The organism is Nocardioides sp. NPDC127514, assembly GCF_040302125.1.
Lineage (GTDB): Bacteria > Actinomycetota > Actinomycetes > Propionibacteriales > Nocardioidaceae > Nocardioides.
In genome coordinates, this window is record NZ_JBEORF010000033.1 from 1 (window position 1) to 57,188 (window position 57,188).

At 66.5% G+C, this 57,188-nt stretch carries 53 protein-coding genes (1 of these 53 running past the window's edge); 20 read left to right on the top strand and 33 right to left on the bottom strand.

Features of this window, described 5'->3' with window-relative positions:
* The 3 genes from ABTX24_RS23655 to ABTX24_RS23665 all read right to left on the bottom strand — a co-directional run.
* Positions 1–791: molybdopterin-dependent oxidoreductase (locus ABTX24_RS23655; protein WP_350843074.1), on the bottom strand; the 791-nt coding region annotated here is incomplete at its 3' end.
* A gap of 27 nt (positions 792–818) precedes the next feature.
* On the bottom strand, positions 819–1,688 hold the full coding sequence (folP, locus tag ABTX24_RS23660) for a dihydropteroate synthase (protein WP_502891108.1): 870 nt from the start codon (positions 1,686–1,688) through the stop codon (positions 819–821).
* A 40-nt stretch (positions 1,689–1,728) separates the two neighbouring features.
* A complete protein-coding gene (locus ABTX24_RS23665; protein ID WP_350843078.1) occupies positions 1,729–2,910 on the bottom strand; it encodes a thiolase family protein in 1,182 nt (393 codons plus the stop codon).
* 375 nt (positions 2,911–3,285) lie between these two features.
* Here ABTX24_RS23665 and ABTX24_RS23670 point away from each other — a divergent pair, with 375 nt between their 5' ends.
* From ABTX24_RS23670 to ABTX24_RS23705, 8 genes are all read left to right on the top strand, one after another.
* Complete coding sequence (locus ABTX24_RS23670) at positions 3,286–6,183, top strand: helix-turn-helix transcriptional regulator (protein ID WP_350843080.1); 2,898 nt, start codon at positions 3,286–3,288, stop codon at positions 6,181–6,183.
* A gap of 125 nt (positions 6,184–6,308) precedes the next feature.
* A complete protein-coding gene (locus tag ABTX24_RS23675; protein ID WP_350843082.1) occupies positions 6,309–7,163 on the top strand; it encodes a 3-hydroxybutyryl-CoA dehydrogenase in 855 nt (284 codons plus the stop codon).
* 42 nt (positions 7,164–7,205) lie between these two features.
* Positions 7,206–8,138, top strand: coding sequence for an NAD(P)-dependent oxidoreductase (locus ABTX24_RS23680; RefSeq protein WP_350843084.1), 933 nt, complete (start codon positions 7,206–7,208; stop codon positions 8,136–8,138).
* 181 nt (positions 8,139–8,319) lie between these two features.
* Positions 8,320–10,323, top strand: coding sequence for an acetoacetate--CoA ligase (locus ABTX24_RS23685; protein WP_350843086.1), 2,004 nt, complete (start codon positions 8,320–8,322; stop codon positions 10,321–10,323).
* A complete protein-coding gene (locus ABTX24_RS23690) occupies positions 10,320–11,114 on the top strand; it encodes an enoyl-CoA hydratase/isomerase family protein (RefSeq protein WP_350843088.1) in 795 nt (264 codons plus the stop codon). Before ABTX24_RS23685 ends, ABTX24_RS23690 begins: the two co-directional genes overlap by 4 nt.
* 26 nt (positions 11,115–11,140) lie before the next feature.
* Positions 11,141–12,079, top strand: a complete 939-nt coding sequence (locus ABTX24_RS23695) for a metal ABC transporter substrate-binding protein (protein WP_350843090.1) — start codon at positions 11,141–11,143, stop codon at positions 12,077–12,079.
* On the top strand, positions 12,079–12,834 hold the full coding sequence (locus ABTX24_RS23700) for a metal ABC transporter ATP-binding protein (RefSeq protein WP_350843092.1): 756 nt from the start codon (positions 12,079–12,081) through the stop codon (positions 12,832–12,834). The genes ABTX24_RS23695 and ABTX24_RS23700 overlap by 1 nt, the downstream gene beginning before the upstream one ends.
* A complete protein-coding gene (locus tag ABTX24_RS23705; RefSeq protein WP_350843094.1) occupies positions 12,831–13,736 on the top strand; it encodes a metal ABC transporter permease in 906 nt (301 codons plus the stop codon). The genes ABTX24_RS23700 and ABTX24_RS23705 overlap by 4 nt, the downstream gene beginning before the upstream one ends.
* 1 nt (position 13,737) lies before the next feature.
* On the opposite strand, the gene folP (ABTX24_RS23710) is transcribed toward ABTX24_RS23705, so the two are convergent.
* The 8 genes from folP (ABTX24_RS23710) to ABTX24_RS23745 form a co-directional block, all read right to left on the bottom strand.
* The gene (gene folP, locus ABTX24_RS23710) at positions 13,738–14,580 is read right to left on the bottom strand and encodes a dihydropteroate synthase (protein WP_350843097.1); all 843 of its coding nucleotides are present in this window, start codon (positions 14,578–14,580) and stop codon (positions 13,738–13,740) included.
* Complete coding sequence (locus ABTX24_RS23715; protein ID WP_350843099.1) at positions 14,577–16,466, bottom strand: chorismate-binding protein; 1,890 nt, start codon at positions 16,464–16,466, stop codon at positions 14,577–14,579. The genes folP (ABTX24_RS23710) and ABTX24_RS23715 overlap by 4 nt, the downstream gene beginning before the upstream one ends.
* A gap of 186 nt (positions 16,467–16,652) precedes the next feature.
* On the bottom strand, positions 16,653–17,495 hold the full coding sequence (folD, locus tag ABTX24_RS23720) for a bifunctional methylenetetrahydrofolate dehydrogenase/methenyltetrahydrofolate cyclohydrolase FolD (RefSeq protein ID WP_350843101.1): 843 nt from the start codon (positions 17,493–17,495) through the stop codon (positions 16,653–16,655).
* The gene (gene purU / locus ABTX24_RS23725; RefSeq protein ID WP_350843103.1) at positions 17,492–18,406 is read right to left on the bottom strand and encodes a formyltetrahydrofolate deformylase; all 915 of its coding nucleotides are present in this window, start codon (positions 18,404–18,406) and stop codon (positions 17,492–17,494) included. The genes folD (ABTX24_RS23720) and purU (ABTX24_RS23725) overlap by 4 nt, the downstream gene beginning before the upstream one ends.
* Positions 18,403–19,152, bottom strand: coding sequence for an alpha/beta fold hydrolase (locus tag ABTX24_RS23730; protein WP_350843105.1), 750 nt, complete (start codon positions 19,150–19,152; stop codon positions 18,403–18,405). The genes purU (ABTX24_RS23725) and ABTX24_RS23730 overlap by 4 nt, the downstream gene beginning before the upstream one ends.
* A 90-nt stretch (positions 19,153–19,242) precedes the next feature.
* On the bottom strand, positions 19,243–20,271 hold the full coding sequence (locus ABTX24_RS23735) for a VOC family protein (RefSeq protein ID WP_350843107.1): 1,029 nt from the start codon (positions 20,269–20,271) through the stop codon (positions 19,243–19,245).
* Between the two features lie 46 nt (positions 20,272–20,317).
* Positions 20,318–21,394, bottom strand: a complete 1,077-nt coding sequence (locus ABTX24_RS23740; RefSeq protein WP_350843109.1) for a fumarylacetoacetate hydrolase family protein — start codon at positions 21,392–21,394, stop codon at positions 20,318–20,320.
* 43 nt (positions 21,395–21,437) lie between these two features.
* Positions 21,438–22,766 (bottom strand): glycine cleavage T C-terminal barrel domain-containing protein, encoded by a 1,329-nt coding sequence (locus ABTX24_RS23745; RefSeq protein WP_350843111.1) that lies wholly within the window; start codon positions 22,764–22,766, stop codon positions 21,438–21,440.
* Positions 22,767–22,984: 218 nt separating this feature from the next.
* Between ABTX24_RS23745 and ABTX24_RS23750 the strand changes: the two genes are divergently transcribed.
* The 6 genes from ABTX24_RS23750 to ABTX24_RS23775 all read left to right on the top strand — a co-directional run bounded on the left by ABTX24_RS23750 (position 22,985) and on the right by ABTX24_RS23775 (position 28,859).
* Complete coding sequence (locus tag ABTX24_RS23750) at positions 22,985–23,842, top strand: fumarylacetoacetate hydrolase family protein (RefSeq protein WP_350843113.1); 858 nt, start codon at positions 22,985–22,987, stop codon at positions 23,840–23,842.
* Positions 23,839–24,843 carry a C-terminal binding protein gene (locus tag ABTX24_RS23755; protein WP_350843115.1) on the top strand — a complete coding sequence of 335 codons (1,005 nt, stop codon included), beginning with the start codon at positions 23,839–23,841 and terminating at the stop codon, positions 24,841–24,843. The genes ABTX24_RS23750 and ABTX24_RS23755 overlap by 4 nt, the downstream gene beginning before the upstream one ends.
* On the top strand, positions 24,840–25,862 hold the full coding sequence (locus ABTX24_RS23760) for a phosphotransferase family protein (RefSeq protein ID WP_350843117.1): 1,023 nt from the start codon (positions 24,840–24,842) through the stop codon (positions 25,860–25,862). The genes ABTX24_RS23755 and ABTX24_RS23760 overlap by 4 nt, the downstream gene beginning before the upstream one ends.
* Positions 25,859–27,151 carry a phosphopyruvate hydratase gene (gene eno / locus ABTX24_RS23765; RefSeq protein WP_350843119.1) on the top strand — a complete coding sequence of 431 codons (1,293 nt, stop codon included), beginning with the start codon at positions 25,859–25,861 and terminating at the stop codon, positions 27,149–27,151. The genes ABTX24_RS23760 and eno overlap by 4 nt, the downstream gene beginning before the upstream one ends.
* Positions 27,152–27,242: 91 nt before the next feature.
* Positions 27,243–28,550 carry an MFS transporter gene (locus tag ABTX24_RS23770; RefSeq protein WP_502890780.1) on the top strand — a complete coding sequence of 436 codons (1,308 nt, stop codon included), beginning with the start codon at positions 27,243–27,245 and terminating at the stop codon, positions 28,548–28,550.
* A gap of 105 nt (positions 28,551–28,655) precedes the next feature.
* The gene (locus ABTX24_RS23775; protein ID WP_350843122.1) at positions 28,656–28,859 is read left to right on the top strand and encodes a hypothetical protein; all 204 of its coding nucleotides are present in this window, start codon (positions 28,656–28,658) and stop codon (positions 28,857–28,859) included.
* 341 nt (positions 28,860–29,200) lie between these two features.
* On the opposite strand, the gene ABTX24_RS23780 is transcribed toward ABTX24_RS23775, so the two are convergent.
* The 9 genes from ABTX24_RS23780 to ABTX24_RS23820 form a co-directional block, all read right to left on the bottom strand.
* Positions 29,201–29,566: a hypothetical protein gene (locus ABTX24_RS23780; protein WP_350843124.1), complete on the bottom strand. Its 366-nt coding sequence runs from the start codon at positions 29,564–29,566 to the stop codon at positions 29,201–29,203.
* Positions 29,567–29,785: 219 nt separating this feature from the next.
* A complete protein-coding gene (locus ABTX24_RS23785) occupies positions 29,786–30,496 on the bottom strand; it encodes an alpha/beta fold hydrolase (RefSeq protein WP_350843126.1) in 711 nt (236 codons plus the stop codon).
* A complete protein-coding gene (locus tag ABTX24_RS23790; RefSeq protein WP_350843128.1) occupies positions 30,486–30,959 on the bottom strand; it encodes a nuclear transport factor 2 family protein in 474 nt (157 codons plus the stop codon). Before ABTX24_RS23790 ends, ABTX24_RS23785 begins: the two co-directional genes overlap by 11 nt.
* Positions 30,960–30,966: 7 nt before the next feature.
* Positions 30,967–31,884, bottom strand: coding sequence for a VOC family protein (locus ABTX24_RS23795; protein WP_350843130.1), 918 nt, complete (start codon positions 31,882–31,884; stop codon positions 30,967–30,969).
* Positions 31,885–31,941: 57 nt separating this feature from the next.
* Positions 31,942–32,670 (bottom strand): HpcH/HpaI aldolase family protein, encoded by a 729-nt coding sequence (locus ABTX24_RS23800; RefSeq protein ID WP_350843239.1) that lies wholly within the window; start codon positions 32,668–32,670, stop codon positions 31,942–31,944.
* Between the two features lie 2 nt (positions 32,671–32,672).
* Positions 32,673–33,623, bottom strand: coding sequence for a cupin domain-containing protein (locus ABTX24_RS23805; protein ID WP_350843132.1), 951 nt, complete (start codon positions 33,621–33,623; stop codon positions 32,673–32,675).
* Positions 33,620–34,468 (bottom strand): bifunctional methylenetetrahydrofolate dehydrogenase/methenyltetrahydrofolate cyclohydrolase FolD, encoded by an 849-nt coding sequence (folD, locus tag ABTX24_RS23810; RefSeq protein WP_350843134.1) that lies wholly within the window; start codon positions 34,466–34,468, stop codon positions 33,620–33,622. Before folD (ABTX24_RS23810) ends, ABTX24_RS23805 begins: the two co-directional genes overlap by 4 nt.
* Positions 34,465–35,382, bottom strand: a complete 918-nt coding sequence (gene purU, locus ABTX24_RS23815; RefSeq protein ID WP_350843136.1) for a formyltetrahydrofolate deformylase — start codon at positions 35,380–35,382, stop codon at positions 34,465–34,467. The genes folD (ABTX24_RS23810) and purU (ABTX24_RS23815) overlap by 4 nt, the downstream gene beginning before the upstream one ends.
* A gap of 127 nt (positions 35,383–35,509) precedes the next feature.
* Positions 35,510–36,844, bottom strand: a complete 1,335-nt coding sequence (locus tag ABTX24_RS23820; RefSeq protein ID WP_350843138.1) for a glycine cleavage T C-terminal barrel domain-containing protein — start codon at positions 36,842–36,844, stop codon at positions 35,510–35,512.
* A 232-nt stretch (positions 36,845–37,076) separates the two neighbouring features.
* On the opposite strand from ABTX24_RS23820, the gene ABTX24_RS23825 reads away from it, so the two are divergent.
* Positions 37,077–39,914 carry a helix-turn-helix transcriptional regulator gene (locus ABTX24_RS23825; RefSeq protein ID WP_350843140.1) on the top strand — a complete coding sequence of 946 codons (2,838 nt, stop codon included), beginning with the start codon at positions 37,077–37,079 and terminating at the stop codon, positions 39,912–39,914.
* A 28-nt stretch (positions 39,915–39,942) separates the two neighbouring features.
* On the top strand, positions 39,943–41,274 hold the full coding sequence (locus ABTX24_RS23830; protein WP_350843142.1) for a bifunctional folylpolyglutamate synthase/dihydrofolate synthase: 1,332 nt from the start codon (positions 39,943–39,945) through the stop codon (positions 41,272–41,274).
* 81 nt (positions 41,275–41,355) lie between these two features.
* Here ABTX24_RS23830 and ABTX24_RS23835 read toward each other — a convergent pair whose 3' ends face one another.
* Positions 41,356–41,958: a TetR/AcrR family transcriptional regulator gene (locus ABTX24_RS23835; protein ID WP_350843144.1), complete on the bottom strand. Its 603-nt coding sequence runs from the start codon at positions 41,956–41,958 to the stop codon at positions 41,356–41,358.
* A 182-nt stretch (positions 41,959–42,140) separates the two neighbouring features.
* Here ABTX24_RS23835 and ABTX24_RS23840 point away from each other — a divergent pair, with 182 nt between their 5' ends.
* Positions 42,141–42,932 (top strand): SDR family NAD(P)-dependent oxidoreductase, encoded by a 792-nt coding sequence (locus tag ABTX24_RS23840; RefSeq protein ID WP_350843146.1) that lies wholly within the window; start codon positions 42,141–42,143, stop codon positions 42,930–42,932.
* 78 nt (positions 42,933–43,010) lie between these two features.
* The gene (locus tag ABTX24_RS23845) at positions 43,011–43,439 is read left to right on the top strand and encodes an ester cyclase (protein ID WP_350843148.1); all 429 of its coding nucleotides are present in this window, start codon (positions 43,011–43,013) and stop codon (positions 43,437–43,439) included.
* Positions 43,440–43,562: 123 nt separating this feature from the next.
* Here ABTX24_RS23845 and ABTX24_RS23850 read toward each other — a convergent pair whose 3' ends face one another.
* Both ABTX24_RS23850 and ABTX24_RS23855 read right to left on the bottom strand, forming a co-directional pair.
* Positions 43,563–44,141, bottom strand: coding sequence for a helix-turn-helix transcriptional regulator (locus ABTX24_RS23850; RefSeq protein ID WP_350843150.1), 579 nt, complete (start codon positions 44,139–44,141; stop codon positions 43,563–43,565).
* A 365-nt stretch (positions 44,142–44,506) separates the two neighbouring features.
* The gene (locus tag ABTX24_RS23855; protein ID WP_350843152.1) at positions 44,507–44,695 is read right to left on the bottom strand and encodes a hypothetical protein; all 189 of its coding nucleotides are present in this window, start codon (positions 44,693–44,695) and stop codon (positions 44,507–44,509) included.
* Positions 44,696–44,873: 178 nt separating this feature from the next.
* Here ABTX24_RS23855 and ABTX24_RS23860 point away from each other — a divergent pair, with 178 nt between their 5' ends.
* Entirely contained in the window at positions 44,874–47,204 is a 2,331-nt protein-coding gene (locus tag ABTX24_RS23860; protein WP_350843154.1) for an ATP-binding protein, read from the top strand.
* Between the two features lie 184 nt (positions 47,205–47,388).
* Complete coding sequence (locus ABTX24_RS23865; protein WP_350843156.1) at positions 47,389–48,201, top strand: SGNH/GDSL hydrolase family protein; 813 nt, start codon at positions 47,389–47,391, stop codon at positions 48,199–48,201.
* A gap of 222 nt (positions 48,202–48,423) precedes the next feature.
* Here ABTX24_RS23865 and ABTX24_RS23870 read toward each other — a convergent pair whose 3' ends face one another.
* From ABTX24_RS23870 to ABTX24_RS23915, 10 genes are all read right to left on the bottom strand, one after another.
* Positions 48,424–48,669, bottom strand: coding sequence for a hypothetical protein (locus tag ABTX24_RS23870; RefSeq protein ID WP_350843158.1), 246 nt, complete (start codon positions 48,667–48,669; stop codon positions 48,424–48,426).
* A 715-nt stretch (positions 48,670–49,384) separates the two neighbouring features.
* A complete protein-coding gene (locus ABTX24_RS23875; RefSeq protein WP_350843160.1) occupies positions 49,385–50,674 on the bottom strand; it encodes an MFS transporter in 1,290 nt (429 codons plus the stop codon).
* A gap of 955 nt (positions 50,675–51,629) precedes the next feature.
* Positions 51,630–51,989 carry a VOC family protein gene (locus ABTX24_RS23880; protein ID WP_350843162.1) on the bottom strand — a complete coding sequence of 120 codons (360 nt, stop codon included), beginning with the start codon at positions 51,987–51,989 and terminating at the stop codon, positions 51,630–51,632.
* A complete protein-coding gene (locus ABTX24_RS23885) occupies positions 51,982–52,140 on the bottom strand; it encodes a hypothetical protein (protein ID WP_350843164.1) in 159 nt (52 codons plus the stop codon). Before ABTX24_RS23885 ends, ABTX24_RS23880 begins: the two co-directional genes overlap by 8 nt.
* Positions 52,130–52,798, bottom strand: coding sequence for a Crp/Fnr family transcriptional regulator (locus tag ABTX24_RS23890; protein WP_350843166.1), 669 nt, complete (start codon positions 52,796–52,798; stop codon positions 52,130–52,132). Before ABTX24_RS23890 ends, ABTX24_RS23885 begins: the two co-directional genes overlap by 11 nt.
* 40 nt (positions 52,799–52,838) lie before the next feature.
* Positions 52,839–53,363, bottom strand: a complete 525-nt coding sequence (locus ABTX24_RS23895) for a flavin reductase family protein (RefSeq protein ID WP_350843168.1) — start codon at positions 53,361–53,363, stop codon at positions 52,839–52,841.
* Positions 53,360–54,211: an alpha/beta fold hydrolase gene (locus ABTX24_RS23900; RefSeq protein WP_350843170.1), complete on the bottom strand. Its 852-nt coding sequence runs from the start codon at positions 54,209–54,211 to the stop codon at positions 53,360–53,362. The genes ABTX24_RS23895 and ABTX24_RS23900 overlap by 4 nt, the downstream gene beginning before the upstream one ends.
* A 31-nt stretch (positions 54,212–54,242) precedes the next feature.
* The gene (locus ABTX24_RS23905) at positions 54,243–55,397 is read right to left on the bottom strand and encodes an LLM class flavin-dependent oxidoreductase (protein ID WP_350843172.1); all 1,155 of its coding nucleotides are present in this window, start codon (positions 55,395–55,397) and stop codon (positions 54,243–54,245) included.
* Positions 55,398–55,427: 30 nt separating this feature from the next.
* Positions 55,428–56,228: an alpha/beta fold hydrolase gene (locus tag ABTX24_RS23910; protein WP_350843173.1), complete on the bottom strand. Its 801-nt coding sequence runs from the start codon at positions 56,226–56,228 to the stop codon at positions 55,428–55,430.
* A gap of 611 nt (positions 56,229–56,839) precedes the next feature.
* A protein-coding gene (locus ABTX24_RS23915; protein ID WP_350843175.1) for a Crp/Fnr family transcriptional regulator crosses the window boundary here: on the bottom strand, positions 56,840–57,188 show its 3' portion. 347 nt of this gene lie beyond the right edge of the window; 349 of the gene's 696 nt are visible here — the last part of the coding sequence; the start codon falls outside the window, past its right edge; the stop codon is at positions 56,840–56,842.

Here is a 57,188-nt window from a genome sequence, read left to right on the forward strand (position 1 = left end):
GGGTTCTTGAACCGCCGCAACCCAGCCTCGGGCAGCGGGTTGACCGCGATCACCGTGCCACCGTTGCGCTTGGTCTGCTCCAACGCCGACAACATCCGCGGATGGTTCGTACCCGGGTTCTGCCTCACCACGAACACCAGATCGGACTCGTGAATGTCATCCAGCGAGACACTGCCCTTCCCGATCCCCAGGGTCTCCCCCAGCCCCGACCCGGACGACTCATGACACATGTTCGAACAGTCCGGCAGATTGTTCGTGCCGTACGAACGGGCGAAGAGCTGCAGCAGGAACGCCGCCTCGTTGCTCAGCCGGCCCGAGGTGTAGAACATCGCCTCGTCCGGCGAAGCCAACCCACGCAGCTCACCAGCGATCAGCTCGAACGCCTCATCCCAGCCGATCGGCTCATAGTGCGTGCCACCCGGACGCTTCACCATCGGCTCGGTCAACCGACCCTGCTGGTTCAACCACCGATCCGAACGACCATCCAGGTCGGCCACCGGGTGCTCCGCGAAGAACCCTCGCGTCACCCGACGCGTCGTCGCCTCGTCCGCGATGTGCTTCGCACCGTTCTCGCAGTACTCGTTCCGATGCCGATGCCCCGGATCCGGCCACGCACAACCCGGACAGTCGATCCCGCCCGCCTGGTTGAGGTTCAACAACGTCAACGCCGTACGCCGCGGCCCCGCCTCGGCCAGCGCATACTCCAGGGCGTGCGCCACAGCCGGCACACCGGCGGCGTACTGCTTCGGCTCGGAGACCTTCAGATCCTCGGGTGCGTCCTTCTTCGGCATTCGACCTTCCATCTCCTGGCAATCAGGTCAACGTGTTTGGCTGATCCGGGAGTACGAGCCGCCCCCGGCCGGTTGCGCATCTCGGATCGCGCGCACTGCCTCCCACACCGCGAGTGCGTCACGCGTGGCCGAGACGTCGTGAACCCGCAACATCCTGGCGCCATTCTCAGCCGCCACCAGACCGGCAGCCAAGGAAGCCGGCAGGCGCTCGTCGACGGGCCTGCCGGTGATCTCGCCGAGCATCGACTTGCGCGAGATCCCCGCCATCACCGGAAACCCCAGGGCAGTCAGATCCCCGAGACCTGAGAGCAGCGTCAGATTGTGCTTGAGCGTCTTCCCGAAGCCGAAACCCGGGTCCAGGACGATCGAGCTCGGCTCGACGCCGGCACGCACACACGCGGCCGCACGATCCGCGAGATAACTCGCAACATCGGCGACGACATCGTCGTAGGCGGGCGCGAGCTGCATCGTCCCCGGCTCGCCGCTCATATGAGATACACACACGGTCACCCCGCGGGAGGCGACCGCCTCGAGGGCGCCCGGCTCGCGGAGTCCGCGTACGTCATTGACCATGACGGCGCCGGCGTCGACAGCCGCGTTCATGACTGCCGGGCGAGAGGTGTCAACCGAGACAGCACAACCGGTCCGTTCCACCACCTCGGCCACGACCGGCAGCACACGGTCGAGCTCTTCGTGCTCGTTGGGTCTCCTGGAACCGGGTCGCGTCGACTCCCCTCCGATGTCGATCACGTCGGCGCCTTCCTCGACCAGCCGTAGCGCATGCTCCACAGCAGCCGAGCGGGCGAAGAAGCGACCTCCGTCCGAGAACGAGTCCGGCGTGACGTTGACGACACCGCAGACCAGAGGGGTGCCGGAATCCTGCAGGCGCGCTGTCAGTTCAGCGGCGGTCGTGGTGCATGGCAGTGGCCGAGGCACGTCAAACCCGCCGGAAGAGTGCCGCCAAGGCCTGCCCGCCACCGATGCACATGGTGACGATGCCGGTCTCGAGGTCACGCCGAACAAGGTCCTTGGCAACCCGCAGCGACAGGATCGCCCCGGTGGCGCCGACCGGGTGCCCGAGCGCAATCGCGCCGCCGTACGGGTTCACCTTGGCAGGATCCAGCTTGGCATCTCGGATCACGGCGACCGCTTGGGAGGCGAACGCCTCGTTGAGCTCGATGGTGTCCACGTCGCCGGGCGCCATGCCGGTCTTCTCGAACAGGGAGCGAAGCGCCAGGACGGGCGCATAGCCCATCAGCTCTGGCTCCATCGCGGCCGTTGCCACCGCCTCGAGCTCGACCAACGGCGTGAGTCCCCGCTCCTTGGCAGCGCTGCCCGTGGCCAGCACCACCGCCGCTGCACCGTCGTTGATGCCCGAGGAGTTGCCGGCCGTGACCGTGCCGTCCGCAGCGAAGGCGGGTCGCAACCCGGCCAAGGTCTCCAGCGTCGTACCGGGCTTGGGATGCTCGTCCTCGGTCACCGTGAACGGCTTGCGCCCGCCTACCTCGACCGGGGTGATCTCCTCGGCGAAAGCCCGCCTCGCCTCATCGGTGGCGGCACGACGCTGGGACTCCACCGCGAACTCGTCCTGCTCGACCCGCGAGACACCGTACTTGGCCGCGACGTTCTCTCCGGTCTGCCCCATGTGGATCTGATGGAACGGGTCCGTCAACATCATCACCGTCCCATCGACCAACTGACGGTCGCCGAGCTTGTAGCCATTGCGGGCCTCGAAGTCGTAGAACGGCATCCGGGTCATCGACTCGTCTCCGCCGGCGAGAGCCAGGTCGAGCCCGTTCCAGCGCATCTCCATGGCCGATGACCAGATCGCCTGCAGCCCCGAGCCACATAGACGATTGACCGTATAGGCGGGCACACTCGCGGACAGCCCGGCGCTGATGGCCACACGCCGTGCGTTGTAGGCGTCCGGACCGACCTGGCCGATACAGCCCATCACCACCTCGCCGATCTCGGACGGATCAACGTACGAGCGGTTCAGGGCCGCCTTCGTCGCCGTAGCCCCTAGCTCATGGGCAGGAACACTCTTGAACACCCCACCGAAACTCCCGATCGGCGTCCGCGCCCCATCGACGATGACGATCTTCTCAACATCAGCCATGCTTCCAACCATTCCGTGATGACGGCCTCGACATAAAAGGCCAGGTGTTCAATGCGACCTCATGCAATACGGTCGCGGCGACGAGCAGTGCCCCCATCACCCACCGCTCCGCCACGAGCGCAATGCCCGCCGCAAGCAGGCAGGCCACCGAGTAGGCGCCTGACCGCAATCTCGCCGGACTCGCCATGGGACTACCTCCAGCCTGGGAAAATGTGACGGATCTAACGCTAGGTACGTTGGCCGGCGACCAACCCCACCCCCACGGGAGGGGATTTCGCCCGATCCGGCCCAAGCGCTCGCGCATTCGCTCAACGCGGATAGGGTGATGTAATGCACGTCACAGATGGAACGGGTGGCGTTCGCGGAGGAGACAGGATGCATCCCACACAGACGGGGAATGAGGCGCCGACAATAGCCAGCGAGCAGTCGATCCACACCGACGTGTCCCTTCTCGAGCGCGACGCCGAGCTCGACGCGATCCACGACGAGATCGTCGCCTCCACTGACGGTTCCGGCAGATTGATCATCATCGAAGGACCCAGCGGGATCGGAAAGTCGAGCCTGCTCATCGCGGCCGATACGATCGGTCGCGATCTCGGCGCGCAGGTGCTGATCACGTCTGGTGGGGAGCTAGAACGAGAGTTTCTATTTGGACTGCTCCGTCGGCTGCTGGAGCAACGCGTCGCACGAGCGGAACCAGACGAACGCAAAGCCATCTTCCGCGGTCATGCCGGACTGGTGGAGTCGTTGCTGCAGCCACAGACACTCGCATCGGAACCGTCCCTCACCGACGAGTTCCAATTGATCCACAGCTTGTACTGGCTGGTGGTCAACATTGCGGACGACAAGCCCTTGGTCCTGATCGCCGACGACCTGCAATGGGCTGATGATCAGTCGTTGCAGTTCCTCCTCTATCTTGCTGAGAGGCTGGGTGATCTCCCGATCACGATCATCGGGGTGGTACGAACCGGCGATCCAGAGGCAGAAAACGAGTTGGTTGCTCGACTGATGCTCCGGGCCGACCGATCCATCCGGCCACGTGAGCTTTCGCGTGAGGCCATCCGTCAATTGCTCGGCGCGCTCCTACCGGAGGAGGGCGATGACAGGGAGGCTCTTGTCGATGACAGCCTTCGAGCTACGCGGGGCAATCCCTTCCTCCTCCGGGAGCTCGCCTCGGGCATCCGCGCACGCCCCGAAAACGGTCTCGCTGCTGTCGCAGCGACGGCTCCCGCATCGGTTGCCCGCAGCGTCATGCTGAGGCTCTCCCGCCTCGGTGACGACGCTGTCGCTCTTGCCCGTGCAGTGTCGATCCTCGGTACGTCGACGACACCGTCAGTGGCAGCCCGCCTCGCCCGGCTCGACTTCGCTGCGGCCACCATCGCCGCCGATCGGCTGGCCTCGGCGCAGATCTTCTCGGATCGGACCGAGCTCGCGTTCTACCACCCGATGATCCGTTCGGCCGTGTACGACAAGTACCCGCCGGACGATCGGGCCCGAGCGCATCTCGAGGCCGCGCGCCTGCTCAGCGAACAGCAAGTCGATCACGAAGGCGTGGCCGTGCACCTCATGCGAGGCGCACCGACCGAGGAACCGTGGGCACGCACGGCCCTTCAGTCGGCGGCCCGCAGCGCCGGGCGTAAGGGCGCCCCTGGGACCGCGGTCGGCTACCTGCGGCGCGCTTTGGAGATGCCGGCCGGGGCTGCCCAGGAGAACGCCAGTCTGCTCTTCGACCTCGGGATCATGGAGGCAGCCGCGGGAGAGCGCACGTCGCTGTCCCATCTCGAACGCGCGCTGCAACTGACCGAGGATCCCGATGACCGGGCACGCGCGATGTTCGGGCTGGGGCAGACTCTCTTCCGCTACGGCCGGGCGGCTGAGGCCAGGACTGTGTTCCGTCGCGGAGCGGACGCGTTCCATGAGGTGGACCGCGACACTGCCCTACGTTTCGAGGCGGGTTACGCGGCGTCTGCGACCTACCTGATCCAGGGCCTGCGCGAAGCGCACGATCGCGTTGCTGCCCTTGCCGAGTCTTTTCCCGAGCCGGAGCGTCTGAGTCCGGCGGAACGACTTCTGGTCCTCCACATGGTCGTGTTCCGCGCGATGTCGGAGCCTCGCTCCGCCGAGCACGCCGAGCTTGCGCTCCGGGCTCTGGGTGACGGCGTACAGCTATGGCGCGCCACCTCGGACGCGATGACCATCAGCCACGCGATGCTGGCCCTCACATGGTGCGGCTACGCAGCGGAAGCTGCGCAGTTCTGTGAGCGCGCGCTGGCGGAGGCCCGTACGCGTGGGGACTCCTTGGTCTTTGCCGAGCTTTCGCTGGCCCGGTCCATGGCCATGTCCGCGCTGGGCCGTGTCGGCGACGCGATGGTCGACGCACAGGCCGCGATCATAGGCATGCGCCGTGGGTGGAAGTCGACCGTGCCGGCGCCGCAGGGGCTGCTGGCCTACTGCCTGATCGAACGCGGTGAGCTCGACGAAGCAGATGCCGTCATCGACGTAGCCTCGAGGTCGCTGCGCGACGGCGAGACGGAGACGCTCAACGTCTGGTTCTACATGGCCCGTGGTCGCCTGCGGCTCGCCCGTGGGACGGCACAGGAGGCGGCCGAGGATTTTCTTCATGCCGGGGCGCTTCTGGAGGCCAGATCCTTCATGAATCCGGGCTACATGCTCATCCCATGGCGTTCCAGCGCCGGCCTGGCTCTCCACGCGGCAGGCCATCCAGACCGAGCACGAGAGCTGATCGATCGCGATATCGTCCTCGCCCGGCAGTTCGACCTCCCATCGACTCTCGGAGCTGCCCTGCGCTGCCGGGCACTCGTAGCTGCTGGTGGCCCTGACACGACGCTGCTGGCCCAGTCCGCCGACGTACTGTCACACGAGAGAAGCTCCCCGCTGGAGCTAGCCCGGACCCTGGTCGAACTCGGCGCTGCACAACGCCGAGCAGGACAACGCGTGCGGTCTCGCGACGCGCTGCGCCGAGCCCTCGACCTCGCGCACCACGCTGAAGCGACAGACTTGGAACGTCGGGCGCATGAAGAGCTGCTGGCAAGCGGCGCGAGGCCACGCCGTGCTGTTCTCGAAGGCCCGGACGCGTTGACACCGAGTGAGCAGCGGATCGCCAACCTGATGGCCACTGGCGCTACGGCCCGCGAAGTCGCTGAGAGCCTTTATCTGACGATCAGCACTGTTGGATGGCATCGCCGAAACATCTACCGCAAGCTTGGAATCGGTTCGCGGGACGAGCTCGCGGACGCGCTGGCCGCGCAATGACGTGAAGCTGATCCTGGCCAAATCCCCTCTCTGCGACGGTCAAACCCCCTTGCGCCAGGAGGTGTGCCTCACCGCAGCGCGGTTCGTACCGTGTCAGCGGTTCGCACATCTGCAAGGAGATTCGGATGACAGACATGATCGGCGTGGTCGGCGGCGGGTTGATGGGCTCAGGGATCGTCGAGATCACTGCGCGTGCTGGTCTCGAGGTCGTCAACGTCGAGATATCGGCCGACGCCGCCCGGGCGGCAAGAGCGCGCGTCGAAACTTCTCTTGGCCACGCCGTGGCTCGCGAAAAGCTCTCGCAGGCAGCGGCTGAGGCTGCTCTCGAACGGATCCGGTTCAGCGATGACCTCTCGTCGCTCGCGGACAGCGGGCTCGTGATCGAGGCCGCCTCGGAGAAAGAGTCAGTCAAGCTCGCGCTGTTCCAGGAGATCGGCGCGATCCTGTCCCGTGACGACGCGATCCTCGCCTCGAACACGTCCTCGATCCCGATCGTGAAACTAGGTGCCGTCTCGGGTCGGCCCGCGCAGGTGATCGGTGTCCACTTCTTCAATCCGGCGCCCATCATGCAGCTTGTCGAGCTGATTCCATCGCTGACCACCGCGCCGGAGACGATGGCTCGGATGCGCTCGTTCGTCACTGACGACCTCGGCAAGCAAGCGATCGAAGCATCGGACCGGGCCGGATTCGTCGTGAACTCGCTTCTGGTGCCATACCTGCTCAGCGCAATCAGGATGTTCGAAGCGGGCTACGCCTCCGCGGAAGACATCGACCGCGGGATGGTGCTCGGCTGCGGGCATCCCATGGGACCGCTTGCCCTGTCGGACCTGATCGGACTCGACACCGTGCAGGCGATCGGAAGGTCTCTGTACGAGGAGTTCAAGGAGCCGCTGTACTCACCACCACCTCTCCTTGATCGTATGGTCGATGCCGGCCTGCTCGGCACGAAGTCGGGCCACGGCTTCTTCGAGCATGACTAGTCCTCTGCCTGCACCGACCACGCTGTCGCGAGCCGGGTGCTCATGAGTACGCCGGGCATGCGTCCGGCGCGCATTCTGATGCCCGACGATGCGCTGTCGCGTGCCGTCGACTGGGGCTCTATGCCCATCGAGGTCGGCTACTACGCGGCCGACGACCCCGACCCGCCAGTCGACGACCCCGCGCACATCCTTGTGGTGGGCCTGAATTCGTCTCCCGCTGCTGAGACTCTGGCCGAACGGCTTCCGGCTCTCGAGCTGGTCCAGGTTCTTTGGGCAGGAGTCGAGGAGTGGGAAACCCGGATTCGTCCCTCTGTTCGCCTCGTCAACGCCCGCGGTGCCTACGGACTGGTGACGGCGGAGCTCGCCACGGGCGGCTTGATCGCCCTCCTGAGGGGGCTGCCGACGATCGGCGCCGATACCTCGCGGCAGGTGTGGCGGCCGTTTCTAGGCGAGTCGTTGTGGCGCCGGCGCATCATCGTGATCGGGTCCGGCGACGTCGGCCAGAACGTCGCCAGACAGCTACGCGCCTTCGACGCCGATGTTCGAATCGTGGCCAGAACACCTCGGGCAGGGGTCCTTCCGGCTTCCGATCTTCCCGATCTGTTGCCGAGCGCTGAGGTCGTGGTGATAGCGACTCCGCTCACTTCGGCGACTCGGGGGATGGTGGACGCCGACTTCCTTGCCTTGATGCCCGACGGTGCCGTGCTCGTCAATGTCGGTCGCGGCCCCGTTGTGGTGACGAACGATCTCGTCCCGGAATTGGCCTCAGGACGGCTGAGGGCGGTGCTCGACGTGACCGACCCTGAACCGTTGCCGGCCGGCCACCCACTGTGGGACCTCCCCAATGTCCTGATCACCCCTCATGTCGGTGGAGGCGTCGAAGCTGGCGCACCCGTGGCGCTCGACATAGCCGTGGAGCAGATCGGCCAGTACCTCCGCGGATTCAGATCGGACAACTTGATCGACCGCACCTGACCTGGAGCCCCGTTGGGGATGGGGCCTCGCCGTCCAAAAACCCCTCCCTCCCCTGTGGGGCGGCCCGGCCGGATTCGTCGTTACGGTGCCAGTGTCCGCAGGTGGCGTGGATCACACCGACGGACGACCGCGAGGAGCATGAGCCGGCCGACCCCGCCGTCTCGAATCAGGAGGAGATCCGGTGCAGCCCACCAGCAGACCAGAGCCGATCTGGACGCCGTCCGACAAGGTGCTCGGCTCAGCCAACGTCGAGAGGTTCCGTCGCTGGGTGTGTGACCGACGTGACCTCACTCTCCCGGACTATCTTGCCCTCCACGACTGGTCGGTTCGTGAGAACTCCGAGTTCTGGGCTGACCTGTGGGAGTTCTTCGACATTGACAGCAAGACGCCATGGACGGCTGTCCATGACGGACGGACGATGCCGCACGGACGCTGGTTCCAGGGCGCCACGTTGAACTACGTCGACCACGTCTTCCGTGGGGTGGCCCCCGATGCTGTAGCCATCCGTTCGATCGGGGAGCCCGGCGGAGCGGCCGCTCATGACGTCACCTGGGACGAGCTCCGACGTCAGGTCTCCGGGTTCGCCGCGACGCTTCGCGATCTTGGCGTCGGCCGCGGTGACTTCGTCGCGGGCTACGTACCGAACGTCGCCGAGGCGGTCGTCGCGTTCCTGGCCACCGCGAGCCTCGGAGCGGTCTGGGCATCCTGCGGCCAGGACTACTCCCCCACTGCGGCCGTGTCCCGACTCGGCCAGCTGTCGCCAATCGTCCTGGTCAGCGCCGATGGCTACCGCTACAACGGGAAGGCTGTCGATCGCCGGGATGCCGTGGCAGAGATTCGCCGCGGAATCCCGTCCATTCGCCAGACCGTCATGATCCCGCGGCTTGAACTACCCGTCGATGACGAGCCCACAGTCCTCACCTGGGCGGAGGCGATCTCGCCGGACGTCCCTCTTCGGACCGAGGCGGTTCGCTTCGATCATCCTCTCTGGACTCTCTTCTCGTCGGGGACCACGGGAAAGCCGAAGGGAATCGTCCATGGTCACGGGGGCGTTCTGCTCGAGCACCTGAAGCAGATGAGCTTCCACCTCGACATGGGCTCGGACGACACCTACTTCTGGTACACATCGCCGAGCTGGATGATGTGGAACTTCCAGGTCGCCGGACTCCTCGTGGGGGCGACCATCGTGTGTTACGACGGCAGCCCTGGCTATCCGGGGCCCGGCGCCCTATGGGAGATCGCGGCAGAATGCCGGGCAACCGTCCTGGGCACAAGTCCGGCGTACCTTCTGGCGTCTGAGAAGGCTGGCCTTCATCCCGCACTGGACAACGATCTGAGTCATCTCCGCATCCTCGGTGCCACAGGTTCAGTGCTTCCCCCGAGCTCGTACCGCTGGGCCGCCGAGCATCTCGGCACCTCGGTGGCGGTCGCCTCGACCACCGGCGGCACGGACGTGGTGAGCGCCTTCGCCGGAGCGGTGCCGGTCATGCCGATCTGGCCCGGTGAGCTGTCCGTGCCATGTCTCGGCGTGTCCTTGGAGGCGTGGGACGAGAACGGCCGGAGCGTACGTGACGAGGTCGGCGAGCTAGTGGTGACGCGCCCCCTCCCCTCGATGCCAGTTCGGTTCTGGGACGACCCCGACGGCGAGCGGTATCGCCGGGCCTACTTCGACAAGTACCCCGGCATCTGGTGTCACGGCGACTGGATCACGATCACCGGCCGAGGCTCGGTCGTCGTCCACGGCCGGTCCGACTCCACCCTGAACCGCAACGGCGTACGTATGGGTAGCTCGGACATCTACGAGGTCGTCGAGAAGCTGCCCGAGGTGAACGAGGCTCTCGTGATCGGCGCCGAGGAGGCCGACGGTTCCTACTGGATGCCCCTGTTCGTGGTGCTGGCAGACGATGTCGTTCTGGACGATCGACTCATCGCGACGATCCGAGACACGATCAGGTCGCAGGCATCCCCGAAGCACGTTCCGGACGTGGTCTATGCCGTTCCAGGGATACCCCACACTCGCACCGGGAAGAAGCTGGAGATCCCGGTCAAACGCATCCTGCAGGGAGCCTCGCCTGACAGCGTCGTCGACTCTCAGTCGGTCGACGACGCCTCCCTGCTGGAGCTCTTCGCCCGTACGGCACGTGAACGCCGTGAATCAACGACCCGACAGGAATCTTCCCTATGAGCGAACTCATCAACGACCGCGTGCGCTGGGCCATCGACGGGCAGGTGGCGACCATGACTCTTGCCCGACCCGACGCAGGAAACGGCTTCGACCTCGCGATGGCCGAAGCGATCCGCGAGGCGGCGAAACGTGTCCACAACGGTTCGAAGGACGGCACGGTCCGGGCTGCGATCATCGCGGCTGAGGGTCCGGCATTCTCGGTGGGCGGCGATCTGCAGCACTTCTCCTCCACGGCAGAGCGCGACAAGGAGATGGACGAGGTCGCCGGCGCCATCCACGATGCCCTCCGGCATCTCGCTGTCTCCGACGCGCCCGTCATCACGGTCGTGGAGGGTGTCGCAGCGGGGGGCGGCATCGGCCTCGCGCTGATCGGTGACATCGTCCTGGCCTCACCGCGGGCGAAGTTCCGGATGGCCTACACCGCAGTGGGCCTGAGCCCTGACTGCGGCACCTCGTGGATCGTCCCCCGGTTGATCGGAGAGGCGCGGGCTCTCGACCTCGCCCTGACCAATCGCGTGGTGTCGGTCAAGGAAGCAGCCGAATGGGGCATGGTGAGTCGAGTCGTCGAGACCGACACTTTGCGGGAGGCGCAGACTCTCGCCCGGGCACTGGCCGGAGGCCCGTTCGCAGCGCTGGGCAGCACGAAGCGACTCATCAGGTCCAGCGCGACCGCTTCCTACTCCGAGCACCTCGACAACGAGGCAGCTTCCATCTCCGAGCTCGTCGCCTCGCCTAACGGCATCGAGGGCATCGACGCGTTCCTCGCCAAGCGTGAACCGAAGTTCACCTGACCAACTCGCACATACAGGGAGAAGCCATGTCCACTCCTCGGATCAAGCGCCGGAGCCAATCGGCTCTCTTCGCGGCGACGCTCCTGGTGACGTTCGCCGGCTGTAGCTCGGTCACAGCTCCGCTGACGGGAGATGACGACGGGCGGCCGGTCGTGCTCACCAGCTTCACCGTGCTCGAGGACATCGCGGAAAACGTGGCGGGCGACCACCTGCGCGTGGAGTCCATCACCAAGGTCGGCGCTGAGATCCATGGCTACGAGCCGACACCGCGTGACGTCGCGAAGGCGTCGGAGGCCGATCTCGTCCTTGAGAACGGACTGAACCTGGAGGCCTGGTTCGGCCAGTTCATCGAGTCAGCAGATGTCCCGCATGTGGTCGTCTCCGAAGGGGTCGACGTCATCGACATCACCGGCGACGCATACGCGGGCAAGCCGAACCCGCACGCGTGGATGAGCGTCCTCAACGCCCAGATCTACGTGGACAACATGGTCGACGCATTCTCAGACCTGGCGCCTGCGCACGCCGACGACTTCGCAGCCAACGGCGAGGCCTACAAGGCCAAGCTCCAGGCGGTGCACCACGAGATGGTCACGAAGCTGGAGGAACTCCCTGCGAGCAAGCGAGCCCTGGTCACCTGCGAGGGAGCCTTCTCCTACCTGTCTCGGGATGCGCGGCTGACAGAGAAGTACATCTGGCCCGTCAACGCGGAGCAGCAGGCCACCCCGCAGCAGATCACCTCCGCCATCGAGTTCGTCGAGACCAACGATGTCCCAGCCGTCTTCTGTGAGTCGACGGTCTCGAACAAACCAATGCAGCAGGTCGTGCAAGCCACAGGAGCAGCGTACGGAGGCACCTTATACGTGGACTCGCTCTCCGAGGCGGACGGTCCTGTGCCGACGTACCTGGACCTGCTCCGCCATGACGCAAACACCATCGTTACCGCTCTGACTGGAGGCGACCTGTGATGTCCGAGATCGAGATCGATGATCTGAAGGTCAGGTACGGCACGGTGCCTGCCCTCGACGGCGTCGACCTACGCGTCGGTTCCGGGCGCGTCACTGCGCTGGTCGGTATGAACGGCTCCGGCAAGTCGACGCTCTTCAAAGCGATCATGGGACTGGTCCGCCCCCACTCGGGCCAGGTCACGATCGGGGGCAAGTCGCCCACGGCGGCGCGGCGGGAGGGCCTCATCAGCTACGTCCCCCAGAACGAGTCCGTGGACTGGACGTTCCCGACGTCGGTGCGGGACGCGGTGATGATGGGCCGTTACGGCCATCAGGGCTTCACCCGCCGTCCACGACGCGCAGACCACGTAGCGGTAGCCGAAGCACTCGCAAGGGTTGACCTGACCGATCTCGCCGACCGGCAGATCGGCCAGCTCTCGGGCGGGCAGAAGAAGCGTACGTTCGTCGCTCGAGGTATTGCCCAAGGTGCCCGCGTTCTCCTGCTCGACGAGCCGTTCGCCGGCGTCGACAAGCCCTCCGAGGCCACCATCATCAGGCTGCTGAGGGACCTGGCCGCTGATGGTCGCACGGTCTTCTGTTCCACTCACGATCTGCACGGCCTTCCGCAGCTCGCCGACGAGGCCGTGCTGCTGAGGCGCCACGTTCTGGTCCACGGAGCGGTCGAGGACGTGCTCCAACCCGACCAACTGGCTCGAGCCTTCGGTCTCGACACGCAGGACCTGACCGCGGTCCAGAGCTTGGACGGTGTCGCATGAGCACTCAGCTCGGTCTCCTCGACCTCATCCTCGAGCCCCTCCAGTACGAGTTCATGGTGCGCGCGCTCCTGACCACGGCCATCGCCGCTGTGCTGTGCGCACTGTTGTCCTGCTGGCTGGTCCTTGTCGGTTGGTCCCTCATGGGCGACGCCGTATCTCACGCCGTCCTTCCTGGTGTGGTCATCGCCTACATCGCGGGCATCCCGTTCGTGGTCGGGGCGCTCGGGTTCGGCGTACTGGCAGTCGTCGTCATCGGAGCGATCTCGGCGACCAGCCGGGTCAAGGAGGATGCGGCGATCGGGATCGTCTTCACGACACTGTTCGCGCTCGGGCTGGTCCTCATCTCGGTGACTCCGAGCCAGAAAGATCTCAACCACATCATCTTCGGAAACATCCTCGGTGTCTCGGAGACGGATCTCATCCAGATCGCCGCGCTGGCCGCAGTCGGCGTGGTGATCCTGCTCCTGAAGAGGCGTGACCTGACCCTGTACGCCTTCGACCCCATCCACTGCCATGCACTGGGCATCTCCACGCGTGGCCTGCGGTCCCTGCTCCTGGGCATGCTCGCGCTCACCGCAGTGGTGTCACTCCAGGTGGTCGGTGTGGTCCTGGTGGTGGCGATGCTCATCATCCCCGGGGCCACCGCTTACCTCCTCACCGACCGATTCCGCCGGATGCTGCTCATCGCACCTGTCACCTCGGTGGCGTGCTCGATCGTCGGTATCTACCTCAGCTACTGGGTGGACGCAGCCTCCGGGGGCCTCGTCGTGGTCGTGCAAGGAACGGTGTTCTTCATGGTCTACCTGCTCAGTCCCCGACATGGACTGATCGCCAAAATGCGGTTGGGACAAGGGAAGATCGGGAGTTCGTCGTCTCCTGCGGCGACCGTCTCACCCGGTTGAGTCAGCCCTCCTCACTGCGAACGGCGGCCCAGACGGCAACTGCGTCCCGCGTCGGCCCCACATCATGGACCCGAAGGATCCGGGCGCCACGCTCAGTCGCGATGAGAGCAGCGGCTACGGAGGCGACCATCCGGTCTCCGACGGCACGGCCGGTCAGCATCCCGAGCATCCCCTTACGTGAGAGCCCGGCCATCAGCGGATAGGAAGCGGCCACGTCCCCGAGCGAAGCAAGCAGCTGCAGGTTGTGGGCCAGCGTCTTGCCGAACCCGAAACCGGGATCCAGAACGATGGCCTGGCGCGGGACTCCAGCTCGTTCGCAGATCTCAGCCCGGCCCACGAGGTACGCGGACACCTGCGCGACCACGTCGTCATATGCGGGAGCATCCTGCATCGTCGCAGGCTCGCCCTGCATATGAGAGATACAGACTGCGACGCGACTAGCGGCGACGACCTCGACTGCTCCCGGACGCCTGAGGCCACGCACGTCGTTCACCATGGACGCGCCCGCCTCGGCGGCGGCAAGCATCACGGCCGGGCTCGATGAGTCCACCGACACAGGACATCCGGTTCGCTCGACCAGGTCGGCAATCACCGGAACGACTCGGTCAATCTCCGCCTGCTCGCCGATGGGTCGCGCTCCGGGTCGTGTGGACTCACCACCCACGTCGATGAGGTCGGCCCCTTCATCCGCGAGCAACAACCCGTGATGTACCGCAGCCTTCTGTGTAGCGAAGCGCCCGCCGTCGGAGAACGAGTCCGGGGTGACGTTGACGATGCCGCACACCAGCGGTGGTCCGTCGTCGTGAATGCGTCGAACCAACTGCGCAACTTGCTCCGATCTCATGCCGTGACCTCCGTGGCGGGCGCGTGGATGTGCGACGAGACGCGTGCGTTGACGAATGCTTCGATGACTCGCTGCCCGTGCTCGGTCAGGATCGACTCGGGATGCCATTGGAGTCCTTCGACGTGTGTGTGGAGGCGATGCCTGACTCCCATCAGCTCACCGTCGGACGACCACGAGGTCGGCTCCAGGGTCGACGGGAGATCGGCGGCACCGACGGTCAGCGAGTGGTAGCGCGCGACCCGGATCGACGCCGGCAGTCCGTGAAGCAGCCCCTCCCCGTCATGGGAGAGGACGTCGGACATACCGTGCACGACGCGGCCGGCACGAACGACACGAGCACCGAAGGCCTCGCCGATGGCCTGGTGCCCGAGGCAGACCCCGAGCACGGGTGTCGTTGCCGCGAGCGCGCGCACCAGAGGCACGCAGATCCCCGCTTCCGCGGGCGCGAACGGGCCCGGGGAGAGCAGGAGGTGGGTGAATGTCCCCGACCGACGGAGCAGCACCACGTCGTCGGGCGTCAGGGCATCGTTGCGTACGACGACCGCAACAGCACCGGCCTCGATGACCTGATGGACGATCATGTGGACGAAGGAGTCGTAGTTGTCCACGACAAGAACCCTGGGCACCCCGGGCCTTCGTTCCTCGTCGAACGCCTTGCGTATCCGGGACAGCTCCAATGCCGTCGGCATCGTGCGTACTGGGGCAGGTCGCGGCGGCCGCGCGACTTCGACACGAGGCTGCGAGGACGTCCTCGGCCAGCGGCTCCCGATCGCCCTGAGCACGGGCTCGGCCTTGACCCGGCACTCCTCCACCTCGAGCCGATCGTCGGAGAGCGCGGTGATCCCTCCCCCGACGCCCATCCATACCTGCCCCGGCGAGAACTCCAGAGTCCGGATCGTCACCGAAAGCTCCATCCCCGCGCCCGGGCTGACGTATCCGATGGCGCCGGTGTAGGCCTCACGTGTTTGCGGCTCGAGCGCGTCGATGAGGCGCATGGCCGCCACCTTCGGGGCTCCTGTCACCGATCCGGGAGGGAATGCGCATCGCAGCACCTCGCCGTCGCCGACGCCGTGCTGGAGCGCTCCGGTGACGTCGGAGACAAGGTGGCGGACCGAGTGCTCCTCGACACGGTTCAGAGCCGGCACCTCGACGCTGCCGGGCGTACAGACGCGGGCGAGGTCGTTGCGCATCAGGTCGACGATCATGACGTTCTCGGCTCGGTCCTTGGCCGAGCTCACCAAGTCCCGCGGGTCGGCAGCTGTCGGGGCGGTGCCCTTGATCGGGGAGCTCGTGATGGACCGGCCTCTGCGCCGGAGGAAGAGTTCTGGCGAGAAGCTGGCGATCTCCGCTCCGGGCCAGCCGACGTACGCCGCGAAGTCCGGCTCGAGCTCCCGCCATCCACGCACGAAGACATCGAGCGGGTTACCGCGAAAATCAGCTTCGATCCGCTGGGTGATGTTCGCCTGGAAGAGGTCACCGTCGACGATCGCGTCGCGTACGCGACGGATCGACGCCGCATGCGCCACTTCTCCAAAGGCGCTCGAAAAGTCCCCGACCTCATACGACGCCGGCCCGACGCACGCAGGGCCGGCGACGAGTCCCTCAAGATCGCGTCGGAACCGCGCGTCGCGATCCGCACACCGGCCCGGATCGACATGACCCGTCAGCCGCTCGTACCACCATCGACCATGCTCACGAACGAGCACCCGGTCGTAGAACGCGAGACGTGCGACCGGGACCGACGATGGAAGAGCGGGGCCGACGTCCTCGCGCAACCGACCGAGGCGGTAGCCGAAGGAGCCGATCCACCCACCGCCGAAGCCTCCCCCCAGAGCCGGAGGGGTCAGGTCGAGCACCGTGAACGGGTCCTCATCGGGATCCAGCACGTGCAACGGATCCCAGGCGATCACGGCCCGCCCGCCGTCCCACCGTCCCAGAAGCGCAGCCAGATGACTACGCTCGCGGAGGCCAATCAGGACACGGCCCGGGTCCGTCGGAAGGCTGACGGCGACCCGCTCTAGACGCAGAGACGCCCGGCCAACGTCCTCCAGGAATCCTGCGTCCACCGCGAATCAGTCTCCATGGCGGGCTCGTGCCGCGCGCACCGTGTTGCGGAGCAGGAGCGCGATCGTCATGGGGCCGACTCCGCCTGGCACCGGAGTGATGGCGCCGGCAACGGCCCGGACCGCCTCGAAGTCGACGTCACCGCACAGGCCATGGTCGGTCCGGTGTATTCCGACGTCGATGACGGTGGCACCGGGTCGCACATGCGTTGCCGTGATGAGCCGCGGAACGCCGGCTGCTGCGACGATGATGTCCGCCCGGGACGTCTCGGCGACAAGGTCAGCGGTGCGGCTGTGGCACACGGTCACGGTCGCGTTGGCTGCAACGAGCAGCTGCGCCATCGGACGGCCGACGAGGTTCGAACGCCCGATGACCACAGCGTGCCGACCAGTCAGGTCGATCTCGGCCCGCTCGAGCAAGACCATCACTCCGGCGGGTGTGCAGGGCTGCAGTCCAGGACGACCTTGCGACAGCAGGCCGGCATTGCCCAGCGTGAGCCCATCGACGTCCTTGCGTGGGTCGACGCGGTCGATCACTCGTTGCGCGTCGAGCTGCGGCGGAAGGGGGAGCTGGACCAGAATCCCGTCGACGTCATCGTCCTCGTTGAGCTGATCCACCAGCGCCTCGACCTCAGCCTGACTGACGTCTGCCGGCAGGTGACGGTGGAGATCGCGCATCCCGGCCGCAGCACACAGCCTGCGCTTGTTGCTGACATAGACCTCGGATGCGGGATCGTCGCCAACCAGCACCGTCGCAAGCCCCGGAGCCCGGGACAGCGTCGCCACCTCGGCCGCAACACGCTCGCGAACCTCAGCGGCGATCTTCTTGCCGTCGATGATGCGTGCAGTCATGAGAAGACCACCGTGGTTCGGCCGAGCGTGAGCACCCGGTCCTCACAGTGCCACTGGACCGCCCTGAGCAGAACCGATCGTTCCACGTCGGCACCCCGCCGTCGCAACGTCTCCGGACCGTCGTCATGCCCGACGCGGATGACGTCCTGCTCGATGATCGGTCCCTCATCGAGATCCTCGGTGGCGTAGTGGGCCGTCGCTCCGATCAGCTTCACACCGCGCTCATGCGCCTGCTGGTACGGCGATGCGCCGACGAACGCAGGGAGGAAGGAGTGGTGGATGTTGATCACCGGGCATCCCACGCCGGCGAGGAAGTCGGATGACAGGATCTGCATGTACCGCGCCATCACAACGAGATCGAAGTTGCCCGCCAGCAGCCGAAGCTGCTCGGCCTCGGCCTGAGCCTTGCTTGCCTTCGTGACCGGGATGTGGACGAACGGGACGCCGAACTGGCGTACCTCTGGGGCTAGGTCCGGGTGGTTGGAGATCACCAGCCCGATGTCTACCGGCAGCTCACCGCGACGCCAGCGCCACAGGAGGTCGAGAAGGCAGTGGTCGTACTTCGACACCATGATGGCGACTCGCTTGGCCACGGCCGCCTGGGTGATCCGCCAGCTGTCGAAGCCGTGCGGCTCTGCCACCTCCTGCGCGAACGCCGTAGTGAGGTCCTCGATGACCATCGGCAAGTTCTCCAGGTCGAAGACCATACGCAGGAAGAACCGACCGCCGACGGCATCCGTAGTCGTCTGATCGGACTCGAGAATATTGGCTCCGTGCTTGGCGAGGAACCCCGTGACCGCGGAGATGATGCCCGGGCCGTCCTCGCACTGGACGAGGAGCCGACCGACACTTTCTGACCGGGACTCCGCGGCAGCGGAGGGTCGGTCCTGGGTCTGAACAGTCTTGGTCATCTGTGATCAGCCTTCTGGAATGTCAGGTTCGAAGCGTCCGTCTTCGGATCTTCGAGCAGGAACTTGATAGCGGCCTCGCGAAAGGCCGCGGAGTATGTCGTCCCGACGTGATCGATACCGGGAAGCCGAAGGTGCCGGGCATCGGGAAGGGCGTTGAGAAGGGGGTGTGGGTCGCCGCCGATGCGGTCCTCGTCGCCCAGAACGACGAGCACCGGAACATCGATACGTGCGACCTGGTCAGGCGTCAGAGGGGTGCTGCGTCGACGCATGCACGCCGCGAGCGCTGCCAGGTCGTTCCCTGAGGCGAACGCGAGAGCTGCGAGATCTCGCACTCGTTCGGGGACCGCCTCGCTGAGGCCCTCCAGCAGGCTGTCCGCCACTGATCCGACAGCCTCTGGACGGAAGACGTTCTCCCCCACACCGGAGATCACGATGCGGCGGAACCGCTCCGGGTTCTGCGCGGCGAGCGCAAGAGTGATCTTTGCTCCCATCGAGAAGGAGATGACATCTACAGCCGAGGGCGAAGCCATCGCTGCGCCGGTGTGTCCGACGATGTCGGCATAGTCGTCAGGATCGTGGGGGGCGGCGGCGGTACCGTGCCCAAGAAGGTCGAGGGGCCTGGGGTCGAGTCCGGCCTCGCGTATTGCCCGCGGCCAGGCGAGAGGTTCCCAGCTCGTGCGAACCGATCCTGACCAGCCATGGAGAAGAAAGACAGGTGGACGGGCGGCCTCGCGTCCTTCGCTCATGAGTATTGCGCTCCTTCGAAACTGCCATGGTCGAGTGACTCCAGGGTTCGGCGACATCTGGTGAGACACACGCCGAACCCTGGAGCGAGATCACATGATGCGAGTCATGTGTTCGGCGTCCGGCGACACGTCGTCAGCCTTCGGCGCGATGTGCGGCGTACCGCTGGTGAGGAAGGTCTCCGACATCGGCTGTCCGATCCACACGAGTGCGTCGTCGGCCCTGGCGATGTCCCACAGCACCGCCTCGGGACGGGACGGGTCGAGGTCGAGCACCTGGTAGCCACCGGTGTAGAGCTCGATGCGGTTCCCACCTGGCTCACGCACGTAGTAGAACCAGTTTTCGCCACCGCCGTGCTTGCCCAGGCCGGCCTCGGCCTTGACACCGCGCTCAGCCAGCACCTCGGCCGCGCTGACGACATCGCCGATGCCGTCGTACCAGAAGGCGATGTGGTGGAGGCGGCCTTCCTTGCTGAACGGATCGGCCGAGATCGCGATCTCGTGCAGGTCCACGGTCGAGGTGACGGTGCAGATCGGCTCGAAGCCGTCGGGCGCACGGACGACGAGGGTGTTCCTCATCCCGAGCTCGTCCTGGAGCCACTGTCGCGTCTCGGCGACGCTCTCAACGAGGATGTTGAGGTGGTGCAGGCGCCGCGGAGTCGCGCCGTTGTGACCGGGATAGGGCGAGGGACGGTCCTGGATCCGCGAGCTGTTCTCGGGACGCTCGATCCGGTCGACGTGAGTGGTGAGCTCCCAGCCCTGACCGCCCTTTGCCGTGAACCGGATCGACTCGCCCTGGCCGCGCACGACGCCGGCGGCGACATGCTCGACCTCGACTCCCGCTGCGGTGAGGCGGTCGGCGAAGCCCTGGATGTGGGAGGGATGCTCGACACGGAAACCCATCCGCACCAGGCCCGGCTCGTCGGCCTGACTGAGGATCACGGAGTGGTGGGCCCACTCACCCCAGGCGCGCAGGTAGACGTTCTCGTCGTCGCGCTCGGTCTCGTAGAGACCGAGGCCGTTGACGAAGAACTCGACGGAGGCCTCGAGGTCAGGGGTGTTGAGGTGGACATGGCTGAGATGAGCGAGACGCGGGGGCCCCACTTCTTTGTTGCTGGTCATCTGATTGCTTCTTTCTCTGGTGAACGGCGTCGGGATCCGCCGCAGGTCACTGGCGGTAGGCGCGTGCCTCTGTCTTGGCGATGGACTCCCGCATGCTGTCGCGGCCCTGGGCAGGAACCACTCGGCACTCGTTGACGAGCTGTCCGATGCGGGCCGAGCCGACCTCGATCGTGGTGCCCTGCCCATCGCTGCCGCGCAGGTCTGCCTTGCGCAGCGGCCAGTCGGGGTGCTGCGGGATGGACGCGTTAGACACCACGTCACCGGGCTCGAGCGTGATCCACGCCGCGATGCCCGCGACGACCTCGTTGATCTGGAAACGCTGGTCCTTCATGCTTCCCTGCTGCACCACGGTGCCGTTCAGGCGCGTGGTGATCGGGTCGTTGATCGGGTCCGTGTGTGCCCAGGTCGGCACGATGTGCGGCCCCATCGGAGCGAAAGTGTCCATCCCCTTGTAGCGGGCCATCGGCCGGAAGGTGAACCGCTCCTTGCGACCACCTTCCATGGGGACTCCCAGATGGGTGATCTCCATCAGGCTCAGGCCGGCGGCAGTGATGTCGTTGAGCATCGTGTAGCCGTAGATGTAGTCCTCGACCTCGGACTCGTCGACGAGCTTCGTCCGCTTGCCGATGACAGCGCAGAACTCCGCCTCCGGCTGAACCACGCCGATGCCGTCAGGAATCTCGACGGTGGCTCCAGGCCCGATCACCGAGGTGTTCGACTTGATGAAGTACAGCGACCGCGGCCAGGGCTGCTCGTTGTCGGGCTCATAGTCGATCTGGGGGTTGTTGCCCAAGGAGCACAGGATCTGGCCGGGGCGCGGAATCGGAGCGAGCCAGGTCAGCTCGTTCTCGTCGACAGAGACCGCCTCGAGGGCCGCGACCGGTCCCTCGAGGGCCGCGGTCCGCAGGACGTCGTCGGCCGCCGCCCCCGCCTCGAGGAACTCGATCATCGTCTTGACGGGCGGCTGGCCGGCGTTCTCCAGCAGCGCAGAGAGGTCCACCGCCTTTCCGGGCAGACGCTCGGCAAGCACGTACACGCCGGGCGAGTCCTCGCCGTTCCGCACAGCAGTGCCCAGGCGAACCGGAGCAAGTCCGGGGGTTTCGGTCGTCGGGTTGTCAGTCACAGTGAGCTCCTTGTAGAGGGTTGGATGTAAATGGGTAAATGGATCAGATGCTGAGCGTCGACAGGTCTCGTCTCCGCTCGTCCTGCTTGTAGGGGGCAGGGGCCACAGTCGCCCGGATCTCGGTCTGCGGCTCGCCGGGGTTGCCCCATAGCACTGACACGGGGGTTCCCGGAGCGCTGTGGTCCACGTCGATGAAGCTGAGGGCGAGGGCCCGCTTGAAGTAGGCGCTGTAACCCGGGTGTGTGGCGTGGCCGACCGTCTTGCCGTCAAGGAGGATCTTGTCCGTCCAGCAGGTCACCCACGGGGCGTGAGGCACCTCGAAGAGGTGATACGTCGGCCCGTCCTGGAAGAGCGACCGGTACACGTCGATGACGTCGTCGCTGTTGAACTCCAGGGTCACCACCGAACGTCGCGGCGTGGTGACTTCCGCCTTGAGCGCGTCGCTGCCGACGAAGTCGTGATCGAAGTTGATCGCCTTCGTCCACCCCATCTCCACGGGGCTGCGGTAGAGCTCCTCGATTGCCGTTCCATCCCAGCTTCCGGTGAAGGACGTCGCGAAGTTGTAGCGCATCGGCCCCGCAAAGGGCGAGGCCTCCCACTCCGGCGGAAGGTTCTCGTCCATGAACTTGCGGTAGTCGGCCTTGCTGTCGTCGGACAGCGCGTTCATGAAATGGATGCCACCGGTCGGGTAGCACGCCTCCAGGTGGTTGATCTGGATGGTTCGGCGACCGAGCCGGCGAATGCCGAACTCCTGGCCTGCCTCCCACACCGCCTGATAGATCGCGTCGTGGTTCTGGATCGGCCCGTGCAGCTCGAACCCGATCTCACCCGCCATGCCCTGGCGGAGCGCGAAGGCGTCGATGCCGTTGATGGAGACGGGCTTGGTCCTCATGAACTTGACGTCGCGCAGGCTCGTCCCGACCAGCTTCTCGAGCAGCGGCAACGACTTCGGTCCAGACACCTGCAGCTTGTGGGTCAGCGGGAACTCGACGTCGACGTCGTACCCTCCCGTGACGATGTTGTAGTAGAGCCACTGCGGCGTGCCGCACTCGTACTCGAAGTCGTCCTCTCCGTGTCGGAGCAGGATGCCCTCGGAGATCACCTTGCCGTCGTCGTTGCACTGGATGCAGTGCTTCGCCTTCCCGATCGGGAAGTTCTCGAAGCTGTTGACGGACAGGTCCTTGAAGAGGCGAAGTGCATCGCGGCCGCGGACCCTGATCTGCGGCACGAACGACCAGTCGCCGATGTAGCAGTTCTGCTTCCAGGAGAGCTGCTCGTCCTGCCAGCCCGAGAACTCCTGCGGGCCGATGATCGCGGGGTACTCCAGTGGCGCGACGTTGGTGAAGGCCCTGAAAGGGGTGGGATCGGTCATCGTTTTCTCCTCTGACGGCGGTGCCGGCATCCGGGACCGGCGGGCCCAATACCAAGACGCTAAGAAGTGACCCGGCTCACACGACACCTCCTGGTGCGGGGGCTTTTGGTGACCAAGGGGATGGGGATTGACCCCCTCCCGGCCAACCCCTTGGGGCCGCTGCCGCGGGCTCCATACGCTGCAAGCCACCTCATGAACCTGCGTCTGGAAGGGCCACGATGAAGCTCGCCAATCGACACGGTCGCGCCGTCCTCGTCGGCGACCGCACGTTCCTGGACGTCGAAGAGGCCAGCGGAGGCGAGTTCTCGGCCGACCCCATGTCCCTGTTTCAGCAGTGGGCCCGTTTCAGTTCCTGGGCTGCCACCCAGGACGTCACCACTGGCGCGATCCTGGACCTCGCCGACCTCGGGGCGCCGAGCCCTCGGCCGGCGCAGGTATTCGGCATCGGCACGAACTATCGCCAGCAGGCGGAGGCCTTCGGGTGGCCGATCCCTGAGGTTCCCATGGTGTTCACGAAGTTCCCCAGTGCCGTCGCCGGGCCCACCGGACTGATCGAGCTCAGCGGACCTCGGGTCGACTGGGAGGTCGAGGTGGTCGTTGTCATCGGAGCGGGCGGTCACCGCATCGCCGCAGCCGACGCCTGGTCACACGTTGCCGGAATCACCGGGGGCCAGGACCTCTCCGATCGCGACGCGCAGATGCGGCCCACGGCGAACCCCCAGTTCAGCCTGGGCAAATCCTTTCCCGGATATGCGTCGATCGGACCGCTGCTGGCGACGCTGGACGAGGTCGAGAACCGCGACGCGATCGCCCTGACCTGCTCGCTGAACGGCGAGGAGGTCCAGAGCTCGACGACCGCGGACCTCATCTTCTCGATCCCGCAGCTGATCGAGTACCTGTCCGGCATCGTCACGCTGCTACCGGGGGATCTCATCTTCACGGGCTCGCCGTCGGGCGTCGGCCTGTCGATGGATCCACCCCGGTTCCTCACCAGCAGAGACACGCTCGTGTCCTGGGTCGAGGGAGCCGACGAGATGCGGCTCGAGTTCACCGACGGAGAAGGAGAACCCTCATGACACGCACCGTGCTCGTCACAGACTTCGCCTGGCCCAACCTGGAGCCGGAGGCTCGGATCCTTTCAGAAGCCGGCGCCGAGCTCCTGGTCGCCGAGACCGGAGACGAGGAGGAGCTGGTGGCGCTCGCGCCACGGGCGGATGCGATTCTGACCTGCTGGAAACGAGTCGGCGAACGTGTCCTTCGCGCAGCCGATCGCTGCCTGACCGTCGCCCGCTACGGCGTGGGTCTCGACAACATCGACCTGCAAGTGGCGACAAGTCTGGGGATGGTCGTCTCGAACGTGCCTCACTTCTGCCTGACCGAGGTCGCCGATCATACGATGGCGCTGGTCCTAGCCGACGCACGACACATCTCGGGCTTCGCGACACAGACTTCAGCAGGTGTATGGGACAACCGCGCGTGCGGTCCGATGCATCGCCTGGGCGGCCGCGTGTTCGGTCTCGTCGGCTATGGCAACATCGCCCAGCAGGTCGCGGTGAGGGCGAAGGCATTCGGTTTCGACGTGGTCGCCTTCAGTCCGTCTCGGGTCGGCTCTTCATCGACGGACGGTGTTCGGTTCGCGAAAGACCTCCAGTCCCTGCTGACGCAGTCTGACGTCGTCTCGCTCCACACCCCGCTGACGCCTGACACGAGACACCTGATCGGGGCCGCCGAGCTGGCCGCTATGAAACCCGGCGCGCTGCTCGTCAACACGTCCCGTGGATTGCTGGTTGACCAGGTCGCGCTCGTCGATTCCCTCAGCTCAGGCGGTATTCGCGCCGCTGCTCTCGACGTGCTCGAGGAGGAGCCGCCGCGCCCCGGTGACCCTTTGCTCTCTGCGCCGAACGTCATCACCACACCACACGCGGCGTTCGACTCGGTCGAGGCGATCGCCGAGCTCCAGGAGACCGCAGCACGCAATGTGGCGGCCGTGCTTGCCGGCAGGCTTCCCGACCATGTCGTCAACGATGAGGTCGTCGACTCGCCCCAGCTGCGGCTGGGAAGGGAGATCGCGCGATGAGCACGTCAAGTCCCGATATCCAGCTGCTGGGTGGCGTCTCGACGACGGACGGGCTCGAAGTGGTCTCACATCTTCGTGCCCGCTGCATCATCGGGGCGCACCCAGCCACCGTGGAGGCTCTCTCCGGCGGCGTCTCCAACGATGTCCTGGCAGTCGAGTCGGGCGGTGTCTCAGTGGTCGTCAAACGGGCCCTCGAGCAGCTTCGGGTGGCCGAGGAGTGGCACGCGGACCCAACCCGGGTGCTGACAGAAGCCGCCGCGCTCCAGGCTGCGTCCCGGATTCAGCCAGACGTCGTACCGCCTGTTCTCGACATAGACGAGGCCGCTCGGATCATCGTCATCGGCCGCGCGCCGGCTCCCTGTCATGAATGGCGAAGCGACCTCATGGATGGTCACGTCGACATCGCCGTGGCCCAGCGGCTGGGGACGATCCTCGCGACGTGGCAGCGTGAAACAGCCAGAATCCCCGAGATCGCACAGCAGTTCAACAGTACGGAGGCGTTCCGCCAGCTGCGTATCGACCCGTTCTTCTCCTGGGTCGCGGGACAGCACCCGGACCTCGCGCCGACGATCGATCAGGTCGTGCATCAGATGGTGGAGACGCGAACCTGCTTCGTGCACGGCGACTTCTCACCCAAGAACGTCCTCCTCGGACCCGACCTGACCTGGGTCATCGACTGGGAGGTCGCTCATTTCGGAGACCCGTCGTTCGACGTCGCGTTCCTTGTCACCCATCTGCTGTGCAAGGCCCTCCACCGACCAGAGCTGACGGCGGACTACCGCGACGCGGCCGCGGCGTTCATGGCCTCTCACGAGCGCGGTCTGGCAACGACCGACCTGCTGCCGGACCCGGACCACCTCGCGCGCCAGACCGCGTGCCTGCTGCTTGCGCGGATCGACGGAAAGTCGCCCGCCCCCTACCTCAACGACGCCGCACGCGTACGCGGCCGGGAGATCGCGAGAAGCTCCATCGCCGACGGCGATCCCAACATCGACCACATCTGGAGGAGATTGGCGTGACCAAGGAACGAAACATCGACGAGGTCGTCGCCTGGCAGGCGTTCGACTCGAGAGGCACACCCACTGTCGCGGTGGAGGTCACTCTCGCCGGCGGGGCTCGCGGACGAGCGATCGTGCCCTCCGGCGCATCGACCGGTGCCCACGAGGCGCAGGAGCTGCGTGACGGCGGCGACCGATTCGGTGGACGCGGCGTACTGAACGCTGTGGCGAACGTGCGCGGCGAGCTCGCCGCAGCCGTGCACGACATCGACGCCGCTGACCAGGCGAAGGTCGACGATGTCCTGCGCTCGACCGACGGAGATCCGAACCTCGCCCGCACCGGGGCGAACGCGATACTCGCCGTCTCTGTTGCCACGCTCAGGGCCGCCGCCGCGGCCGCGGCGCTGCCCCTCTACAGGTACGTCGCGCGGAATGGTGAAGCGCCCCTGCTGCCGCTGCCGATGGTCAACATCATCTCCGGTGGTGCACATGCCGGGCGCGCGGTCGACATCCAGGACTTCCTGGTCGTACCAGTCGGCGCACGTAGCTTCGCCGAGGCGATCGAGATCGCCTGGCACGTCAGAGCCGGCACAGCAGCGGTCATGAGCGCCGCCGGCCACAACGTCGCGTTGGTCGCCGACGAAGGCGGGCTCGGCGCCGTCCTGCCATCGAACCGGTCGGCACTGGAGTTCCTGACCGATGGGATCGAACGCGCCGGCTACCGGCCCGGGGTCGATGCGTCCATCGCGATCGATGTCGCCGCGACCCAGTTCTTCGACGCCACGTCCGACAGCTACCACCTCGCGGCGGACGACCGCCGCGTATCAGCAGATGAACTCGTCGCCGAGCTGTCGACCTGGGCCAACGACTACCCCGTCGTGTCCATCGAAGATGCGCTGGCTGAGGACGACTGGTCCCACTGGTCCCACGCATCGGCCGAGCTCGCCAACCTGCAACTTCTCGGCGACGACCTCTTCTGCACCAACGTAGAACGGGTTGAGCGCGGCATCGCCGAGAAAGCCGCCAACGCGGTCCTGGTCAAACCGAATCAGAACGGCACCATGTCGGGCACTCGCGACGTCATCGACCTGGCCCGAACGGCTGAGATGGCGACAGTCCTCTCCGCGCGCTCCGGCGAGACCGAAGATGACTGGCTCGCTGACTTGGCTGTCGGCTGGCGCACCGGTCAGCTCAAGATCGGCTCCACGATGCGGTCTGAGCGGACCGCCAAGTGGAATCGCGTCCTCGAGATCGAGTCCCGGCTAGGCGCGAGGGCAGAGTTCGCCGGAGCTTCTGCGCTGGCCCGTTGACGCCAACCAACGTCTGACCCTTGAAGGCGAGGAGCCACCCATGTCTGACAACAAACCCATCCGCGAACGGGCCGACTCCACGGTGAACGCCATGGACGTAGAGCGGCCGATCAACCCCGTCCGGCAGCTCGTCGCGGGCGCCGCCGGCCACACGATCCAGTGGTATGACTTCATCGCCTACTCCTACCTGGCGGTCTACTTCGCCGACCAGATCTTCCCGGCGTCGACGGAGAACGACCTGGTGCCGCTGCTCGCGACGTACGGTGTGTTCGCGGTGGGCTACATCATGAGGCCGGTCGGTGGGCTGATCCTGGGTCCGTTCGGAGACCGGTTCGGCCGACGGGCCACGTTGCAGCTCACCATCATGTTGATGGCGCTGGGCAGTCTTCTGATAGCCGCGCTACCGACGTACGACCAGGTCGGGCTCTTGGCCCCTGTCATCTTGGTCCTTGCCCGATTGATCCAAAGTTTCGCGGAGGGTGGCGAGTTCGCCGCGGGATCGGTCTTCCTCGCCGAGTCGGCGTCCCAAGGTAAGCGTGGCTTCTACTCCAGCTTCATGTTCGTGGGTTCAGGCCTGGCGAAGATCGCCACGCTAGGCCTCGTCGCATTGCTGAGCGGCGTGCTCGGCAACGGGGCAATGGAAGGATTCGGGTGGCGAATCCCGTTCGCGATCGGCGCCTTGTCCGCCGTCTTGGGCTGGTGGCTGCGACGGGGCGCGGCCGAAACGCTCACCGTCGCGCCGAGTGCCGATCGGCCGGTGCGCCGACGGGCCTTCGATGCGATCCGCGACTACCCGGGCAAGTCCCTCCAGGTGTTCACGCTGTCCTCCGGCATCGCGCTCCAAGCTTACTTCTGGAGCGTCTACTTCCCGATCTACGCAGGTATCAGCGGTGGCCTCGAGGCGAGGCAAACACAGCTCATGGGGCTGATCGGACTTGCCTTCTACACCGCCCTCATCCCGCTCCTCGGTCTGCTCTCGGACCGGGTGGGCCGCAAACCGATCCTGTACGTGTTCGGCGTGGGCACCACCCTGCTCACTGTGCCCCTGCTCAGCGGCATCGGGACAAGCTTCATGTACGCCCTGCTGGCTCAGTTCGCCGGCTTGGCCGTCCTGGCTTGCGGCACGTCCGTGCTCGGCGCGGTGATCTCGGAGATGTTCCCCGCACACATGCGGGTCTCCGGCATGGCTCTCCCTTACAACCTCGCTGTCACCATCTTCGGAGGGACCGTTGCCACGATCGGGACTGCTCTCGTGAGCTCCGGCGATGCGCTGTGGTTCGGGGTTTACCTGACTGCCGGCTCGATCCTCACGCTGATCACCACGATCCCGCTCCGGGAGACGGCCACATCACGCACGATGGATGCGGACGCCGACGCTGAGGCCGGCGTGCAGGGTTGAGCGCGTCAGCGACACCGGCGGGGCCTCGGACTCCCGGCCCCACATCGACCAGCCGAGTGCACGTAGGCGCTATCAGCAGATCGACATCCATCCTTGGAGGACCAAGTGACCAGCTATGAAGCAGCCATTAGGCTCGCGCTGCCGTGCCTGATCCTGGCATCGACCCATCTGGCGTTCACGCGATGCGTCACTGAGGAGGAGATTCCCCCCTTTCTCCGTCGGCGACGCATCGTGATGGACCGGATCTCGCCCTATGTCGCGGGCGCATCCCTCTGCCTCCTCCTGGTGGGTCTCATCGCCCGGATGTGAGTGGGCGACCTGGCGCGCCACGGCCCGTCGGCCGGGGTCTGTCCCGCTCCGCGCGCACCGACCTCCACACCCCACGAGCATCTCGGGTCGGCCCCCATCGTGGACCGGAGGATCTGGGCACCACTAAGCAGCGACGAGAAGCAACTGCGACCAAGGCGACCATCCGATCCCCGACGGCACGCCCGGTCAGCACCCCCGAGCATCCCCATGCGCAAAGGCCGGCCATCAACAGGTAGAAAGAGGCCACGCCCCAGTAAGACAAGCAGTTGCATGTTGTGACCAGCGTCTCCCGAACCCGAAACCGGTCCAGCACCATCGCGTGACGCGGGATATCGGCTCGCTCACAGATCTCGGCCCCGACCCACGAGGTAGGCGGACGCCTCCGCGACCACATCGCCGTACCCGGGAGCATCCTGCATCGTCGCCGGCTCGAGCTCCCGCCATCCACGCACGAAGACATCGAGCGGGTTACCGCGAAAGCCGGCTTCGATCCGCTGGGTGGTGTTGGCCCGGAAGAGGTCGCCGTCGACGATCGCGACGCGTACGTGACGCGATCGACGCCGCGTGTGCTGCCTCTCCAGAGGTGCTCGCGACGTCCCCGAGGTCGTACGGCCCCGGCCCGACGCACGCGGGACTGCCTGCGACGAGTCCCTCGAGATCGCGTCGGAACCGCGCGTCGCGATCCGCACACCGGCCCGGATCGACATGACCCGTCAGCCGCTCGTACCACGATCGACCATGCTCACGAACGAGCACACGGTCGTAGACCGCGAGACGTGCGACCGGCCCAGAAGAGCAGCCAGATGAGCACGGCCCCGAAGGCCGAGCAGCACCGCGCCCGGGTCACGCGGCAGATCGACAGCGACGCGCTCGACGCAGGGCGAGGCCCCGTCGGCGCCTGCGCAACGGTGCTCGACCGCCCTGGATCACTCCTCGAGGAAGGCGATGACCAGCCGGCGCACTCGGTCGTCGTGGGGCGTGGCACCGTGACCGAGGCCTGGTACCCGCACGACCCTCGCCGAGGGAAGTGCGTGCGCGAGCGGGTCCGGATCACCGGCGATGTCGTCGTCCTCCCCCACGATGATCAGCACCTCACAGGTGACCGCGGCGAGGTCCGCCGCCTCGACGAGCCTCGGTGGGCGTCGGATGACGGCGCCCAGCGCGTCCGGGTCGGCGCCCGAGACGCGCGCTTCCGCGATGACCTCGCGGAAGCCCTGTCCGGCGCCATCGGGCGGGCCGTCCGCGAGGGCGCGCGTGACGGCATCACCGGCTTCGCCGGTGAACAGGTTGGCCCCCACTCCGAGCACCACCAGGCGGCGTACGCGGAGGACGCCGCAGCTCACGAGGCGGAGCAGGAGCTTGCCTCCGAGAGAGAACCCGACCGCGTCCGCCGAGCCGTCGATGTAGGTCTTCGGCAACAGGGCGAGCAGCTGGCGGTCGATGTCGGCGTAGTCGGCGGGACGGGTCGAGGCGTCCGGACCGTGTCCCGGAAGCGTCGGAGCGACCACCCTCAGGTTCGACCTTCGAAGGTCACCGGCCAGTCCGTCTTCAGGCCAGGTGCGGGCGGGGGTGCTCCCCCAGCCGTGAACCAGTACGACGTTCCTGGCGGTCGAACCCGAGCGCGCATCAGCCGTCATGGCGTGGCTCCAGCATCACCGAGTCGTTCGAGGCACTGATGAAGGCGCTCGTCAGCAGACGGTGCTCGATGAGCCAGCGGCCGTCGTCATGGACACACTCGTCGACGACATCGACGACGGCTTGAGGCTCGGTCAGGAGCCCTGGTTGGTGGCCTCGGCCTGCGTACAGCGTCAGTACGTAGCGGGCGCGGGCGCGCAGGACCCCGTGGTGCTGCACGACCAAGTTGGTGACCAGGTGGCGCGACAGCCGGGCGCCGGCGGCTTGGCGCTTCGCGTATCCCGCGGCGATCTCGTCGCGACCGGTCATGGTGATGGCCGGCATCTGGCAGACACCGTCGGGGGTGAAGTAGCGCTCACCGCCGACCGCCGCCTCATGGTCGACGTTCCACCACGAGTTGATGATCAGGTCGCGCACGTCCTGGGTGGTGGTGTCGAGGCGGCGGCCGGCGGGCGAGTCGTTCATGGCTGGGTCAGGATCCGATCGTCATGAAGGTCTCGGGCATGTTGTAGGCCCAGCCGTTCATGATCTCGGGCAACTTCTCCGGAGAGGTCTCGGCGATGAAGAACTCCGAGTCGTCGAACTCGTTCATGCCCGCGCTGAACTCATTGCGGTTGCCCGTCGGGTCGAAGGCGTAGGCGAAGCAGTTCGTGCCGAAGCCCTGGGTGTCCTGCGGGATGCCGCCCATGTGGCGGCCGGGACCGAACTCCCACCGGTTGCCGGTCTCGACGAGCCGGTCCGAGAGGCGGAAGTAGTGGTTGCCGTCCTCGACGGCGAAGGCTACGTGGTGGAGGCGGTCGGACTTCCGCTGCGCCTGCATGTAGGCGAGGTCGTGGTCGAGCTTGGTCGCACGCATCCACGAGGCGGCCCACTTGCCGGCGACGGTCAGGACGAGCGACTGCTTGAAGCCGAGCACCATCTTCATGAAGTCGGACCACTCCTGCGGGTCGGCCTCGCCGAGCAGATTGATGTGGTCGATGTCGGTCGGACGGAAGCCGCCGTCCGAGGTCGTCTCGGTGACACCGGCGCGGCGATTGCCGTCGGCGACGACGAACTCCATGCGGTGGCCGCTGGGCAGGTCGAACCCGAGGATCTCCCCGTGACCCGGACGGTCAGGGCTGCGGTAGCGCTCGTACTCGACGCCGTTCTTCGACAGCCGGCTCATCACCTCGTCGAGGTCGTCCTGGTGGTCGACGCCGAAGGCGAAGCTGTCGAGGCTCTGGCCTCCCGCGGTGATCGTGAGGTCGGCGGCGTCGCCCGAGCAGGCGAGCAGAGCGCGCTTCTCGTTCTTGTCGAGCACGGTGAGGCCGAGGACGCCCTCGTACCACTCGAGCGCCTGACCGAGCTCCTGGACGCGGATGGCCGCGTGGTCGATGCGGTTGATGGGCATTTCGTTCTCCTTGTGTTGAGGTGGGCTGGTTCGCCCGGATGGGTCCGCGGTGGTTCCTCAGACCGCTGTGAGTGATCTCGCTCTGTCCAGCAGGAGGCTGGCGTCGTTGGAGACGGCGAGGAAGGAGGCCGAGTCGAGCCCGGCCGGGGCCGCCGGGCCGTGCGCTGCGCTCACGGCGGTGCCGAGGACGACGTCGTGGCGTCGTGCGACCTCGTCGACATGGCGCAGCATCTCGAGCAGGGCTGCGTCGGTCGTCCCGAGCCCGGCCGTGACGGCCAGATCAGCCATCCCGACGAACAGGTGACCCACACCTGTGGCGGCGATCGCCGCAGAGTTCTCGACCCCGTCCGGGTCCTCGATCTGCGGGATGACGACGGCCAGCTCTGCAGACCTGCGATAGGCATCAGGATCACTTCCGTAGCGCCCCGCGCGCACCGTCGGCCCATAGCCCCTCTTGCCGGTCGGCGGCAGCCGCGCGGCCTCGAGCAGCCGTTCGGCCTGCTCGGCTGTGCTGACATGTGGCACCAACACGCCCTGCGCACCGGAATCCAGCACTCGCGCGATGGTGACCGCGTCGTGGTCCGGAACCCGTACGAGCGGTGGCAACCCGTGGCCGAGCGCGGCACCGACGAGAGCGTGCACCTCGGCCGGCCCCAGGGCCGCATGCTCCATGTCGATGATCACGAAGTCCAGGCCGGCGATGGCGAGCACCTCGATCACATCTGGGTGACCGATCTTGGCGAACGTGCCGAGTGCCGGAGAAGCCAGCACCTCCCTGAGGTGCATGGTCACTGGCCTGTCTCCTCGTCGTCGACGTCGGGCATCGGATACTCCGCGGCGTTGATGACCCATCCGTCCTGGTTCGAGAAGTCCACCCGCGGCGGGCAGAAGATGTCGATCAGGTGGTTGCGCACCTGCCCCACGGACTGGCTTGTGTGCAGGGCTGGCGGCGGGATGATCGCGATGGAAGGACTGGCCACGAGACGGTGGTCGTCTTCACGCCAGTCGGAGAGCCGCGAGGTCCACGGGCTGCGGATGTGGTGAACGTAGGATCCCTCGAGGGCGAGGGAGCACTGCTCGAAGTCGTCGTGCAGGTGCGGCGACAAGGCGTCGGGATCGCGGGGTCCTTGGTCAGGATCGAACCAGTTGACCATGAAGGTCGAGCAGCGGAAGAGCCTCCCGAAGCGGGTCGGTTCATACGGATGCTCGCCGATCCGATAAGCCCTGATGCGGTGACCGTCAACCGGGCCCGGCCAAGCCACCAACGGCGCGACGTGGGCGTGTGCCTCGGCGTAGTCGTCCTGGTTTCGGCATCGCGCGACGAGGTCTTCCGCTTCTGTCGTGAAGAGCCGGATCACTGGTCCATCGCCATGAATCTCCAGTTCGCTGGCCCCGGGCGGCATGACCAGGAGGGCCGGTCCCTCGACGTCGGTGTCGGGACCGATGTCAGCGGCGGCGCGGACCTTCGTGCCCGCACGAGGTACGAGCACGACGTACTCGTCCTTCTGCTCGGTGCGGGTGAAGACCTCGCCTTCGGCGGCCCAGCTGAACGCCAGGACGAAGTTCTGGCCGCGGACCCACCAGGTGCGAGAGCCGTTGTCGGTCACCTCGTTGGGTGGCTCCACGCTGAAGTCGAAGTACGCAGCAGCAGCGGATGGCTGGTCGGCCGTCTGCGAGCGTTGCGGCCGCTGCGTGGACGACTTCATGCGATCACGAAGGTTCTGCGGGTCGTAGCTCATGACGAAATCTCCTCTAGCCTGGACGCGGCTTGTACGGTGTTGCGCAACAGCAGGGCGATCGTCATGGGCCCGACGCCGCCTGGTACCGGGGTGAGTGCGCCCGCTACGTCGCGGACCTCGTCGAAGTCGACGTCGCCACACATGCCGGTGTCGGTGCGGTGGATGCCGACGTCGATGACGGTCGCCCCCGGCTGGATGTGGTCGGCGCCGATGAGGCGAGGGACGCCCGCAGCTGCAATCAGTACGTCGGCGCGTGAGGTCTCGACAACCAGGTCCTTGGTCCGGCTGTGGCAGACGGTCACTGTCGCGTTCGCTTGGGTCAGGAGCTGGGCCATCGGGCGACCGACGAGGTCGGAACGACCGACGACGACAGCGTGCTTCCCGGTCAGGTCGATCCCGGCGTGCTCGAGGAGCAGCATGACACCGGCTGGCGTGCATGGTTGCAGGCCCCGTCGTCCCTGGGCGAGGAGTCCCGCGTTGAGGGTCGTGAGCCCATCGACGTCCTTGGTGGGATCGATGCGGTCGACCACCGCGCGAGCGTCGAGATGGCCGGGAAGGGGCAACTGCACCAGGATGCCGTCCACGTCGTCGTCGCCGTTGAGCTCTTCGACAAGGGCCTCGAGCTCGCCCTGGGAGATGTCGGCCCGCACCTGTCGGTGGAGGTCTCGGATCCCGGCTGCAGTGCAGAGCTTTCGCTTGTTGGCCACGTAGATGGCCGACGCCGGGTCTTCTCCGACGAGAACGGTCGCGAGGCCTGGCGGCCGGCGAAGGTCCGCCACCGATCTGGCGACACCTTCACGTACCTCGCGAGCGACGGCCTTTCCGTCGATGATCAGCGCGTTCATGCGAACACCACCGTCGTCCGGCCGAGACGCAGCACCCGGTCCTCGCAGTGCCACTGGACGGCGCGGAGAAGGACCGAGCGTTCGACGTCTGCACCTCGACGTTGCAGCACGGCCGCGGTGTCGGAGTGGCTGACGCGTACGACGTCCTGCTCGATGATCGGGCCCTCGTCCAGGTCCTCGGTCGCGTAATGCGCGGTGGCGCCGATCAGCTTCACACCCCGTTGATGCGCCTGCTGGTAGGGGGACGCGCCGATGAACGCGGGCAGGAAGGAGTGGTGGATGTTGATGACGGGGCACCCGACGCCGGCGATGAAGTCCGAGGAGAGGATCTGCATGTAGCGCGCCATCACTACGAGGTCGAAGTTGCCGGTGAGCAGGCGCAGCTGCTCGGCCTCTGCCTCGGGCTTGGAGGCCTTGGTGACTGGGATGTGCACGAACGGAACACCGAACGAACGAACCTCTGCGGCAAGGTCGGGGTGGTTGGAGATGACCAGCCCGATGTCGGCATTCAGCTCTCCGCGGCGCCAGCGCCACAGCAGGTCGAGGAGGCAGTGGTCGTACTTCGACGCCATGATGGCGACGCGTTTCGGGGTGGCTGCCTTCGTGATCTGCCACTCCTCGATCCCGCGCGGACTCGCCACGTTCTCCGCGAAGGATCGCTCTAGATCCTCGATGACCAGGCTCAGGTTCTCGACATGGAAGACGACACGCAGGAAGAAGCGGCCGCCGACGGGGTCGGTGGTGGTCTGGTCGGACTCGACGATGTTGGCGCCGTACTCGGCCAGGAAGCTGGCGACCGCGGCGACGATTCCGGGTCCGTCGTCGCACTGCACGAGAAGGCGGCCCAAGTCGTCAGCCTGTGCATCGGGGCTGGCGGCCGGCCGTGGAGCGGACTGGACGGAGGTCTTGGTCATCGTTCTGCCTTCGGAGAGTTGCGGTGGGCGTGTGAGGTCGGGAGCGGGTGTTGAACCCGGGCGCGAGGGCGGTCGCTCGGCGGTGATGGCGTGGCGGAGCCGGCTCCCGCGCCCGGACGGCTGTGCGTCAGGCGAGAGCGGGCTCGCTGCGCAGGTCCCGACGGCGGGTGTCCTGCTTGTACGGAGCCGGTGCCACGGTGGCGCGGATCTCGGTCTGCGGTTCTCCGGGGTTTCCCCACAGCACCGTCACCTCGGTGCCGGGCTCGCTGTAGGCGGCATCGATGAAGCTCAGTGCCAGGGTCTTCTTGAACCAGACGCTGTAGCCCGGGTGAGTCGCGTGCCCGATCTTCTCGCCGTCCTTGAGGATCCAGTCGGTCCACGCCGAGACCCACTGGTTCTCCGGCAGGTCAAGCTGCTGGTAGATCGGGCCGTCGTCGTAGAGGGAGGCGTGGATGCGCTTCATGTCGTCGCTGTTGAACTCGAGGGTGACGACCTTGCGGCGTGGGCTCGCCATCTCCTCCTCCAGGGCGGCGCGGCCGGGGAAGTCGTGGTCGAACGCGATGTTGCGGCCCCAACCCATCTCGATCGGGCTGCGGTAGAGGTCCTCGATGTTCTCGCCGTCCCAGCTGCCGGTGAAGGACGTAGAGAAGTTGTAGCGGAGCGGTCCGTTGAACGGGGTGGGCTCCCACTCCGGCGGAAGGTTCTCGTCCATGAACTTGCGGTAGTCCGTCAGCGACTCGTCGCCGAGCGCGTTGTAGAAATGCATCGCACCCGTCGGGTAGCACGCCTCGAGGTGGTTGATCATGAAGTCGCGCGTCCCGAGCCTGCGCATCCCGAAGTCCTTGCCGGCTTCGAGGATCGCCTCGAGGACGGTCGGGTAGTTCTCGATCGGTCCCTGGATCTCGAAGCCGATCTCACCGGCCATGCCCTGACGCAGGAACGTCACCTCGACGTCACCGATCTCGCCGGTCTTGGTGTTCATGAAACGTACGTCGCGCAGGTCGGTCTTCGTGAGCCGCTCGAGCACACCGAGAGACTTCGGTCCGGAGACCTGGAACTTGTGCGTGAACGGGAAGGTGATCTCGACGTCGTACCCGCCCTTGTGCGCGTTGTAGAGCGTCCACTGCGGTGTCCCGACCTGGTACTCGAAGTCGTCCTCGGCGTGCCGCAGCAGGATGCCCTCCGAGATGACCTTGCCGTCGTCGTTGCACTGGATGACGTGCTTTGCCTTCCCGACGGGGAACTTCACGAAGTCGTTGACCGAGAGGTCCCGGAAGAGGCGCAAGGCATCGGGACCCTTCACCCGGATCTGCGGCACGAAGGACCAGTCACCGACGTAGCAGTCCTGGTGCCACGCGCGCTGCTCGTCGATCCACCCCGAATGCTCCGACGCCCCCATGACTGGGAAGTACGGCACTGGAGCCATTCCCTTGAAGGCTCGGAAAGGCGCTGCGTCCGTCATTGGATCCTCCTCGTTGTGTGACCACAACCACAGTGGTCCTGTTGTCGATGACGCTAGGTCGGCACAGCTGTGACCTGCCCCACAGGAGTCCCCATGGGGATTTGGCCGCGAAAATCCCCTCGCCCCGCCCACCCCCTGGAGGCGGATCACCGCGTCGATTCGCCACTAGACTGCAGTGACGGAGGACACATCACGGTTCCTTCTGTCATCGCCGAAAGGAGGCCCCGCACTGATGCCCGCTCCCCTGATCGAACGGCAGGAGCCACTCGACGCGCTGGAGCGGCTGGCCCGTACATGCACCGCTGGCGCGGGGACGCTGGCTCTCGTGGAAGGGCCGGCTGGGATCGGCAAGACCCGTCTTCTGCGAGAGCTCATCGAACGGTGCCTCGAGTCAGGTGAGGCGGATGTCCTGGAGGCGAGCGCCTCGGAGCTCGAGCGCGGCTATCCCTTGGGGGTGGTCCTGCGCCTGCTCGAACGCGCGACCCAGGCCGACGACGACGCGACCGACAGCCTCTTCCGCGGACACGCATCGCTCGCCGAGCGAGTCCTCCGCGGTCAGCACGAGGACAGCCCGTCGCTCAACGATGAGTTCGCACTGGTCCACAGCCTCTACTGGCTGGTGGTGAACCTCGCTGATGCTCGCCCCTTGGTCTTGGTGGTCGACGACATCCAGTGGGCCGATGAGCAGTCCCTTCGCTTCCTGCACTACCTCACACAGCGGATCCACGACCTGCCCGTCGCAGTGGTTCTGGCTGTCCGCACGGGCGACCAAGCCGCGGACGGCGACACTCTCACCCGGCTCATGCTGGAGGCGAGCCTCACCATCCAGCTGACTGAGCTCACGCGGGACGGCACCCGGGAGTTCCTCACCGCCACGCTGGGAGTCGAGGAAGATCTTGACGCCCTCGTCGAGGACGCGTGGACCTCCACCCGCGGCAACCCCTTCCTGCTGCGTGAGGTGACCGCAGCAACCACCCAGCAAGGAGTTCGGGCGCTCCCCGATTCCGCGCCCGACGGCGTCACCCGCAGCGTGAACCTGCGGATCCAGAGTCTGGGTCGGCATGCCGTGGCCCTCGCGCGTGCCGTCTCCGTGCTGGCCGGACCAGTGGAAGTCGGCGCGGCGTCGTCCGTGGCCCAGATGTCGATCGAGGACGCGCTCGTCGCTGCTGACCTTCTGCAGTCCGCCCAGATCCTGGACCCCGAAGGTGGGCTGAGCTTCCACCATCCGATCATCAAGTCCGCGGTCTATGCCCGACTGAACGCCCAGGAGCGGATCCGCCTGCACAGACGGGCGGCATGTCTGCTGCACGACCTGGCTGCGCCGGACGAGGAGGTCGCGCTCCACCTGCTCAGGACGGCACCGTTCTCCGAGCCGTGGGTCAGCCCGATCCTGCGGGCCGCCGGTCGAAGCGCCGGCCGCAAGGGGGCGCCAGCGACAGCTGCCGTGTTCCTGCGCCGCGCCCTTGACCAGGACGATCTCAGCGCCGTCGACCGTGGGGAGACGCTCATCGCGCTCGGCATCATGGAGGCGGCAGCCGGCGAGACCGAGTCGCTGGTGCATCTCGAACGCGCCCTGCTGCTGCTCACCGAACCTGAGGCTCGATCCCGAGGCATGTACGCGTTGGGCCAGACTCTCTTCCGCTACGGCCGCTCTGCCGAAGCCCTGACGGTGTTCCGTCGCGGGGCCGACGACTTCGCGCCCAGCGACCGCGAGCTGGCGCTCCGCTTCGAGGCTGGCTATCTCGCCTCTGCCGCCTATCTCGTCGACCGACCCAAGGACGCCGTCCAGCGTCTCGAGAAGCTCGCGCCCGAGCTCGAGGATGCGCCCGCACTGACCCCGGCCGAACGACTGATCCTGCTTCACCTGGCGGTCTACCGGGCCATGTCGGAGCCGGCATCGCCCGACCATGCGGCTCTCGCGCTGGCCGCCCTCGGCGACGGGCTTCAGCTGTGGCACGAGACCTCGGACGGGATGACGCTGAGCCATGCCGTCCTGGGGCTCACCTGGGCCGGGGCACCGAGCGCAGCCATCGGCGTTGCCGACCGCGTACTGGAAGACGCTCGGCGGCGAGGAGACTCACTGATCTTCGCCGAGATGTCCCTCGCGCGCGCCATGGCAACCTACGCCAAGGGCGACGTCCGTGACGCCATGGCAGACGCACAGTCCGCCGTCATCGGCATGGCACGGGGCTGGAACTCGACCGTTCCGGCACCCCAAGGGATCCTGGCCTACTGCCACCTCGACCGGGGCGAGACCGAGGAAGCGGCCGCAGTTCTCGAGGAAGCTGAGACCGGGCTACGGGAAGGCCCCACCGCCACGCTCAACGTGTGGTTCTACATGGCACGAGGACGGCTGCGACTAGTCACCGGTCAGTACGAACTTGCACTCGATGACTTCATGAAGGTCGGTGACCTCCTCCACCGCAACGGTTACACGAACCCCGGCTACATGCTCCGGCCCTGGCGCTCTCAGGCCGCTTTGGCCTTGAACCGGCTCAGTCGCCATGCCGAAGCCGTGGACCTGGTCTCACAAGATGTCGAGGACTCCGAGCGCTACCAACTGCCGTCCACACTCGGCGCCGCGCTGAGGACCCGGGCGATGCTCGAAGACTCACCGGACCCGGAACTGCTCCGCCGCTCCGCCGAGGTCCTGCAAGCGCAGGATGCTTCGAGCCTAGAGCTCGCCGAGACCCTTCTCGAGCTCGGCTCGGCCGAGCGTCGTGCCGGCACCCGAGTGCTATCCCGCGACACGCTCCGACGAGCGCACGACCTGGCCCACCGTCAGGGGGCGCTCGCACTGGAAGAACGCGCCCATCAGGAGCTGCTCGCGGCAGGAGCACGCCCCCGCCGCGCCGCGATCCAAGGCCCCGACTCGCTCACCCCCAGCGAACACCGCATCGCGGACCTGATGTCCCAAGGTCACACAAGCCGACAGATCGCGGAGACGCTGTACCTCACGATGAGCACCGTCGAATGGCATCGCCGCAACATCTACCGCAAGCTCGAGATCTCCTCCCGCGACGAGTTGCGAGCAGCCATGTCCGGTCAGCCTCTGGACATCGAGAGCTGAGCGCCGGTTCAACCGACGGCTATCACTCATGTCGAAGTTTCAGTACGAAGGTGTCAACCGTGACCGCGCGAGCACGACGGTTGCTGGCCTCGCCGACGCCGAACAGGTCCTCCTCGGACGCTGGCCCAGACACCGGCCCGAACCATCCCTTGACCGGATCCGAGCTCTCACCGACCTGCTCGGCCGACCGCAGACGGCATATCCCGTTCTGCACCTGACCGGAACCAACGGCAAGACGTCGACCGCGCGCATGATCGACTCACTCCTGCGGGCTCACGGTTGGCGCACTGGTCGCTTCACCAGCCCGCACCTCGAAAGCATCACCGAGCGCGTCAGTCTGCTCGGGGCACCGATCCCGGGTGACCAGTTCGTGCAGACATTCACCAAGGTCGAGGCGGCCGCAGGATCGGTCGATTCGAGGTCGGCACGTGCAGTCTCCTTCTTCGAGGCGATGGCGGCCATCGGGTTCCTGGCGTTCGCCGAGGCAGACCTGGACGTCGCCATCGTCGAGGTGGGGATGGGCGGCCGTTGGGACGCCACCAACGTGGCAGACGGCGAGGTCGCGGTCATCACCCCGATATCCCTCGACCACACCTCCTACCTCGGCTCCGACGTGAGGACGATCGCGACCGAGAAGGCCGGCATCATCAAGCCCGACGCCACGGTGATCTGCGCTCGTCAGCCCGACACCGTCAATGCCGTCATCGAGCGCCGGGCCGCCGAGGTCGGCGCGACGATCCTTCACGAGGGACGAGACTTCGCCGTCGCATCCCGGTCACCGGGCTCCAGCGGTCAACGCCTCACCCTCGACGGGCTCACGGGGCGCGAGGTCGTCGACGTGCCACTCGTCGGCCCACATCAGGCGCAGAACGCCGCGGTCGCACTCGTGGCTGCGCAGGCCATCGCCCGGAACCGAGGGGGCACAAGGCTCGACCGGTTGGCTGAGGGATTCGCAAAGGCGACGTCCCCGGGCAGACTCGAGCTCCTACGCTCCCGACCACCTGTGTACCTCGACGCTGCACACAACCCGGCCGGGTTCTCCGCGCTGGACGCCGCAGCACGCGAGCTGGGCTGGCACGACGTCACCGTCGTTCTCGGCGTCATGAGCGACAAAGACGTGCTCGGTGTGCTGCACGGCCTGTCCCGACCCTGGGTCGCACGCGTCGTGTGCACCCAGGCCGCCGGCGAGCGAGCACTGCCGGCGGACGAACTGGCCGCAACAGCACGGGACTTGCTCAGCGTCCGCGTCGACGCCGAGCCCGATCTCGGCACGGCAGTGAACTCAGTGCTCGACGCCCGCGCGCTGGTCACAGGTTCGGTTGCCATGATCGGCGAAGTTCGGGCGCTGTTTCAGCAATAGCCCGGAACGCATGAAACTTCTGACCCTGGTACTCGGCCAAGCCTATGGTCGACCAACGCCGTACTTGCGGGTCAGATGCAACTACACCTCCGTATCACCGAAGGCGACCTCGGAAGTTCCCTCACGCAAAGGTGGCGCGAGAACTCTGTGCGTCGACTCCAGGATCCTCTCCGACAGCTCCGTGCCGACTGTGGCCCGGGCAAGCAGGATCGCCCCAACCAAGGTGGCGACCGCCGGAATCCCGTCGTCACCGTCGACTGCCATCCATTGGGCGAACTTCTCGACTCCGGCCGCATAGGTCGCATGCACGTCCCGGTCCGCGGGCTCGCGCGCCATGTCCCCGGCGAATCCGGCGTTCGGGCAGCCGGTGCCGGGCTGGTCCCTGTGGTCGACCGATAGGTAGAAGTCGACCAGTGCACTCCGCGCAGCGTCGTGATCCCCGTTAACGGAGTCGAACTCCGCCAGCAAGCGGTCGAGGTCTCCGAACGCGACCTGCATGGCCTCCGCGACAAGGGCGTCCTTGGAGGAGAACTGCTTGTAGAAGCCGCCGGTGGTCAGCCCGATGGACTTCATCAGCTCGGCGACGCTGATCCCGCTCGCTCCTCGCTCCCGGAAGAGCTGGGACGCCGCGGCGACGGCGCGCCTTCGGTTCTCGGTCGCCTGGGCTTGGGAGACGCGGCTCATCACTCACCTCGAAATAGATACCAGTGCAAATCTATCCTACTCGGCCACCAGAGCAGCCTCGACCACTCTTGGCGCCGTCGAGCATGAGACGATCTGGACAACCGTTAGATCATGTGCGTAATCTAATTAGAGCCGGCGACCCGTCAGCAGCTCGTCCGTTCAGACTGAAATGAGATCCCTCAATGACCACGCAGACCCCGAGCGCCGTTGTCACCGGCGCGTCCACCGGCCTCGGCGCCGCGTACGCACACCGCCTGGCCCTCCGCGGTTACGACCTCGTACTGGTGGCCCGGAACACCGTGCGGCTGGAGACGTTGGCGTCCGACATCCGTGCGCGGACAGGCCGCGCGGTGGACGTCGTCACCGCCGACCTCACTGACGCCGAGCAGATCTCGGCGGTCGAGGAGCGTCTGCGCACCGACCAGAGCATCGAGGTCCTGATCAACAACGCAGGCGGTTCACTGTTCACTCCGCTCGCCTCGTCCGACGCGGCGGCCTCCGAGGCGCTGATCAACCTCAACGTGACCTCGCTGACCCGCCTCACCACCGCGGTCCTGCCAGGCCTGACCGCTCGCGGTCGCGGCACCGTCGTCAACATCTCCTCTGCGCTGGCTCTCAACGTACTTCCCGTCAGCGCCGTCTACAGCGGGACCAAGGCCTACGTGCTGACCTTCACCCAGGCGCTGCAGCAGGAGCTGGCCGAGAGCCCCGTCACGGTGCAGGTAGTGCTCCCAGGCGCTGTCCGCACAGAGTTCTGGGACGGCTCCGGACTCGACCTCGCGACGTTCCCCGACGAGTGGGTCATGAGCGCCGACGACGCCGTCGACGCGGCGCTCGCTGGCCTGGACGCCGGCGAGCCCGTCACCATCCCCTCGCTCCCCGAGATCGGCGACTGGGAGTCGTTCGAGAAGGCCCGCCAAACCCTTATCCCCAGCCTGTCGCTGCAGGTTCCCGCCGACCGCTACCGCGGCTGACCGTCGCCCGCCTGCTCGACCCGATTCGGCTGTCCGTCACGAGGGCGGAGCAGCGTCCATCCGCATTGGAGAAAACACATGTCTTCCTCGCACATCGAAACCCGAACGTCCACCTCCGACTCGCGCCGACTTGCCGATGAGTACGTCCGGCGCGTCAACCTTCGTGATCTCGACGCCCTGTTCGCCCTGTACGCGCCGGACTTCCGCAACCACGCCGCCGACGGCACCACCTCCGGCGTCGAAGAGGCGCGCGCGGTGCTCGCGTCGTTCCTCGACGCGGTGCCCGACTTCGCCGCCACGCCGGTCCGAGTCGTCGCCGAGGACGACTGGTTCGCGATCACCTTCACTCTCACCGGCACGAACACCGGTCCCTTCAACGGCGCTCCCGCCACCGGCCGATCGATCGAGGTGCTGGAGGTCCGTATGTTCAAGGTGGCCGACGGGAAGCTCACCGACCACTGGGGCCTCATCGACCTGACCACGCTCTTCGCCCAGTTGCAGTCCTGAGAGGATCGCCGCCGGCCACTCCAGCGGCGTAGTGTTGCCCCCGGGCTTCCTCCGACCGGCCTCTGCACGGCGAATACGAAGTCCTCGCTGGCGGAACGCGGAGCTCGGCCGTCGACGGGCCGGCTAGCGACCGAGCCTGTGCTCGGAGGGTGTGCGCCCAAATCTCTCCCGGAAGGCGGCGTTGAACGCAGTGACTGATCCGAAACCGCTCGCGTACGCGACGGCAGTCACCGTACGACGCCGCCAACCAGGATGGGTCAGTCGTTGCGCCGCCAGCTCGAGCCGAGCCTCACGGATCAACGCCGCCGGCGAGGTCCCCTCCCGGCTCAGTCGCTCCTGGAGCGTACGCAGCGAGAGACCCATCTCACGTGACAGCGCTCCCGGATCGTACGCCGCGTCCGCACAGCTGCGACCTGCCAACGCACGCGCCTGCTCCCTGAGCCGGTAGGTGCGACCGGCCTCACCGCGGACAATGAGCTCGAACGCCAACTCGGCTGCGGTCACGAAAGAGCCACCGTCAAGGGCCTGTGCCTGTTCAGCGACCTCGGCAACCATAGCCGCGAAGACCGCGCCCGCGCCCTCACTCGTGTCCCAGAGCCGAGCACCTTCAGGCGGCCTCGCTTCCGGCCATGCCGTGCCCGGGACCGACAGGATGAAGGCGCGGGTGTGCTCGTCGTGGCTGAGCGCGAACGACTGGGTCATGGACACAAGCGCGGCAGCGCCGGGCCGGACCCGCGAGCGGCCGAAGACCTCCGCTACCAGAACTGGCGAGCACCATCGGTGGCCGCCGCAATCCGCGCCGCTCTGGATCCCAAATCTGCCTTCGCCAGCGAGCCACTCGTTTTCGAGCTCGGTTCGACCACTTCCAGCGTGCAACACCAGGTCAAGATCGTGGCCGGCTTGGTGGCGGCTATCGTCACCCGTTCCTCGCATCCGTGCTGGGACTGTTCGGCGCCGTTGTGGAACAGGTCCATCGTCTCGCGGCCCCGTGACCTCGAGAGGGATGAAGGCGGAGCCAATCAGCACGCCGACACCGCTTGAGGAGCGGTCCCCGATCAGGTACGAACTCACGTATAACCCCGCTGCTTCGGAGCCTCGGCTCGGCGCACGATCAGGTCATGGAGTACCGAACTCAAGTCGTTCCAGCCAAGGACCTGGCGCTTCTCCAGGCCGCGATCGGCCTCGGCGGCGGGACCATCACGCACAGCAAGCCACATGACAACGGCGATGTCGCCGTCACCTACGTCGTCGATCACCCATCGCAGTCAACCGCAGCGCGTCGCATTCCGGTGCATGTACAGGACCAGGGCTGGGCTGAATGCGGGTGATGTCGCAGCCGCCGCGGAACAGGCTGAGTCCAGCGTCGGCGTGAAGAGATGGTCGGGTCGCCGTCGATCGCCGACGAGCAGCTGAGCCGGGGCATACGCTGGCGATGTGAGCCAGTTGGCCCCTGCCCCAGCGATCTCGTCGAATCTGCCCGCCGAACTGACCGAGTTCATCGGCCGGCGGCAGGATCGCGCCGAGGTTCGGCAACTGGTGACAGAGGGGCGGCTCGTGACGCTGACCGGCCTGGGAGGCGTCGGCAAGACTCGGCTGGCGCTGCGGGTCGCGCGAGAACTGCAGCGGAGTGTCCGCGATGGTGTCTGGTTCGTGCCCCTCGCTGAGCTGTCCGATCCCCTACTGATTCCAGAGGCGACCGGAGCGGTGCTTGGCATCCACGACCGGTCGAGCCAGTTCGGGATGATCCGGCTCACCGAGTACCTCCGCGAGCGCGACCTGATTCTCGTGCTGGACAATTGTGAGCACTTGATCGAGCACTGCGCGGTCGTTGCCGACACGCTCCTGCGCACCTGTCCGCGGTTGCGCATTCTCGCCACGAGCAGAGAGCCCCTGCGAATCTCAGGTGAGGTCATCCGTCCCGTCGGGCCAATGGCGGTCCCGGAAGCGTCCGCCGACGATGCATCCCTTCACGAACACGAAGCTGTGCGCTTCTTCGTGGAACGGGTCCGTCATGTGGTGCCAGGTTTTGACTTTGATGGTGAGAACAGGGCGGCGGTGTTGGAGATCTGCCGGCATCTGGAGGGCATCCCCCTTGCGCTCGAACTGGCCGCTACGAGGCTGCGTGCGATGTCCCCGGCTGAGCTTCTCGAGCGCCTTCGGGCTCATTGGGAGCTGCTCGATCTTGGCAACCGCAACGCACCCGAGCGGCATCGCACGATGACTGCGTGCATCGAGTGGAGCTACGCACAGTGCTCGCCTGCGGAGCGCCGGATGTGGATGCTGCTGTCGATCTTCGCCAGTGGCGTCGAGATGGATGCGATCCACCACGTCACCAGCGGCGACGACCCGTCTGCAACGCCGGAGTCGATCGCCCTCCTTGCACAGGCGCTCGTGGACAAGTCGATCCTCACCGCGGAGGTCGTGGACGCCCACACTCAGTTCCGGATGCACGAGGTGTTGCGGCAGTTCGGTGCGGCCCAGTTGGCGGCTGCGGGCTCCACGGCCCCGTTACAGCAGAGGGTCCTCGACTTCTACGTCTCCCTGCTGGGGCGTTTCGATGAGGACTGGATGAGTCCCCGACAGATCGGGTGGATGCGCCGGGCACGAAGGGAAGATGCCAACATCAGAATCGCCCTCGAGTACGCGTGCACGGAACTCGGTGCGGCCGCAGCCGGTCTGGATCTGGCCGCCCGGATGCGTAAGTACGCCATTGCCTATGGCACCTTCACCGAAGGACGGTACTGGCTGCACCGGCTCATCAACCTGGCGACCGACGACAGCCTGGTACGACTCAGAGGGTTGCGCGCCGCGTGTGTACTAGCCGCAATTCAGGGCGACCGGGAATCGAGCGCGGCCCTCGCCTCCGAAGCTCACGAGCTTGCAGACCGGCTTCCTCAGGAAGCCAACTGGCTGGCCGACCAGGCAACGGGTTGGCACCTGATGTTCCTGGGTGACCACGAGGGTTGCGTGGAGAGCCACGGCCGTGCCCTCGAAACCCTCCTGGAGCACGGTGGAGCCCTCCGCGATATCGCGGAGACACACATGCTGATCGGCATGGCGCGTGGCTTCGCCGGCGACCTGACCGGAGCTGCCGGATCCCATGAGATGTGCCTGGAGATCTGCGAGGCCAGCGGTGAGTCGTGGTGGCGGTCGTTCTCGCTGTGGCATCTCGGGCTGCTCGTCTGGGCCAGCGGGGACCTGGTCACGGCGCTCGATCTTGAGAGGAAGAGCCTCGCGCTCAAACGGCGCATGGGCGAACGGGGCGGATTGGCTCTCTGCCTCGAGGCTTGCGCCTGGATGCACGCCGCGGGCGCTCCTGAGCGGTCTGCCACACTGCTCGGCGCGGCAGACCGCCTCTGGCACTTCATGGCGACCTCCCTCGATGTGGTCCCTGGGCTCACGTCGTTGCGGCAGCGCTGCGAGTCGGAGCTGCGAGCGTCCCTCGGGCCGGATGCGTACGACGCGTCGTACGCCGCAGGAATCGCGATGGACGAAGACGCCGCGATCGGTTTCGCACTGAACGAAGAGCCGATCGTGCAGGCATCCGCCGCGCAGGTGACTGCGTCCGGACTCGCGCGTCTGACCAGACGAGAGCAGCAGATCGCGGAGTTGGTCGCGACCGGGCTGACAAACCAGGACATCGCCAGCAAACTCACGCTCTCGCGGCGGACGGTAGAAGGCCACGTAGAGAAGGCCCTGACCAAGCTCGGGTTCACGTCGCGGACACAGCTCGCGGTCTGGGTCTCAGACCAGTCGAAGTCTTGATGGACCCCGATCACCTGCACCTGTGCCGGAGCACACCTCGCCGCTCAGAGGCGCACGCCCGACGCGAGGTCTCCACTGTGGGAACAGGTACCGACGCGCGTAGTCCTCCCGTGGCAACGACGGCCTGCCGGATCTTCAATGAGGTCAAACGCCTCAGTCGGCAAGCTCAGAATGGGAGCCCGTCATGGTCACCTCGACAACATGTGCCTACGCCCGGTTCACCGCGCTCGGTGACTCGGCCTCCTGCGGCGTCGGCGACCCCACGCCGGACGGGTGGCGCGGCTGGGCGCAGATCCTCGCTGACGCCCTCGACTCCGAGGATCGCCTCTGCTTCTGCAAGCTGGCTGTCCCCGGCGCAACCGTCGCCGACGTCCGGCACCACCAACTGCCCGGCGCCCTCGCTCGCCATTCAGACGTGACGTCGCTGGTTGTCGGGCTCAACGACGCGATGCGATCGACTTGGGATCCCGACCAAGCGCGGGCTGACCTGCTCCACTGCGCCGACGAGCTGGCCCGCCAGGGCACGATGCTCCTTACCGTCCGGTTCCATGACCACACCCGGGTACTGGGCCTGCCGGAGGTGCTCGCGCGGCCGATGCGCCGGCGGATCCAGGTCCTCAACGAGATCTACGACGAGGTCCATGAGAAGTACGGCACCCTCCGACTCGACCTGGCGTCCGACCCGTTCATCTACGACCGCTCCCTCTGGGCCTTCGACCGTCTGCACCCCTCCGAGCTCGGCCATCGCTGGCTGGCCCGGCAGGTCGGAATACTCCTTCGCGCTGAAGGCGTGGCCACTCGACTGCCGTCGCTGGCCTGTACCAGCGCGCCCATTTCCCGGCGCGACGCAGTCCGTGCCCTCTTCCACGACATCCTTCCCTGGATCGGCCGCAGGGCGCGCGACCTGGCCCCAGCCGTCGCCGCGGCCGCCGCACGCCACACTCGGGATGCCCTGATGACACGGCACTCAAGTCGGCACGCGACGCTGGCGTCCTGAGTGCGAGTTCTGAGGCGCCGCGTGTATGGGTGTAGAACGGGAACCCGGCCGAATAGCCCGCAGCGAGCCTCGAGCTCCACGTCAAAGCGGGCGATCTGGGCCGCAAGACCGGCCGTGGTTGGTACGTCTACGACGCGGACAGCAAACAAGCTGTCCGTCAACCCATGGAATTGACCCCCACTACGGAGCAGCACATCTGAGACCCAGAGATCACCGACAAGATCAACGCATGGCCCATCCTGACTTCAGGCCCGAGTCGGCAAATTCCCAGAGGCTGTGCGTGGAGTCGTCTGCGTAGTCGGTGTAGGTGTACGGGTTGTCGAGCACCTTCGACTCGGGGAGGCCCGGGTGTATTCCTCCGACCCACTCCTCCTCGCCCAGCTCGGCACGCAGATGGTCGACGGTCTGCTCGACGGCCGTGCGGGCCTGGGCCAGATCGATGCCGACCAGGTGGCCGTCGTACCTCACGACGCGACCGCTGACGACGACTGTGTGTACGTCCGCGCGCTGGGCCTGGAAGACGACGTGGCTGCATCACCGGTTTCATCGGAGCGCGTTCCGCACCTAGTCGAGGTCGAAGACGCGCCCTGGCCCTCCTCGATCTTGCGGCGCGCGATCCCCACCACCAAACGCCAGCTCGGCCCCGTCGCCCGCTCGTTCCTGCACGCCGTAGAGTTCAACGCCGCCTCCGTTGCCATGCCCAAGTGTTGGGCGAGCGCATCTGCCTCTGCCTCGTGCGCCGGGTCGGCTACGACTTCAATCTCTAGGCGGTGCGCACTGGCCCCGCTTGGCACGGCATTGCCGCCTTCAAGCGGGCAGAGCGGTTAGAGATGGTGCCGGAGATCCGGGCGACGAAAGCCGGGAACCTGGCCAAGGAGGCGCCTCGCGTCCATGGCTTAGGGCGTGGCCATCGTTGCGGCGTACGCCTCGACTCCGACCAACGCCAAACGGTCGAGCACTTCGCCACCTATCCGACACGGCCGCTGGCGGCGCCCGACATCCCGCGCGACTTCGGTCGGCCCCCGCCCCGTCAAGGCCAGCAAGAGCACCAGATGCTCGGCGGACGCACGGAGAACCTCCACAAGATCAAGTCCTCCGTGCGAAGGACCGCCACATCACCAACGACTGGCTCCAACCCGGCGCGCGCGAGGTCGCGCCCGCCGACAAGGCAGGTGGCCAAACGCTACCGGAGAGCGTCTCTAGAACTTTCGCGCATCGTCCACACGAACACCACGCTGATCAGTGCCGCGAGGACCAGATACGCGGCCGGCGCGACGGAGAACCCGGTCGCCCCGATCAGAGCCGTTGCCACTAGCGGCGTGGTACCGCTGAAGACGGCCGTCGCGATCGCGTACGGCAGACCCACCGCCGTGGACCGCACCTGGGTCGGGAACAGCTCACTGAAGGCGGAGGGGATGACGCCGGAGAAAATGGAGATGGGGATCCACAATAGGAGCTGACCCAGCAGGACGTTCACGAACCCGCCCGAGGACATGAGGGCGAACGCTGGGAAGGCCAGCGCGATGACGAGGACACAGCCAGTGATGAGCAAAGGCCGGCGTCCCCAACGATCCGACCAATGCCCCGCAACGGGGACGCCCATTGCACCCAGAACCAGGGCAGTCAGCACCGCCGGGTACACCTCCGCAGGAGGCTGCGCCTGGACGACCAATAGGTAGGACAGGACGAAGGCGAGGGCAATGTAGCTGCTGATCGAGAACACAAGGCCGATCCCGAGGAGTCGAACCATTCCGCGCCACTGCGCACGCACCATGGCGGCCATCGAGGAGTCGTCAACCGTCCCCTCTTTGCGGGCGACGACGAAGGCAGGTGTCTCTGATGCCTTCGACCGCAAGTACATGCCCACCAGTAGCAGCGGGAAACTCAGCAGGAAGGGCACCCTCCAGCCCCAGTCCGCCATCGCCCCAGCCGGAAGGATGTTGGTGAGGGTGTACACGAGGGCGAGGCCCAGGGCGAACCCGAGGTTGGCCGTCAGGTAAGTGAGCGACCCGTACAGACCGCGCTTACCCGGCGGGGCCACCTCCACGAAGTAGGACGTCGCGGTGCTGAACTCACCGCCTACTGAGAGGCCCTGGACGAATCGCGCGACCACGAGCAGGATCGGCGCCGCGATCCCCACCGAGGCATAAGTAGGCATGAACCCGATGAGCACGGTGGCGACGCCCATCATGGCGATCATCAGGATCAGGGTGATCTTGCGCCCGCTCCGGTCGGCGAGTCGACCGAAGACTGCAGCGCCGACCGGCCGCGCCACGTAGCCGACCGCGAAGGTGGAGAACGAGGCCAGCAGCGACGTCAGAGAGTTCGATGACGGGAAGAACAGGCTCCCGAGGATGCTGGCGACAGAGGCGTAGACCGCAAAGTCATACCACTCCAATACGTTACCGGCGCTGACAGCAATTATGGATCGACGGTGGCGGCGCCGGCTGGTGGCGTCCTGGACGATCGCCATGGGGGGTGTTGAGGACACAGTGATTCTCCTAGCGTTTGGGGGTGCGGACGCAGTCCAGCCCGTAGCCGATCCGGCGGTCAACGCTGGAGTGATGCAGGTCTCACTGTCGTGTGACGCGAGTCACCCAATCGAGGTGGTCAGTGGTTGGCCACGGACCGATCGAAGGGCTCAACTCAGGTTCGGGGTCATAGACCACGCTGCGGGCAAGACCCGCGCGCCCATGCCGGAGAGCGATCGCCTCGCCGACCCAATCGTGGGAGCCCGGCCCCTAGCGACGCAGCCGTCCGCCGGTCGCAACGGGGCAGTTGCCGTGGCCGTCCGGTACGTTTTCCACTGCGCGGGCGACTACGCCGTCGCTGAGTCACCCAGATGCTGAGCTGGCTTTGGGCGGCACGCTGAATGGCTGGGCGTGGAAGGCAGCAGGACGCGACTCAGCCCCGCGTGATCGATCTCGCGTTGCGATGTGTCGAGGTACGCCCGCGCGGGAATGCGAGCGCGTGAGTCGGTCTGCTCTCACGCACGAACTGGTGGGAGAGGGGCGACCGGGCCCGTCAGCAGCTCATTGGGCCGAGGGACAGCGCGCTGGTGAAGCTTGCGACGATGCTGACCGCGCTGCCGGCGGGCCAGGGCCTGCGTCACGGCCACGGCGGCAGTGCCTCTGCGAAATCCGTCCGAGGCCCGGGATCGCCGAAGCGGCTCGCGGTGCGGGCTGCCAGCTCCTCGCCCGCCGCAGCGTTACCCGGCGCGGGCGTGAATCTGCCCTCGGCAGACGCCCACCTGGGCGCGCCCGCAACCGGGTAAGGGCTGGCGCCGAGTCTGCGCCCCCGGCGGCAGTTCCTGCACGCCAGCCCGGAGGGCGTCGATACTCAGGCGCGCCCTCAGGCCCGTCCACCGGTACCGCGGGGCGCCGGTGCGCAGAGCCCGGCAGCAGGCTCGGTGGCAGGGACCGACGCCGTCAGGTCCCGAAGGCCGTGTCGTAGACGACGATCGCGTTGCCCCAGGGGTCCGCAATCACAGCGCGGGTCTCGTGCGGCCCGTCGTGCGGGGCGAGGATCACAGATCCCCCGAGCTCCTGGACGGCCGCGAGCGTCGAGGCTACCGACTCGACCATGAACGAGGCCGCGACGACGCCGCCGGTGACGTCCTCCTCTGGGCCGACCAAGGCCAGAGTGACATCTCCGCAGGTGAGCGCTGCGTAGCGGTCGCCATCGATGAACTTGGTGTCCAGGTGGAAAGCGCCTCGGTAGAACGCGGTGGCTGCCGAGACATCAGCGACGGGGTGAAGAACGTTGCGGATCTTGGGGTGGTCACTCATGGGTGTCCTCGCGGTTGGGGGTGACGTAGGTGAGGCTGACGGGCCGCAGCTCGATACAGTTGTCCCCACGCACGTGGGCGGCGTTGGCCTCCCGGCTGTCCGGGCGCGACAGGTCGAACGCCAGGCGCCCGACACTCGGGTCAGGCCGCACCCGAGGCGATGCGATGCAATGCGCTGGGGTTGATGATGCGAAGGCCATAGGAGTCTCGTTCAATCACGCCAGCCTCCCGCAGCTTTCGCAGTGCCCGGGCGACGACCTCGCGTACCGATCCGATCGCGTCGGCTATCCTTTGCTGGTCGACGTGGACCACGAGACCGGCGTCAGAGTTCTCCGCGAGGTCGAGCAAGTGGCGGCACACGCGCTGCTCGACGGTCCCGAACATGGTCTCGCCCAGGAGTTCGACGACCTCGAAGATAGTCTCGCAGGTCTGCTGCAGCAGCAGCCAAGCAACAGTGGTGTCGGTCGAGGCCAGCCGGCGCAGCGTGTCGACGTTCAACATCGACATCTCGCAGTCGGTCACGGCAAAGCCGGCGACCGGGGAGGCGTCAGCGATGGCCGCCGGCAGGCCGAGGACCTGGCCCGGGCCCGCGTAGCGGACGGTCGCGGCCCGGCCGTCCCTCGAGACCACCGTGGCGCGGGCCTGTCCGCTGTGGACCAGGAACAGCCGCGGCGGGCCAGACGGGGCGTTGATCGTGTGTCCGGCAGGCACGTTGATGACGAAGGCGTCACGCAGCATCGCGTGGCGCACCTCGGGCGACAGGACCGAAAAGTAACTGCTGTCCCACGCCTGTCGCGTCGCTGCGTACATCCCACCGCTCACGTACACCCCCGACGAACCGGACCGCACCCTAGACTCGCGACGAAGTCGACGTCAGGTCCACCGCCGTACTGACGGTGCGGCCCCTATAGAATAGCAGTGGCGCGACGTGGTCGAAGTGCTCGGCCGCGAGCACCCGGCCCACCGCGATGTCGTGGTCACCGCCTGGGTGGACGAGTTCGATGTCACATACCAGCCGGGCGACTGCCCCCGCCAGGTAGGGCAGGCCGTCCTCCGAGTCGACCAAGGCGACGTCGGCGAACTTGTCCCCGCCCGACTGGGCGAACGACCGAGCCAGAGCACCCTGGTCGGCGGCGAGGATGTTTACCGCGAACTTCCCGGTCGCCCGCAGGTCTGGCCAGGTCGTCGAGGTCGCCGCGGGGGCGAACAGGACCAGTGGCGGATCCAGCGACAGCGAGGTGAAGGAGTTCACGGCCAGTCCGCGGGGTGTGCCGTCAGGGGCGGTTCCAGTGACAACCGCGATACCGGTCGCCCAGTGACCGCAGACACGGCGCAGCAGGTCAGGGGAGACGGCAGTCGTGGGCCGGCTTCTCATCGGGCTTCCTTTCGGAACCTGCGGTCCAAGAACGACACGAGGTCATCTCGGAATCGAAAGTGATGCTCGATGTTCGGCAGGTGTCCGCACTCGGGGTACGTCAGCAGTTCGGCATCGGGGATGCGGGCAGCGAGCTCGTCGGCGTAGCCCGGGACCCGGAGCGGGTCGTTCTCGCCAGCGACGACCAACGTCGGGATCGTGATGGCCTCGTAGCTGGTGTCGTCCTGCTTGCCGATGTCGACCGTGCCGGTCACACCGGGGGGTCGAAGACGCGCCGATGCGACACACTGCCACGCCCCTGGGACGAGGCTGAGCTCATGGCGCCACTTGACGTACTCGGCGTCGTCCGCAATGTCGGGGTGGTACATCACCGTTCGAAGGATGTGGGCCATGCCCGACTCGGTCAGGTCGTAGTCGAGGATTTGGCGCCGCGCCTCGTTGTCCGGGACGAAGCCACCACCGCTGACCAGCACGGCGGCTGCGGCGCTGAAGGTTGGAGTCGTCGCAGAGATGTCCTTCGCCAGGTAGGTGCCGCCCATCGAGTTTCCGACGAAGGCGGCTGGGCCCAGGTCGAGCGCCGCGACAGTTGCAGCCATGTGGCGCATGCGTCGCCCGGTCGGATCGGCGAAGTCCACGACCTTGTCGGAGCGGCCGTAGCCCAGCCAATCGGGTGCGACGACGCGATATCCGTGATCGGCGAGGTACGGAATGAGCTCGGACCACGAGCTCTCGGCGCAGGCCCCGTACTCTCCGGAGTGGAGAAGAACAACGCTGGGTCCCGATCCCAGCTCGAGGACGTGTGTCTCCAGGCCATCGACCACGAAAGTGTGGCTGGTGGGTGCGTTCATCTGTGTGCTCTCCTTCTTGACGGCGATGGGATCAGGCGAGTGCTGGCTGGGTGGTGAACATGTCGTTCAGGGCCGGCTTCACCTCCTCTGCGAACAGCCGGATGCCGCGGACGGTCTCGTCGTGATCGAGGAAGCCGGCCTGGCCGTGCAACAGGAGGTGTCCGAAGCCACCCACCCGCTCGTAGAACTTCTCGATCTGCCCGCGTACGGTTGTCGGCGACCCAGCGAAGACGATCCCGTTGTCGATGAGTTCCTCCAGGGTCATCGACTTGAAGTCGTAGGGAGAGCCTGAGCCGGCCAGACTCGCGGCCCGCGCGAAGTAGGGCGTGTATCCCGGCGGCTGGACGAACTCGGACGGGACCTTGTTCGCCTTGATGTACCACATGAGCTTCCGCGCGCCCTCCAGCCCTTCTTCGTCGGTCTTGCCCGTGTAGACGAGGGCGGCATAGGCGAGCTTGTCAGTGACCGGGTCCAGCTTGCCTGCCTCGAGCTTCCGGTCACGGTAGGCCTGGAACACCTTGCGAGTGCCCTCGTAACCGGTCAAGAACGAGGCGATCGTGAAGTCATTGTCGGCGATCCGAGCGGCGCTGCCGGGGCTCAGTGCGGTCACCCACATCGGAGGGGTCGGCTCCTGGTAGGGACGCGGACAGATGTTGACCTGGCGGTGCTGGAAGAACTGTCCCTCCCAGTTGAACGGGCCGTCGTGAGTGGTCCACGCCTTCTTGATCAGCTCGATCGCCTCCCACATGCGGTCGGCCATCATCACCGGCTTGCTGTTGGTGGCCGAGATCTCGTACGGGACGCCGCGCACGAACCCGACCTCCAGCCGGCCGCGGCTGAGCACGTCGACCATCGCCATCTCCTCGGCGACGCGCACGGGGTCCTTGCGGTTCGCGACGGGGTTGCCGAGGACCAGGATCCGCGCGTCCTTGGTGATGCGGCTCATGATGCCGGCAATCACAGGCGCTGCGGGATCCATGCAGGTCGGGGTGCTGTGGTGCTCGTTGATCATGATGTTGATGCCGGACTCGTCAGCCACCTGCCACTCGGCCAGGTATCGGTCCCACAGAGCTGCTGCCCGCTGAGGGTCGATGAAGCTGTTCGGGAACGTCACTCGCACCGAGTCGAAGGTGTCCTCGTCGGGCAGGTACGGGTAGGCAGTCTCAGTGAAGTGCCAGAAGTGCATTGGTGGATCTCCTCTAGCTCGGTGTGACCTTCAGGCGGAGTGCTCGAGGACGAGCTTGGTCAGAGTGATGGGCTGCTCGACCTGAGGGCGGTGGCCGGCGTGATCGATGACTTCAAAACGGGCATTGGGGATGGACTCGGAGTAACTGCGGCCGTAATCGACGGTGACGATGCCGTCCTGATCGCCCCAAGCGACCAGCGTCGGCACCTCGATCCTGGACAGCCATCGGCGCAGCCGGGGGTTGTACAGATAGGGCTCCCACGCGTAGAGGGCGAGGGCCTCTTCGTTGCGGGCGATGCGCAGCACGTCCTCCCGCGGGGCCTTGGTCAGGTCGCCGGGGGCGAAGCTGGGGTCAGCGAAGACGCGGGAGTTCATCTCGTCTCGAGACATCGCGAAGACGTCGGCGATGTCACGATCGCTGGGACCGCCCACCTTGATACCGAGAGTGTCGACGAGGACGAGCCGACCGATCCGCGAGGAGTCGCGGGTCGCCATCTCTGCCGCCACCCAGCCGCCGAACTGCAGCCCGACGACGATGACGTCGCGGAGGTCGAGGCGCTTGATCCATTCGAGGTAGAGGTACGCGAGGTCCTCGACGGAGTCACACCAGTCAGGGCGGGGCGAGTAGCCGAACCCGGGGTGGCTCGGGGCGAGCACGTGGAACTGCTCGGAGAGGGAGCCGATGAAGTCCATGTCCGCCTCCCGGCCCTCCACGCCGTGGAGCACGAGCACGGTCGTCCCGGTGCCACTGCTGTGCACGTCCAGGGGGACGTCCTCTCCAGAGACTCGGGCCACAACCGTGCCGTCGTTCTCGTCAACCAGCGTTAGCATGCGTGCGGTCCTTTCGATTGGATGGTTCTGATGTGCGAGCGCCGACTCCGCTCGTCGTGCGCGGCGGGCAAGTCGTCGGTGAACAATTCGCCGCTTCGTCTCCACCACTTGGTCCAGGTCGAGTTGCTCCATGACATCCGGCGCGGCGCCAGCACAGATGCGGTCCTTGTCGTCCGCGACGATGACCGGGCGACTGTGCCGCAGCGCATTGAGCGCGCCACCGACGTCGTTCGTCGGAGCGTAGGCAGTCACGGGCATCTCCTTTCCATAGCGCCTATCGAATCCGATAGGGCGTCAGGTGTCGGTAACCTGCGTAGGCAGCCCGAGTGACCAAAAGCACACGGCCGGTACTCCCGGCTCGGCGCCAAGAGGCGGTCTCGCTGGTCCTACTCGCAGCCAGTGCAGCCCGGCGCCGCCTGCAGGGTCCGGGTTGGCGAGGAACTCCGTCGATCGGTCTAGTGGAGCCGACGCCGGTCGAGCGACGTGCAGCTCTTGGCGCCCCTGGAGAGCCACGCGACGGTCGACGTCATCTACCGTCGAGATGGGGAAGGCTGGCGGTTCGGCGTCGCGGGCATTGCGGCGGCCCCGCCGCCATCACAGTACTGAGGTCCTCAGACCTCGAGCTGGGTGGGTGTTCCGGAGGCGATGCGGTGCAGGGCGCTAGGGCTGATGATGCGAAGGCCGCGGGAATCGCGCTCGAGCAGACCCGCCTCCCGCAGCTTCCGCAGCGCACGAGCCACGACCTCGCGCACCGATCCGATGGCGTCGGCGATCTCCTGTTGGTCCACGTTGACCACGAGCCCATCGTCGGAGTTGTCAGCCAGGTCGAGCAAGTGGCGACACACGCGCTGCTCAACGGTGCCGAAGATGTTGTCGCCCAGTATCTCGACGACCTCCAGCGCGATGTCGGAGATCTGCCGCAGCAGCAGCCAAGCGACGGCGGCGTCGGTCGAGGCCAGT

Bases quoted from the DNA above. Each gene is read 5' to 3' on its own strand.
- ABTX24_RS23890 (WP_350843166.1), bottom strand. From the start codon at position 52,798: ATGTACGCAGCGACGCGACAGGCGTGGGACAGCAGTTACTTTTCGGTC.
- ABTX24_RS23830 (WP_350843142.1), top strand. From the start codon at position 39,943: ATGTCGAAGTTTCAGTACGAAGGTGTCAACCGTGACCGCGCGAGCACG.
- ABTX24_RS23845 (WP_350843148.1), top strand. From the start codon at position 43,011: ATGTCTTCCTCGCACATCGAAACCCGAACGTCCACCTCCGACTCGCGC.
- ABTX24_RS23680 (WP_350843084.1), top strand. From the start codon at position 7,206: ATGAGTACGCCGGGCATGCGTCCGGCGCGCATTCTGATGCCCGACGAT.
- ABTX24_RS23690 (WP_350843088.1), top strand. From the start codon at position 10,320: ATGAGCGAACTCATCAACGACCGCGTGCGCTGGGCCATCGACGGGCAG.
- ABTX24_RS23805 (WP_350843132.1), bottom strand. From the start codon at position 33,623: ATGAGCTACGACCCGCAGAACCTTCGTGATCGCATGAAGTCGTCCACG.
- ABTX24_RS23695 (WP_350843090.1), top strand. From the start codon at position 11,141: ATGTCCACTCCTCGGATCAAGCGCCGGAGCCAATCGGCTCTCTTCGCG.
- ABTX24_RS23910 (WP_350843173.1), bottom strand. From the start codon at position 56,228: ATGCTAACGCTGGTTGACGAGAACGACGGCACGGTTGTGGCCCGAGTC.
- ABTX24_RS23665 (WP_350843078.1), bottom strand. From the start codon at position 2,910: ATGGCTGATGTTGAGAAGATCGTCATCGTCGATGGGGCGCGGACGCCG.
- ABTX24_RS23730 (WP_350843105.1), bottom strand. From the start codon at position 19,152: ATGAGCGAAGGACGCGAGGCCGCCCGTCCACCTGTCTTTCTTCTCCAT.
- purU (WP_350843103.1), bottom strand. From the start codon at position 18,406: ATGACCAAGACTGTTCAGACCCAGGACCGACCCTCCGCTGCCGCGGAG.
- ABTX24_RS23850 (WP_350843150.1), bottom strand. From the start codon at position 44,141: ATGACCCAGTCGTTCGCGCTCAGCCACGACGAGCACACCCGCGCCTTC.
- ABTX24_RS23750 (WP_350843113.1), top strand. From the start codon at position 22,985: ATGAAGCTCGCCAATCGACACGGTCGCGCCGTCCTCGTCGGCGACCGC.
- ABTX24_RS23760 (WP_350843117.1), top strand. From the start codon at position 24,840: ATGAGCACGTCAAGTCCCGATATCCAGCTGCTGGGTGGCGTCTCGACG.
- ABTX24_RS23820 (WP_350843138.1), bottom strand. From the start codon at position 36,844: ATGACGGACGCAGCGCCTTTCCGAGCCTTCAAGGGAATGGCTCCAGTG.
- ABTX24_RS23670 (WP_350843080.1), top strand. From the start codon at position 3,286: ATGCATCCCACACAGACGGGGAATGAGGCGCCGACAATAGCCAGCGAG.
- ABTX24_RS23790 (WP_350843128.1), bottom strand. From the start codon at position 30,959: ATGAACGACTCGCCCGCCGGCCGCCGCCTCGACACCACCACCCAGGAC.
- ABTX24_RS23900 (WP_350843170.1), bottom strand. From the start codon at position 54,211: ATGAACGCACCCACCAGCCACACTTTCGTGGTCGATGGCCTGGAGACA.
- folD (WP_350843134.1), bottom strand. From the start codon at position 34,468: ATGAACGCGCTGATCATCGACGGAAAGGCCGTCGCTCGCGAGGTACGT.
- ABTX24_RS23905 (WP_350843172.1), bottom strand. From the start codon at position 55,397: ATGCACTTCTGGCACTTCACTGAGACTGCCTACCCGTACCTGCCCGAC.
- ABTX24_RS23745 (WP_350843111.1), bottom strand. From the start codon at position 22,766: ATGACCGATCCCACCCCTTTCAGGGCCTTCACCAACGTCGCGCCACTG.
- ABTX24_RS23795 (WP_350843130.1), bottom strand. From the start codon at position 31,884: ATGCCCATCAACCGCATCGACCACGCGGCCATCCGCGTCCAGGAGCTC.
- ABTX24_RS23735 (WP_350843107.1), bottom strand. From the start codon at position 20,271: ATGACCAGCAACAAAGAAGTGGGGCCCCCGCGTCTCGCTCATCTCAGC.
- ABTX24_RS23675 (WP_350843082.1), top strand. From the start codon at position 6,309: ATGACAGACATGATCGGCGTGGTCGGCGGCGGGTTGATGGGCTCAGGG.
- ABTX24_RS23865 (WP_350843156.1), top strand. From the start codon at position 47,389: ATGGTCACCTCGACAACATGTGCCTACGCCCGGTTCACCGCGCTCGGT.
- ABTX24_RS23770 (WP_502890780.1), top strand. From the start codon at position 27,243: ATGGACGTAGAGCGGCCGATCAACCCCGTCCGGCAGCTCGTCGCGGGC.
- purU (WP_350843136.1), bottom strand. From the start codon at position 35,382: ATGACCAAGACCTCCGTCCAGTCCGCTCCACGGCCGGCCGCCAGCCCC.
- ABTX24_RS23705 (WP_350843094.1), top strand. From the start codon at position 12,831: ATGAGCACTCAGCTCGGTCTCCTCGACCTCATCCTCGAGCCCCTCCAG.
- ABTX24_RS23800 (WP_350843239.1), bottom strand. From the start codon at position 32,670: ATGCACCTCAGGGAGGTGCTGGCTTCTCCGGCACTCGGCACGTTCGCC.
- ABTX24_RS23700 (WP_350843092.1), top strand. From the start codon at position 12,079: ATGTCCGAGATCGAGATCGATGATCTGAAGGTCAGGTACGGCACGGTG.
- folP (WP_350843097.1), bottom strand. From the start codon at position 14,580: ATGAGATCGGAGCAAGTTGCGCAGTTGGTTCGACGCATTCACGACGAC.
- ABTX24_RS23875 (WP_350843160.1), bottom strand. From the start codon at position 50,674: ATGGCGATCGTCCAGGACGCCACCAGCCGGCGCCGCCACCGTCGATCC.
- ABTX24_RS23840 (WP_350843146.1), top strand. From the start codon at position 42,141: ATGACCACGCAGACCCCGAGCGCCGTTGTCACCGGCGCGTCCACCGGC.
- ABTX24_RS23895 (WP_350843168.1), bottom strand. From the start codon at position 53,363: ATGAGAAGCCGGCCCACGACTGCCGTCTCCCCTGACCTGCTGCGCCGT.
- ABTX24_RS23825 (WP_350843140.1), top strand. From the start codon at position 37,077: ATGCCCGCTCCCCTGATCGAACGGCAGGAGCCACTCGACGCGCTGGAG.
- ABTX24_RS23780 (WP_350843124.1), bottom strand. From the start codon at position 29,566: ATGTCGATCCGGGCCGGTGTGCGGATCGCGACGCGCGGTTCCGACGCG.
- ABTX24_RS23835 (WP_350843144.1), bottom strand. From the start codon at position 41,958: ATGAGCCGCGTCTCCCAAGCCCAGGCGACCGAGAACCGAAGGCGCGCC.
- ABTX24_RS23785 (WP_350843126.1), bottom strand. From the start codon at position 30,496: ATGACGGCTGATGCGCGCTCGGGTTCGACCGCCAGGAACGTCGTACTG.
- ABTX24_RS23755 (WP_350843115.1), top strand. From the start codon at position 23,839: ATGACACGCACCGTGCTCGTCACAGACTTCGCCTGGCCCAACCTGGAG.
- folD (WP_350843101.1), bottom strand. From the start codon at position 17,495: ATGACTGCACGCATCATCGACGGCAAGAAGATCGCCGCTGAGGTTCGC.
- ABTX24_RS23880 (WP_350843162.1), bottom strand. From the start codon at position 51,989: ATGAGTGACCACCCCAAGATCCGCAACGTTCTTCACCCCGTCGCTGAT.